The organism is Cryobacterium tepidiphilum, assembly GCF_003716325.1.
GTDB lineage: Bacteria > Actinomycetota > Actinomycetes > Actinomycetales > Microbacteriaceae > Cryobacterium > Cryobacterium tepidiphilum.
This window is the reverse complement of the sequence record NZ_RDSR01000026.1, coordinates 1-50983: the sequence shown is the minus strand read 5'-3', so window position 1 is coordinate 50983 and position 50983 is coordinate 1. Positions and strand designations below refer to the sequence as shown.

At 69.4% G+C, this 50983-nt stretch carries 45 protein-coding genes and 2 rRNA genes; 17 read left to right on the top strand and 30 right to left on the bottom strand.

Annotated features, from left to right (window positions below; genetic code table 11):
• Positions 1-1023 (top strand): HNH endonuclease signature motif containing protein (locus EEJ31_RS12975; RefSeq protein WP_158603959.1); only part of this gene is annotated, 1023 nt, incomplete at its 5' end.
• A 16-nt stretch (positions 1024-1039) separates the two neighbouring features.
• On the opposite strand, the gene EEJ31_RS12970 is transcribed toward EEJ31_RS12975, so the two are convergent.
• Genes EEJ31_RS12970 through EEJ31_RS12955 form a run of 4 tightly spaced genes read right to left on the bottom strand, consistent with a single transcriptional unit; the run spans position 1040 to position 4082 of the window.
• The gene (locus tag EEJ31_RS12970) at positions 1040-1630 is read right to left on the bottom strand and encodes a GNAT family N-acetyltransferase (protein ID WP_123046716.1); all 591 of its coding nucleotides are present in this window, start codon (positions 1628-1630) and stop codon (positions 1040-1042) included.
• Positions 1631-1684: 54 nt separating this feature from the next.
• A complete protein-coding gene (locus EEJ31_RS12965) occupies positions 1685-1993 on the bottom strand; it encodes a thiamine-binding protein (protein WP_123046710.1) in 309 nt (102 codons plus the stop codon).
• 3 nt (positions 1994-1996) lie between these two features.
• Positions 1997-3235, bottom strand: a complete 1239-nt coding sequence (locus EEJ31_RS12960; RefSeq protein WP_123046709.1) for a glycosyltransferase 87 family protein — start codon at positions 3233-3235, stop codon at positions 1997-1999.
• A 4-nt stretch (positions 3236-3239) separates the two neighbouring features.
• Positions 3240-4082, bottom strand: coding sequence for an ADP-dependent NAD(P)H-hydrate dehydratase (locus EEJ31_RS12955; RefSeq protein ID WP_123046708.1), 843 nt, complete (start codon positions 4080-4082; stop codon positions 3240-3242).
• Between the two features lie 91 nt (positions 4083-4173).
• Here EEJ31_RS12955 and EEJ31_RS12950 point away from each other — a divergent pair, with 91 nt between their 5' ends.
• Complete coding sequence (locus tag EEJ31_RS12950; protein ID WP_123046707.1) at positions 4174-5259, top strand: NADH:flavin oxidoreductase/NADH oxidase; 1086 nt, start codon at positions 4174-4176, stop codon at positions 5257-5259.
• Between the two features lie 12 nt (positions 5260-5271).
• On the opposite strand, the gene EEJ31_RS12945 is transcribed toward EEJ31_RS12950, so the two are convergent.
• From EEJ31_RS12945 to guaB1, 4 genes are all read right to left on the bottom strand, one after another.
• On the bottom strand, positions 5272-5652 hold the full coding sequence (locus EEJ31_RS12945; protein ID WP_123046706.1) for a VOC family protein: 381 nt from the start codon (positions 5650-5652) through the stop codon (positions 5272-5274).
• Positions 5653-5735: 83 nt separating this feature from the next.
• Entirely contained in the window at positions 5736-6797 is a 1062-nt protein-coding gene (locus EEJ31_RS12940) for a hemolysin family protein (RefSeq protein ID WP_123046705.1), read from the bottom strand.
• Positions 6794-8161 (bottom strand): hemolysin family protein, encoded by a 1368-nt coding sequence (locus EEJ31_RS12935; protein ID WP_123046704.1) that lies wholly within the window; start codon positions 8159-8161, stop codon positions 6794-6796. The genes EEJ31_RS12940 and EEJ31_RS12935 overlap by 4 nt, the downstream gene beginning before the upstream one ends.
• Positions 8162-8357: 196 nt before the next feature.
• Positions 8358-9797, bottom strand: a complete 1440-nt coding sequence (gene guaB1, locus EEJ31_RS12930; protein ID WP_123046703.1) for a GMP reductase — start codon at positions 9795-9797, stop codon at positions 8358-8360.
• A gap of 135 nt (positions 9798-9932) precedes the next feature.
• On the opposite strand from guaB1, the gene EEJ31_RS12925 reads away from it, so the two are divergent.
• Both EEJ31_RS12925 and EEJ31_RS12920 read left to right on the top strand, forming a co-directional pair.
• Complete coding sequence (locus tag EEJ31_RS12925; RefSeq protein ID WP_123046702.1) at positions 9933-13631, top strand: multifunctional oxoglutarate decarboxylase/oxoglutarate dehydrogenase thiamine pyrophosphate-binding subunit/dihydrolipoyllysine-residue succinyltransferase subunit; 3699 nt, start codon at positions 9933-9935, stop codon at positions 13629-13631.
• Between the two features lie 82 nt (positions 13632-13713).
• The gene (locus EEJ31_RS12920) at positions 13714-15513 is read left to right on the top strand and encodes a cation:proton antiporter (RefSeq protein ID WP_123046701.1); all 1800 of its coding nucleotides are present in this window, start codon (positions 13714-13716) and stop codon (positions 15511-15513) included.
• A 34-nt stretch (positions 15514-15547) separates the two neighbouring features.
• On the opposite strand, the gene EEJ31_RS12915 is transcribed toward EEJ31_RS12920, so the two are convergent.
• Together EEJ31_RS12915 and EEJ31_RS12910 are read right to left on the bottom strand one after the other, a co-directional pair.
• Positions 15548-15790 (bottom strand): zf-HC2 domain-containing protein, encoded by a 243-nt coding sequence (locus EEJ31_RS12915; RefSeq protein ID WP_123046700.1) that lies wholly within the window; start codon positions 15788-15790, stop codon positions 15548-15550.
• Positions 15787-16425: a sigma-70 family RNA polymerase sigma factor gene (locus EEJ31_RS12910; protein ID WP_199727355.1), complete on the bottom strand. Its 639-nt coding sequence runs from the start codon at positions 16423-16425 to the stop codon at positions 15787-15789. Before EEJ31_RS12910 ends, EEJ31_RS12915 begins: the two co-directional genes overlap by 4 nt.
• A gap of 149 nt (positions 16426-16574) precedes the next feature.
• On the opposite strand from EEJ31_RS12910, the gene aroA reads away from it, so the two are divergent.
• Genes aroA through bcp form a run of 3 tightly spaced genes read left to right on the top strand, consistent with a single transcriptional unit; the run spans position 16575 to position 19512 of the window.
• Positions 16575-17939 carry a 3-phosphoshikimate 1-carboxyvinyltransferase gene (gene aroA, locus EEJ31_RS12905; protein ID WP_123046698.1) on the top strand — a complete coding sequence of 455 codons (1365 nt, stop codon included), beginning with the start codon at positions 16575-16577 and terminating at the stop codon, positions 17937-17939.
• Complete coding sequence (gene rsgA / locus EEJ31_RS12900) at positions 17940-18992, top strand: ribosome small subunit-dependent GTPase A (RefSeq protein ID WP_123046697.1); 1053 nt, start codon at positions 17940-17942, stop codon at positions 18990-18992. It abuts the gene before it with no gap.
• Positions 18993-19032: 40 nt separating this feature from the next.
• The gene (gene bcp / locus EEJ31_RS12895) at positions 19033-19512 is read left to right on the top strand and encodes a thioredoxin-dependent thiol peroxidase (RefSeq protein WP_123046696.1); all 480 of its coding nucleotides are present in this window, start codon (positions 19033-19035) and stop codon (positions 19510-19512) included.
• Positions 19513-19639: 127 nt separating this feature from the next.
• On the opposite strand, the gene EEJ31_RS12890 is transcribed toward bcp, so the two are convergent.
• From EEJ31_RS12890 to EEJ31_RS12860, 7 genes are all read right to left on the bottom strand, one after another.
• Complete coding sequence (locus EEJ31_RS12890; protein WP_123046695.1) at positions 19640-20404, bottom strand: ABC transporter ATP-binding protein; 765 nt, start codon at positions 20402-20404, stop codon at positions 19640-19642.
• The gene (locus EEJ31_RS12885) at positions 20401-21189 is read right to left on the bottom strand and encodes an ATP-binding cassette domain-containing protein (protein ID WP_123046694.1); all 789 of its coding nucleotides are present in this window, start codon (positions 21187-21189) and stop codon (positions 20401-20403) included. The genes EEJ31_RS12890 and EEJ31_RS12885 overlap by 4 nt, the downstream gene beginning before the upstream one ends.
• Entirely contained in the window at positions 21186-22106 is a 921-nt protein-coding gene (locus EEJ31_RS12880; protein WP_233563894.1) for an ABC transporter permease, read from the bottom strand. The genes EEJ31_RS12885 and EEJ31_RS12880 overlap by 4 nt, the downstream gene beginning before the upstream one ends.
• Before the next feature lie 4 nt (positions 22107-22110).
• Positions 22111-23073 (bottom strand): ABC transporter permease, encoded by a 963-nt coding sequence (locus EEJ31_RS12875; RefSeq protein ID WP_123046692.1) that lies wholly within the window; start codon positions 23071-23073, stop codon positions 22111-22113.
• Positions 23074-23216: 143 nt separating this feature from the next.
• Positions 23217-24740 (bottom strand): ABC transporter substrate-binding protein, encoded by a 1524-nt coding sequence (locus EEJ31_RS12870; protein WP_123046691.1) that lies wholly within the window; start codon positions 24738-24740, stop codon positions 23217-23219.
• Positions 24741-24804: 64 nt separating this feature from the next.
• On the bottom strand, positions 24805-25581 hold the full coding sequence (locus EEJ31_RS12865) for a DUF1684 domain-containing protein (RefSeq protein ID WP_233563893.1): 777 nt from the start codon (positions 25579-25581) through the stop codon (positions 24805-24807).
• Between the two features lie 55 nt (positions 25582-25636).
• Complete coding sequence (locus EEJ31_RS12860; protein ID WP_233563892.1) at positions 25637-26089, bottom strand: hypothetical protein; 453 nt, start codon at positions 26087-26089, stop codon at positions 25637-25639.
• Between the two features lie 179 nt (positions 26090-26268).
• Between EEJ31_RS12860 and EEJ31_RS12855 the strand changes: the two genes are divergently transcribed.
• Entirely contained in the window at positions 26269-26517 is a 249-nt protein-coding gene (locus EEJ31_RS12855) for a WhiB family transcriptional regulator (protein WP_123046689.1), read from the top strand.
• Positions 26518-26589: 72 nt separating this feature from the next.
• On the opposite strand, the gene EEJ31_RS12850 is transcribed toward EEJ31_RS12855, so the two are convergent.
• A complete protein-coding gene (locus tag EEJ31_RS12850) occupies positions 26590-28086 on the bottom strand; it encodes a sensor histidine kinase (RefSeq protein ID WP_123046688.1) in 1497 nt (498 codons plus the stop codon).
• Between the two features lie 46 nt (positions 28087-28132).
• On the opposite strand from EEJ31_RS12850, the gene EEJ31_RS12845 reads away from it, so the two are divergent.
• On the top strand, positions 28133-29122 hold the full coding sequence (locus EEJ31_RS12845) for a cation diffusion facilitator family transporter (protein ID WP_233563891.1): 990 nt from the start codon (positions 28133-28135) through the stop codon (positions 29120-29122).
• Here EEJ31_RS12845 and EEJ31_RS12840 read toward each other — a convergent pair.
• Together EEJ31_RS12840 and EEJ31_RS12835 are read right to left on the bottom strand one after the other, a co-directional pair.
• On the bottom strand, positions 29098-30360 hold the full coding sequence (locus tag EEJ31_RS12840) for an AAA family ATPase (protein WP_199727353.1): 1263 nt from the start codon (positions 30358-30360) through the stop codon (positions 29098-29100). The two genes, EEJ31_RS12845 and EEJ31_RS12840, sit on opposite strands and share 25 nt — an antisense overlap.
• Position 30361: 1 nt before the next feature.
• Positions 30362-31060 carry a hypothetical protein gene (locus EEJ31_RS12835; protein WP_123046686.1) on the bottom strand — a complete coding sequence of 233 codons (699 nt, stop codon included), beginning with the start codon at positions 31058-31060 and terminating at the stop codon, positions 30362-30364.
• A gap of 81 nt (positions 31061-31141) precedes the next feature.
• Between EEJ31_RS12835 and EEJ31_RS12830 the strand changes: the two genes are divergently transcribed.
• Complete coding sequence (locus EEJ31_RS12830) at positions 31142-31444, top strand: helix-turn-helix domain-containing protein (protein WP_123046685.1); 303 nt, start codon at positions 31142-31144, stop codon at positions 31442-31444.
• A 31-nt stretch (positions 31445-31475) separates the two neighbouring features.
• On the opposite strand, the gene EEJ31_RS12825 is transcribed toward EEJ31_RS12830, so the two are convergent.
• Complete coding sequence (locus EEJ31_RS12825; protein WP_123046684.1) at positions 31476-32069, bottom strand: hypothetical protein; 594 nt, start codon at positions 32067-32069, stop codon at positions 31476-31478.
• 205 nt (positions 32070-32274) lie between these two features.
• Between EEJ31_RS12825 and EEJ31_RS12820 the strand changes: the two genes are divergently transcribed.
• Positions 32275-32697: an Rv3235 family protein gene (locus tag EEJ31_RS12820; RefSeq protein WP_123046683.1), complete on the top strand. Its 423-nt coding sequence runs from the start codon at positions 32275-32277 to the stop codon at positions 32695-32697.
• Between the two features lie 44 nt (positions 32698-32741).
• On the opposite strand, the gene secA is transcribed toward EEJ31_RS12820, so the two are convergent.
• The 6 genes from secA to mtrA form a co-directional block, all read right to left on the bottom strand.
• Positions 32742-35576: a preprotein translocase subunit SecA gene (secA, locus tag EEJ31_RS12815; protein ID WP_123046682.1), complete on the bottom strand. Its 2835-nt coding sequence runs from the start codon at positions 35574-35576 to the stop codon at positions 32742-32744.
• 126 nt (positions 35577-35702) lie between these two features.
• A complete protein-coding gene (hpf, locus tag EEJ31_RS12810) occupies positions 35703-36413 on the bottom strand; it encodes a ribosome hibernation-promoting factor, HPF/YfiA family (protein ID WP_123046681.1) in 711 nt (236 codons plus the stop codon).
• Positions 36414-36547: 134 nt separating this feature from the next.
• Entirely contained in the window at positions 36548-37219 is a 672-nt protein-coding gene (locus EEJ31_RS12805; protein WP_123046680.1) for a ComF family protein, read from the bottom strand.
• A gap of 107 nt (positions 37220-37326) precedes the next feature.
• Entirely contained in the window at positions 37327-39009 is a 1683-nt protein-coding gene (locus tag EEJ31_RS12800; protein ID WP_123046679.1) for an LpqB family beta-propeller domain-containing protein, read from the bottom strand.
• Positions 39002-40666 (bottom strand): MtrAB system histidine kinase MtrB, encoded by a 1665-nt coding sequence (gene mtrB / locus EEJ31_RS12795; RefSeq protein ID WP_407643248.1) that lies wholly within the window; start codon positions 40664-40666, stop codon positions 39002-39004. The genes EEJ31_RS12800 and mtrB overlap by 8 nt, the downstream gene beginning before the upstream one ends.
• A 7-nt stretch (positions 40667-40673) precedes the next feature.
• Complete coding sequence (gene mtrA, locus EEJ31_RS12790; protein ID WP_123046678.1) at positions 40674-41357, bottom strand: MtrAB system response regulator MtrA; 684 nt, start codon at positions 41355-41357, stop codon at positions 40674-40676.
• 131 nt (positions 41358-41488) lie between these two features.
• Between mtrA and EEJ31_RS14180 the strand changes: the two genes are divergently transcribed.
• The 5 genes from EEJ31_RS14180 to EEJ31_RS12765 all read left to right on the top strand — a co-directional run bounded on the left by EEJ31_RS14180 (position 41489) and on the right by EEJ31_RS12765 (position 47002).
• Positions 41489-42628 carry a hypothetical protein gene (locus tag EEJ31_RS14180; protein ID WP_123046677.1) on the top strand — a complete coding sequence of 380 codons (1140 nt, stop codon included), beginning with the start codon at positions 41489-41491 and terminating at the stop codon, positions 42626-42628.
• Positions 42625-43308, top strand: a complete 684-nt coding sequence (locus EEJ31_RS14175) for a DUF4129 domain-containing protein (protein WP_233563890.1) — start codon at positions 42625-42627, stop codon at positions 43306-43308. The genes EEJ31_RS14180 and EEJ31_RS14175 overlap by 4 nt, the downstream gene beginning before the upstream one ends.
• Entirely contained in the window at positions 43305-44597 is a 1293-nt protein-coding gene (locus tag EEJ31_RS12775) for a DUF4350 domain-containing protein (protein ID WP_199727352.1), read from the top strand. The genes EEJ31_RS14175 and EEJ31_RS12775 overlap by 4 nt, the downstream gene beginning before the upstream one ends.
• Positions 44598-44601: 4 nt before the next feature.
• Positions 44602-45573: an AAA family ATPase gene (locus tag EEJ31_RS12770; protein WP_123046676.1), complete on the top strand. Its 972-nt coding sequence runs from the start codon at positions 44602-44604 to the stop codon at positions 45571-45573.
• A gap of 97 nt (positions 45574-45670) precedes the next feature.
• Positions 45671-47002, top strand: a complete 1332-nt coding sequence (locus EEJ31_RS12765) for a DUF58 domain-containing protein (RefSeq protein WP_123046675.1) — start codon at positions 45671-45673, stop codon at positions 47000-47002.
• A gap of 31 nt (positions 47003-47033) precedes the next feature.
• On the opposite strand, the gene EEJ31_RS12760 is transcribed toward EEJ31_RS12765, so the two are convergent.
• Positions 47034-48029, bottom strand: a complete 996-nt coding sequence (locus EEJ31_RS12760; RefSeq protein ID WP_123046712.1) for a stage II sporulation protein M — start codon at positions 48027-48029, stop codon at positions 47034-47036.
• Between the two features lie 16 nt (positions 48030-48045).
• Here EEJ31_RS12760 and EEJ31_RS12755 point away from each other — a divergent pair, with 16 nt between their 5' ends.
• Positions 48046-48900 carry an RDD family protein gene (locus EEJ31_RS12755; protein WP_123046674.1) on the top strand — a complete coding sequence of 285 codons (855 nt, stop codon included), beginning with the start codon at positions 48046-48048 and terminating at the stop codon, positions 48898-48900.
• A 276-nt stretch (positions 48901-49176) separates the two neighbouring features.
• Here EEJ31_RS12755 and rrf read toward each other — a convergent pair.
• Both rrf and EEJ31_RS12745 read right to left on the bottom strand, forming a co-directional pair.
• Positions 49177-49293, bottom strand: a 5S ribosomal RNA gene (gene rrf, locus EEJ31_RS12750).
• 180 nt (positions 49294-49473) lie between these two features.
• Positions 49474-50983 (bottom strand): 16S ribosomal RNA (locus tag EEJ31_RS12745); the annotation flags it as partial.

The following is a 50983-nucleotide window of genomic DNA, read 5'->3' as shown; positions in this document are numbered from 1 at the left end:
TTGGATGGGGCGGACGCGATCATCACCGTGCTCACCCCGGCACTGCCGCGCGTGCACCCCGACCAGCTCGGCCTGGCCGAGGCGGCCCTCGTCGCCGCCGCGACCGGCACCAGCGAAGACAGCGGGGAAGACAGCGGGGTGCCGGTGTCCGCGGACCTCTCCCGCGTCCAGGCGGGCCTCTGGCTAGCGCACCTCAACCCCGACGGGGCGGAGCCGCGCGAGGAGCAGGCCATGCAGAACCGGGGCCTGCGCTTCGGACGCGAACACGGCGGCCTGATCCCCGTGTCGGGAATGCTGATGCCTGAGACCGCCGCTGCCGCGAAACGCGTCATCGACGCGTATATGAGCCCCCGCACCGCCCCGGTCGCGTTCATCGACGAAGAACTCGCCGCCCGCGGTGAGACCCGCGACCCGGGCGACACGCGCACGCCGGACCAGAAACGGCACGACATCTTCGCCGTCATCGTCGCCACCGCCGCGAAAGCCACCGAAACCCCCACCATCGCCGGAGACGCCCCGACCGTGTTGGTCAGCGTCCGCCAGGAAGACCTGGCAGCGAACCGGGGTGTGGGTCACATCGACGGGGTGGAGACACCGATCTCGATGGACGCGGTGCGGCAGATGATCTGCGCCGGCGGCCTCCAAAAAGTCGTCCTCAAGAAAAACGGCAAGATCGTCGAACTCGGGTCGAAGGAACGCACCTTCAACCGGGCCCAACGCCGCGCGATCATGCTCCGCGACGGCGGCTGCATCATTCCCGGCTGTGACATCCCCGCCGCGTGGACCGAAATCCACCACGTCTGGCCCGACCGGGACGGCGGACCCACCCACACGAGCAACGGTGTCTGTTTGTGCTGGTTCCACCACCGCACCATCGAGACCTCGGGGTGGGAGATCCGCATGATCGACGGGTCACCACAGATCAAAGCCCCACCCTGGATCGACAGAACCGGACGATGGCGACCCGCCACGAAATCACCCACCCGCCTCCTCGACCAGCTCGAACAGACGCGAAACGCGTAGGGGCGTCGGAGACCCGTCAGCGACGAGGCAGGCCGTGCGTGAGATGATTCCGCACCGACGGCCACTCCGACTCGATGATCGAGAAGACAACGGTGTCGCGGAGCGAACCGTCGGGCATCCGCTGGTGGTTGCGCAGCACGCCGTCCTGCTTGGCGCCGAGGCGCGCGATCGCCGTGCGGGACTGGTGGTTCATCCAGTGGGTCCGGAACTCCACGGCGATGCACCCCAGCGCCTCAAAGGCGTGGGTCAGCAGCAGCAGTTTGGCTTCCGTATTGATGCCTGTTCGCTGGGCGCCGGCCGCTGTCCACGTTGACCCGATCTCCACGCGGCGGTTGTCGGCATCCACATTCATGTACGTCGTCATCCCGCACACCGCGCCGGTGTCGTTGCGGCGCACCGCGAACGGCAGCATCCGCCCCTCCGCCTGGAGGCCCAGCCGCCTGTCGATCTCGGCGCGCATCGCCTCGGGAGCAGGCACCGACGTGTACCAGAGGGCCCACAGCCGCCCGTCGAGGACGGCGTCGATGAGTTCGTCGTGGTGGTCGTAAGACAGCGGCTCGAGGGTGACCAGCTCGCCCTGGAGCGTCACGGGTTTCAGGAAGGGCACGACGATGACGCTAGCAGCCACGACAGCCTGCCCGGCATGCCGCACGGGCGAACGTCAGGATCCTGCGTCGCCCAGCGCCTGCTCGAGGCGTTCCACCTTGCCGTCGAGCTCGCCCGTGTGTCCCGGGCGGATGTCGGCCTTCAGCACCAGCGCAACGCGCGTTCCGAAGGCGCCCACGGCATCCGTCGCCTTCTTCACCACCTCGAAGACCTCATCCCACTCGCCCTCGATGGTGGTGAACATCGAATCCGTGCGGTTGGGCAGGCCGGAGTCCCGCACCACCCGCACCGCGGCCGCCACGGCGTCGTGGACGGAGTCGCTGCTGTCCCCGCCGGACGGGGAAACGGAAAATGCGACAAGCATGGTTCACTCCTTCGTCGCCGTGATGACCGGTGCATCGCGCGCAGTGTCCAGCCTGCTCCCTCGTCGCCCTGCCGTCCACACGGCGCGGAGGGCGACCGCCAGCACCACGAACTCCAGCACGTTGCGCACGGTGAGCACGAACAACATGGCGGGATTCGCGACGAGCAGCCAGTCGTAGAGGTAGGGGTAGATCACCTGTGTGAGCGCTGCCAGCAGCAGCATGAGCGCCGCAGGAAGGCGCCATCGATGACCCTGCAGCACGATGCCGAGCAGCGCCGGGGCGGCCAGCCAGCTGATGAACTGCGGCGAGCCGACCTTGTTGAACGCGATGAGTGCCACCGTGAGCGCGAGCACGAGCGGCGGAAACAACGCCTCGAACGGCGCCGCCCGGCGCTGGGCCCACCAGCCGAACGCGAGGATGCCCAGGACCGCGAGCCCGAGCAGGGGCGTCATGAGTGCGCTGACGACGTCGGTGCCCGCGCCCGAGACCTGGAACGTGAGGATGTCGCGGTCGTAGTAGATGACGCTGCCACCGCCGAGGGCCGCCTGCCAGAGCCAGGGCAGTGCAACCGGCGCCTCGATCTGAATGCCGCGTCCCGTCTGCTGGGTGATGAAGCTGAGCACGTTCCCGCCGCTCCCCACGGCGAGGGCGACCGCGACGACGAGCACCGTGGTGACGGCGGCTGCCGCGACGACCCGCAGCCGGTGACGGCAGGTGACGACGAGGGCTCCGACCACGACCGCCGGCCACACCTTGACCCAGGCGGCGAGCGTGAGCAACGCGCTCCCCCAGGCGGGATACCGAGCAAGAACGAGCAGTGCGACGATCACGAGCGCCACGGCGATCGCATCGATGCGGGCGAGGGCGGTGGGCCCCTGCAACAGCAGGAACGCGAGCCACCACCCGGCAGCCGCCAGGCGGCGCGGACGGCGCCGGCGGCCGAGGAGCACGGCGAAGGCGCCCGCATCGACGAGCGTGACCAGGGCGAGCCAGCCGAGGGCGTACGCACCGGGCGCCAGCAGGTGCGCGGCCAGCATCGGAACGAAGGCCAGCACCGGGTACACGAACGGCACGTCGATGCCAGGCACCGGACCACCTGATACCGCCGTCGTCACCCAGGTGCGGTAGACCCAGTCCACGTCGCCGAGCGGCTGGCCGGGGCCGAACAGGCACAACGCTATGAGGATCGCGTGCACCGCGGCGAAGGCCACCCACGGCAGGAGGGCGGAGCGGATGCGCACCAGGTCAGGCGAGCAGCGCGGCGATGGCCGCGGGAACGGCTTCGGCGACGTCGAGTGCGGCGATGGGCCCACCGCCGGAGGCGATCACCGCGGCGTTCCCCTGCACCAGCGCGGCCGTGGCGGCCAGCGCGGCCAGGGTGTCCGGGTCCGCCTTCACCTGGGCGGAATGCGTGGCCACGAGGGCCCCCAGAATGCCGGCCAGCACGTCGCCGGTGCCGGCCGTTGCGAGCCAGTCGGTTGTGCCGGAGACGACGAGGCGAGCGCCGTTGGGAGAGGCGATGTGGGTTGCCGAACCTTTGAGCAACACCGTCACGCCCAGATGCTTCGCTGCCTTGATCGCCCACTCCGCGGGGGCAGACGCCACCTGGTCGACGTTGACCTGCTTGCCCCGATTGGTGAGGAGTGTCGCGAGTTCCCGGTAGTGCGGGGTGATCACCGTCGGGCCCCCGCTGTGGTGTGCGAAGTCGAGTGCCCCGGCGTCGAGAACGTTGGGAAGCTCCTGCGCCAGCGCGTGGTCGAGAGCGGCGTCGGTGACGGAATCGCGCTCATCGGCGTTCATGCCCGAACCGAGCAGCCAGGCCTGCACCTGGCCGGGAACCATGACCACTTCGGGCCGGCGCTGCAGCACGAGCGCAGCGGCACGCCGTGGGCCGAGGAAGCGGATCATCCCCACTCCGGCACGCATCGCGCCTTCCACTCCGAGCACAGCGGCCCCGGGATAATTCTCCGAACCGGTGTGCATCCCGAGCACCCCGCGGGAGTACTTGTCGTCGGTCTCCGAGGGCACCGCGATCCAATTGCGCGCCTGCTCGGGTTCCCATTCCAGCCATCCACGAGGTTTCACCATGTCACTCACGATAGATTGTTTGGGTTCGAAGCAGCAGTTCGGATGCCGGACAACGAAGACCGGTGGTCGTCGAGTACACCCGGGAGTCGTCATGGCATCGGTCGCCTTGTTCCAGCCGCTCACCCTGCGCGGCGTCACCGTGCGCAATCGCATCTGGGCCTCGCCGATGTGCCAGTACAGCGTCGAAAAACGCGACGGCGTGCCGGTGGACTGGCACCTGGTGCACCTCGGCGCCATGGCCACGGGCGGCACCGGCCTCGTGGTGGCGGAGTCGACGGCCATCAGCCCCGAGGGCCGGATCTCCGACAAGGACACCGGCATCTGGAACGACGAACAGGCGGCGGCATGGTCGCACATCGTGGGCTTCCTGCACGGGCAGGGAGCGACGGCGGGCATCCAGTTGAACCACGCCGGGCGGAAGGCCTCCACCTGGCCCGCCTGGGGCACCGACCGACACGGAACCGTGCCGGTCGAAGACGGTGGCTGGCCGACAGTGGCGCCCTCGGCCGTACCGTTCCCCGGCTACGACACCCCGCGCGCACTCGACGCTGCCGGGATCCGGCAGATCGTCGATGACTTCGTGGCGGCGGCCGGCCGTTCGGTGGCCGCCGGCTTCGATGTACTCGAACTCCACGCTGCGCACGGCTACCTGCTGCACCAGTTCCTGTCCCCGCTCTCCAACGAGCGCACCGACGAGTACGGCGGCAGCCTCGAGAACCGCGCCCGGCTGCTGCTCCAGGTGGTGCGCGAGGTCCGGGCCGCGATCGGCGACGACGTTCCGCTGCTCGTTCGCTTCTCCGCCACCGATTACGTGCCCGGCGGTTGGGATCAGGACCAGACGGCCGTCGTCGCCGGCTGGGCGAAGGATGCCGGTGCGGACTTCTTCGACATCTCCACCGGCGGCAACGCCGTCGGCGTGCAGATTCCGCTGGGTCCCGGTTACCAGGTCCCCTTCGCGGAGCACGTGAAGAACGAGGAGGACCTGCCCGTCAACGCCGTTGGTCTGATCACCACGCCACAGCAGGCGGAAGACATCGTCGCGTCCGGGCGCGCCGACGCCGTCATGCTCGGCCGTGAACTGCTGCGCGACCCGCACTTCGCCCTGCGTGCGGCCCATGAGCTGGGCGCAGACATCGGCTACTGGCCGCCGCAGTACCTGCGCGCACGCCTTACCTGAGGCGAGGCGCCACTAGCTCATTTCCGCCAGGCAGAGGATGTTTCCCTCGCTGTCGACGAACCAGGCGGATCGCTCCCCCTCGTTCGACGCCACGCCATTCTCGGTCTTCAGTCCCGGGAAGTCGTAGTCCTCGAAGGTGACACCGCGGCCGCGGAGGTCGCTCATCATCGTATCGAGGTCATCCGTCTCCCAGCACATGGCGGTGTTCTTGGCGGTTCCCGCATTGCCGGTCTCGTAGACCAGGAATCGGGATCCGCCGGGCGAGCGGTACATCAATCCGCCGTCGGCGGTCTCCTCGGGTGTGCCGAGCCCGAGTTTGTCCTGATAGAAGCCGCGTGCCCGCTGCAGGTCGGCTGCCGGGAGCACCGCGATCGTCTCTGCCTTGTCCAACATGAGAATCCCTCTGATCTCCCCCACATCAGCTTACGCCGCTCAGGGTCCGCAATCGAGCCCGAATGCGCCGACCGCGAGCAGGATCACACGCGCCGGGTGGCGTCCTGAACCTCGCCGACAAGCTCCTCGATGATGTCTTCGAGGAAGAGCACGCCGGTGGTCTCACCGTCAATCGTGAATGACCGAGCCAGGTGCGCACCGGAGCGGCGCATGGTCGCCAACGCGTCCTCCAGGTCGGTGCCCTCGAAGATCGACACCAGTTGGCGGATGCGTTTGGCCGGCACCGGCGCGGTATAGGCCGGCTTCCCGGATTCCTCCGACGCCCCCACGTCCAGGTCGAGCACGTCCTTGAGGTGCACGTACCCGGTCGGTTCGCCGGCGTCGTTGGTGAGCACGTAGCGGGAGAACCCGTGCTTCGCGACGGCACGCTCGACGTCAGAGGGCGTCGCCGTCTCGGGAAGGCTCACCAGCGCGTCAAGCGGCAGCGCGACATCCGTCACCTTGCGATTGGTGAACTCGAACGCGGCGTTCAACGCGCCGGTGCTGTCGAGCAGCACGCCCTCACGCGTGGACTGCGTGACGATCGTCGCCACCTCGTCCAGGGTGAAGGTGCTGGTGGCCTCGGTCTTCGGCTGCACGCCGAACAGGCGCACGACCGCGTTGGCGCTCGCGTTCAGGGCGATGATGACCGGCCGGAACACCCGCCCGAAGAACACGAGCGGCGGAGCGAGGATGAGCACGGCGCGGTCGGGGACCGAGAACGACAGGTTCTTCGGCACCATCTCGCCGAACACCACGTGCAGGTACGAGACGATGAAGAGTGCCACGAAGAACGCCACGCCCGCGATCACCTCGTCGCTCCAGCCGGTGAGGTGCAGCGGCACTTCGAGGAGGTGGTGGATCGCCGGCTCGGAGACGTTCAGGATCAGCAGCGAGCAGATCGTGATGCCCAGCTGGCTGGTGGCCAGCATGAGGGTGGCGTGCTCCATCGCCCAGAGCGCCGTCTTCGCGCTGCGCTTGCCGGACTCGGCGAGCGGCTCGATCTGCGATCGCCTTGCCGAGATCACGGCGAACTCCGCGGCGACGAAGAAGGCGTTCGCGAGCAAGAGGAAGACCAGCCAGGCCAGGGCTGCCCAGTCGTTCATCGGCGGGCCTCCCCTGCGGTCTGGTCGTGGTTGTCAAGCGAAGCAGGAGTGCCCGGAGACGCCGCGGTGACGTCGGACGCCGGCGTGAACCGCAACCGGTCGATCCGCCGGCCGTCGAGGCGTTCCACCCGCAGCTCGCCGCCGGCGACCGCGACGGTGTCCCCGACGACGGGCAACCGGCCCAGCTCGCTCATGACGTAGCCGGCCACTGTCTCGTATGGGCCCTCCTCCGGTACGACGACCCCGGCGCGTTCCAGGAGCTCGTCGGGCCTCAGCATGCCGGGGAATGTGAGGGAACCGGTGCCGACCACGACGCCGGCCCGGGCGCGGTCGTGTTCGTCGGCGACCTCCCCCACGAGTTCCTCGACGAGGTCCTCCAGGGTGACCACCCCGGCGGTGCCGCCGTATTCGTCGACGACGACCGCCATCTGATATCCACGGCCGCGCAGGTCACCCAGCAGCACGTCGAGCTTCATCGTCTCGGGCACGCGGACCGCCTCCGACTGCAGGGCGGACACCGGCACGTCGTCGCGGCGGTCGCGGGGAACGGCGACGGCCTGCTTGATGTGCACGATCCCGGAGACGTCATCGATGCTGTCATCCACCACCGGGAAGCGGGAGTAGCCGGTCTGCTGGGCCAGCTCGACGACCGCCTGCGCCGACGCGGTGCGCGGCACGCTCGCCAGCCGGGGCCTCGGGGTCATCACATCGGATGCGGTGTGGCCGGAGAAGAGGAGGGTGCGGTGCAGCAGGGTGGCCGTGTCCTTCTCCAGCAGCCCCGCGCTCGCGGACCGGCGCACCAGCGACGACAGCTCCTCGGCGGTGCGGGCGCCGGAGAGCTCCTCTTTGGGCTCGATGCCGGCCATCCGCAGCAGCCCGTTGGCGCTGTTGTTGAGCAGCAGCACCACCGGCTTGAACACCACGGTGAACACCGTCTGGAACGGGATCACGAGTTTCGCGGTGCCCAGCGGCAGGGCGAGGGCGAAGTTCTTCGGCACCAGTTCGCCGACGATCATCGAGATCAGGGTCGCGAGCACCACGCCCGTGATCGCGGCGATGGGGCTGACGACCGCGGCCGAGAGCCCGGCCGCCACGAGAACGGGCCCGAGCAGGCCGCTGATGGCCGGCTCGAACATGTAGCCGGTGAGCAGCGTCGTGAGCGTGATGCCCAGCTGCGCGCTGGACAGGTGCGTCGAGGTGATCTTGAGCGCCTCGATGGTCATGCCGAGGCGGGTCTCGCCCGCCTGCCGGCGCGCCTCGAGGTCGGACCGGTCGAGATTGACCAGCGAGAACTCGCTGGCGACGAAGAAGCCCGTGCCGACGGTGAGGATCACACCGATCGCGAGCATCAGCCACTCAAGCATCGCCGAGCCCCATCACGGGCGAGGGTCTATGGGCAGGAGGGGGGTCGTCCATCGTCATACCACTATAGCCGCGGCTGCGGCCGCAAGCCGCGGGTCCTCCGCCCGCTGCGCCCGCCTGACCTCGTTTCGGCAAACCGCGCCCGCTCCAGCGATAGCGCCCCGCCGAAACGTGGTCGGAGGGCGAATCGCATCGCCGCTACCAGGAGACCGGGAGCGCCTTGCCCTCCTCGTAGCCGGCCGCCGACTGCAGGCCGACCAGGGCGCGGGAGTGGAACTCGGCGAGGTTGGTCGCACCGGCGTACGTGAACGAGCTGCGCACGCCGGAGGTGATCATGTCGAGCAGGTCCTCGATCGACGGGCGCAGCGGGTCGAGGTAGATCTTCGAACTCGAGATGCCCTCGGCGAAGAGGGTCTTGCGGGCGAGCTCGTAGGCGTCGAGCCGGCCGAATCGCTCCTGCACGGCCTTGGTCGATGCCATCCCCCAGCTCTCCTTGTAGAGCCGGCCGTCGGCATCCGTGTTGAGCGTGCCCGGCGCCTCGACGGTGCCGGCGAACCACGACCCGATCATGACGGAAGACGCCCCGGCGGCGAGCGCGAGGGCCACGTCCCGCGGATAGCGCACTCCGCCGTCCGCCCACACGTGCGCCCCGAGTTCCCGGGCCGCTTCGGCGGCCTCGAGCACGGCGGAGAACTGCGGCCGCCCGACCGCCGTCATCATGCGCGTGGTGCACATGGCCCCGGGCCCCACGCCCACCTTCAGGATGCCGGCGCCCGCCTTCACGAGGTCCTGCACGGCCCGGGCGGTCACGACGTTGCCGGCCACGATGGGCAGCCCGAGGCCGAGGTCGGCGACCGTGGCGATCGCCTTGAGCATCCCCGCCTGGTGGCCGTGCGCCGTGTCGAGCACCAGCACGTCGACGCCGGCGGCGGCGAGGGCCTTCGCCTTCGTCGCCACGTCGCCGTTGATGCCCACCGCCGCGGCGACCCGCAACCGGCCGTCGGCGTCGACGGCCGGGCTGTACAGCGTGGAGCGGAGCGCGCTCGTGCGACTCAGCGTGCCGACCACCGTGCCGTGGCTGAGCACCGGGGCGAAGTCGATGCCGGCCGCGCTCATCACGTCAAAGGCGCGGCGGGGGCTGTCGATGTCGTCGGCCTCGAGCGACGGCAGCGACCCGTGCAGCAGGTCGCCGAGGCGCGCATCCGGCAGCGCGGTCGCCAGCCGCGACGCGACGATGCAGCCGAGGTACTGGCCGTCGGTGGCGTGGATGACGATCCCCTGGCCGTCCACGGGCGGCACCAGGGCCAGCGCGTCGGCGACCGTGTCGTCGGGCCGGAAGTCGAGGGGCGTGTCGAAGCGCACCGACTGGTCCTTCACCCAGCGGATGGCCTGGTCCAGGTCTTGCAGGCGCATGTCCTGGGGCAGCACGCCCAATCCGCCGCGCCGGGCGAGCGTCGCCGCGAGGCGCGGGCCGGTCACCGAGTTCATGTTCGCCGACACGATCGGGATGGTCGCACCGGTCCCGTCACCGGGTGCCAGCGACACGTCCAGGCGGCTCGCGACTCCGGACCGCGCGGGTACCAGGAACACGTCGGAGTAGGTGAGGTCGTGACGAGGCTCTTGCCCATAAAACCGCATGGGAACAACGCTAGTCCCCCACCGTGGTGGCCGCAGGCGGCGACCGATGGGATTAGGCTTGAACAACGAGTGTCAAGGCACCAAATCGACCGGTGCCGCATCCGAAAAATCAATGGAGAGAGTGGGCGATCGGCGGTGTCAAGCCAATTGACCGGTAGCGGGTCCGACGAAGCGACGACGGGCGACTTCGGAGCCAATGAATGGCTCGTAGACGAGATGTACGAGCGGTACCTCGTCGACAAGAACTCGGTGGACAAGGCCTGGTGGCCCGTCCTGGAGAGCTACCAGCCGGTCTCGGGCGCCCAGGGTTCGCCCGGCTCCGCCCCGGCGGCCGAACCCGCCCCGCCCACAGCCCCGATCGCCGTTATCGGCAACCAGCCCGCGGCTCGCACCACCTCCGTCGCCCCCAAGCCCGAGCCCGTCCCCGCGCAGGCGCCGGCCCCGGCCGCCCCCGCGAGCGCTGACACCAGCGAGGCCAAGGACACGGTGACACCCCTGCGCGGGATGTCGAAGTCCCTCGCCTCCAACATGGAGACCAGCCTCACGGTGCCGACGGCGACATCCGTTCGCACCATCCCCGCGAAGCTGCTGATCGACAACCGCATCGTCATCAACAACCACATGAAGCGCTCGCGCGGCGGCAAGGTGTCGTTCACGCACATCATCGGCTGGGCGCTGATCCGGGCGCTGGGCATGTTCCCCAGCCAGAACGTCTACTACGACGAGGTCAACGGCAAGCCCTCCGTCGTCGCCCCCGCCCACGTGGGCCTCGGCATCGCCATCGACCTCCCCAAGCCCGACGGCACCCGGTCGCTCATGGTCCCGGCCATCAAGCGCGCCGACACCATGACCTTCGGCGAATACCTCGTGGCCTACGAGGACGTCGTCGCCCGGGCGCGCAAGAACAAGCTCACCGCCGACGACTTCTCCGGCGCGACAGTGTCGCTCACCAACCCCGGCGGCATCGGCACCGTGCACTCGGTCCCCCGCCTCATGAAGGGCCAGGGCTGCATCATCGGCGCCGGCGCCCTCGACTATCCCGCCGAGTTCCAGGGGGCGAGCCTCACCACGCTCACCAACCTGGCCATCTCGAAGACGATCACGCTCACCAGCACCTATGACCACCGCGTCATCCAGGGTGCCGGCTCCGGCGAGTTCCTGAAGATCGTGCACGAGCTCCTCATCGGGCAGCACCGCTTCTACGAGGAGATCTTCGCGGCCCTCCGCATCCCGTACGACCCCATCCACTGGGCGCCCGATATCAGCGTCGACCTGGCCAGCGCGATCGACAAGACGGCGCGCGTACAGGAACTCATCAACGCGTACCGCGTGCGCGGGCACCTGATGGCCGACATCGACCCGCTCGAGTACGTGCAGCGCTCCCACCCCGACCTCGACATCTCCACGCACGGGCTCACCTTCTGGGACCTCGACCGCGAATTCGTCACCGGCGGCTTCGGCAACCAGCGGCTCATGCCGCTGCGCGACATCCTCGGGGTGCTTCGCGACACGTACTGCCGCACCATCGGCATCGAGTACATGCACATCCAGGACCGCGCCCAGCGCAAGTGGGTGCAGGAGAAGATGGAGAAGCCGTACGTCAAGCCCACGCATGACGAGCAGCTGCGCATCCTCGGCAAGCTCAACGAGGCGGAGGCCTTCGAGACCTTCCTGCAGACCAAGTACGTCGGCCAGAAGCGGTTCAGCCTCGAGGGTGGCGAGTCCACCATCGCCCTGCTCGACACCATCCTGCAGAGCTCGGCCGAGGAAGACCTCGACGGCGTCGCGATCGGCATGGCCCACCGCGGCCGCCTGAACGTGCTCACCAACATCGCCGGCAAGACCTACGGCCAGATCTTCCGCGAGTTCGAGGGAACCCAGGACCCGCGCACCGTGCACGGCTCGGGCGACGTGAAGTACCACCTCGGCACCGAGGGCACGTTCCGCGGCGCCGGCGGCGAGGAGATCCCGGTCTACCTGGCCGCGAACCCCTCGCACCTCGAAGCCGCCGACGGCGTGCTCGAGGGCATCGTGCGCGCCAAGCAGGACCGCAAGCCCATCGGCACGTTCTCCACGCTGCCGATCCTCATCCACGGCGATGCGGCGATGGCCGGCCAGGGCGTCGTGCTCGAGACGATGCAGATGTCGCAGCTGCGCGCCTACCGCACCGGCGGCACCGTGCACATCGTGATCAACAACCAGGTCGGCTTCACCACCCCGCCCGGCGAAGGTCGCACCTCGTACTACGCAACGGATGTCGCCAAGACCATCCAGGCGCCGATTTTCCACGTCAACGGGGACGACCCCGAGGCCGTGGTGCACGTCGCCGAGCTCGCGTTCGCGTTCCGCCAGCAGTTCAAGAAGGACGTCGTCATCGACCTCGTCTGCTACCGCCGCCGCGGACACAACGAGGGCGACGACCCCTCGATGACGCAGCCTCTCATGTACAACCTGATCGAGGCGAAGCGGTCGGTGCGCAAGCTCTACACCGAGGCGCTGGTCGGCCGCGGCGATATCACCGAGGAAGAATACGAGGCCGCACACCGCGACTTCCAGGAGCGCCTGGAGCGCGCGTTCATGGAGACGCACGCCGCGCAGACCGGCTCGATCCCTGCCGTCGGCTCGTCCGACCTCGGGCAGCCAGCAGGCCAGACGGCCGAGCAGGCTGTCGGCGAACCGGAGACGACCGGCGTGGCCCAGGAGGTCATCCACCAGATCGGTGACGCCTTCGAGAACAAGCCCGCCGGCTTCACCGTGCACAACAAGCTGCAGCAGCTTTTGCAGAAGCGCGTGGACATGAGCCGCAACGGCAAGATCGACTGGGGCTTCGGCGAACTCCTGGCCCTCGGGTCGCTGCTCCTGGAAGGCACGCCGGTGCGCTTCGCCGGGCAGGACGCCCGACGCGGCACGTTCGTTCAGCGCCACGCCGTGCTGCACGACCGCGTCAACGGCCAGGAGTGGCTGCCGCTGGCGAACATCAGCGACAACCAGGCCCGGTTCTGGATCTACGACTCGCTGCTCAGCGAGTACGCGGCCATGGGCTTCGAGTACGGCTATTCGGTCGAGCGAGCGGATGCCCTGGTGCTGTGGGAGGCGCAGTTCGGCGACTTCGCCAACGGCGCCCAGACCGTCATCGACGAGTTCATCTCGTCGGCCGAGCAGAAGTGGGGCCAGCGCTCCTCCGTCGTGCTGCTGCTGCCGCACGGTTACGAGGGCCAGGGACCCGACCACTCCTCCGCACGGATCGAGCGCTTCCTGCAGCTGTGCGCCGAGGACAACATGACCGTCGCCCGGCCGTCCACCCCGGCGTCCTACTTCCACCTGCTGCGCCGCCAGGCGTACATGCGGCCCCGGCGCCCGCTGATCGTCTTCACCCCGAAGGCCATGCTGCGGCTGCGCGGTGCCACCAGCGAGGTGTCCGATTTCACCAACGGCAAGTTCGAGACGGTCATCGACGACGCCCGCATCACCGACAAGTCGGCCGTCAAGCGGGTGCTGTTCATGGCCGGCAAGCTCTACTACGACCTGCTGGGCGAGCTGGAGAAGAACCCGAACCCAAAGATCGCGCTCGTGCGCGTGGAGCAGTTCTACCCGCTGCCCGCTGACCGGCTGCGGGAGGTCGCGGACGAGTACCCCAACGCCGAACTGGCGTGGGTGCAGGACGAGCCCGAGAACCAGGGCGCATGGCCGTTCTTCTGCCTCGAGACCGGCAAGCTGGGCCCGCGTCCCGTGCGCCTGTTCTCCCGGCCGGCATCCGCCTCCCCGGCGGCCGGCTCGGCCAAGCGGCACGCGGCCGAGCAGGTGGCGCTGGTCGAGGGCGCCCTCACCCTCTAGTTCCTCACCCTCCGGTCCCTGCCCGCGAAACCGCGTGGGCGGGGACCGGGCGTGGCGGGCGGCATCTGCATACAGTGAGAGAGTGGACTACGCACTCCTTGTTCTATTCGGCATTCTCACCATCGTGGCCGTGGCCAGCGTGGCGCCGAAGCTGGGCGTGGCGGCTCCTCTGGTGCTCGTCGTCATCGGCACGGCGTGCAGTTTCATCCCAGCGCTTCCCCCGATCGAGTTCCCGCCGGGGCTGATCCTCTCGCTCGTGCTGCCGCCCATCCTGTACGCGGCGGCGGTGAACGTGCCCCTCGTCGACCTCAGGCGCAACATCAAGCCGATAGCGGGCCTCTCGGTGCTGCTCGTGATCGTGAGCGCGCTGGCGACGGGCCTGCTGTTCTACTGGCTGCTTCCGGCGCTGAGCCTTCCCGCCGCAATCGCACTCGGCGCTGTGATCAGCCCCCCGGATGCCGTGGCCGCCACCTCGATCGCCAAGCGGCTGGGCCTCCCCCCGCGCCTGGTGACCGTGCTGGAGGGTGAGGGGTTGGTGAATGACGCATCCGCCCTCGTCCTGCTCCGTTCCGCCGTCGCGGCGACGGCGGGTAGCGTCGCCCTGTGGGAGGTCGTGGGCGGGTTCGTCCTGGCGGCGGTCGTGGCGATCGTGGTTGGGCTTGTGATCGGCCACCTCACCGTGTGGGTGCGCTCCAAGCTCCTGAACCCAGTGCTCAACACGACGGTGTCGTTCGCGGTGCCGTTCCTCGCCTACCTCCCGGCCGACGAGCTCCAGGCATCGGGCGTCCTCGCCGTGGTGGTCGCCGGGCTGGTCACCGGGCATCAGAGTGCGAAACACTTCAACGCGCAGATCCGCATCAGCGAGCGCGTGAACTGGCGCACGGTGCAGTTCGTGCTGGAGAACGGCGTCTTCCTGCTGATGGGCCTGGAGCTCAAGACGCTCGTCGTGCAGGTACGCGATGAGAGCAGCCTGTTGCAGGCCATCGGGTTCGGGCTCCTCGCTACCGGCCTGCTCATTGTGGTGCGCATCGCGTTCGTCGTACCGCTGATCGCGCTGCTTCGCCGGGACCAGCGACGAGCGGCGCAGGCGGGGAAAGACCTGGAGTCCGCGATCCGTCACCTCGACAGGCCGAAATCCGAGGCGGCGGATGCTCCCGCACGCATGTCTGCGCCCACGACGGGCCGAGCGCGGCGTTTCCTGGTGCGCCGACGCGCCGACGTTGATTCCCTCACGGCGGACGGCCTCGGCTGGCGCGGCGGCGCCGTGCTGGCCTGGTCGGGGATGCGAGGCGTGGTCACCCTCGCTGCCGCCGAATCCCTGCCGGACATCCCTTACCGTGCCCAGCTCGTGCTGATCGCGTTCATCGTCGCCATCGTCACACTGCTCGTGCAGGGCAGCACCCTCCCGGTGCTCATCAAGGCCCTCCGCATCGTTGGAACCGACAGCGGCGCCGACCGGCAGGAGCTCGCGACCCTGGTGCGCCAGGTGAGCGCCAAGGGACTCGCGGCGCTCGACAACCCGAACCTGGTACAGAAGAACGGCGCCCCGTTCGATCCCGCGGTCATGGACAGGGTCCGTGCCGACAGCCAGCTCATCGGCGAATCGCTGCGGGAGCAGGCGAACGTCGACGAGGCCGAACCCCCCGGCTTCGCCGGCCTGGACACGACCGAGGAGCCCAGCGCAGTGGATGACTCCGCTGCGACCATCGGACCGCATCAGCAACACCGCACGCTGCGACTGCGGGTACTTCGAGCCGAACGGGACGCACTGCTCGAGGCCCGAGCAACCGGCGCCTTCAGCTCCCGCGTCATGGAGCGGGCGCAACACATGATCGATTTGGAAGAGTCGCGCCTCGCGCAACTGAGCGACGACGACTTCTGACGCCTGCATCCGTCGCCGTTTCGTCCACCCGGCGTCAGTGGGTGGACTGCACCGCCCGGAGCTTCTGCAGCACCATGTCGCGCAGGTCTTCGGGTGCGGTCTCCTTGCAGGCGCGCTGCACGACGTCGGTGAGCGTGCGCCCGATCAGGTGCTCCGTGCTGCAGTCGGTGCAGCTCTCCAAGTGCTCCCGGATATCGGCGGCGTCTTCCGCGCACAGTTCGTTGTGCAGGTATTCCTCGAGTTCGGCCTTGGCCTTCTCACATCCGCAGTCAGTCATTGTGTTCTCGCTCCAGACTTCTTCGGGCTGTCTGTTGGTGTACTGCTGCCGAATCCGCGTTCGGTGGCGTAACCCGACAGCAGGTCGCGAAGGAGTCGCCGGCCACGGTGCAGGCGGCTCATCACGGTGCCGATGGGGGTTTTCATGATGTCGGCGATCTCCTGGTAGGAGAAGCCTTCGACGTCGGCGAAGTAGACCGCCAGGCGGAACTCCTCCGGAATCGACTGCAGCGCCTCTTTGACGGCGCTGTCGGGCAGGTGGTCGATGGCCTCGGCCTCCGCGGACCGGCTCGACATGGCCGTGCGGGACTCTGCCCCGCCCAGCTGCCAGTCCTCAAGCTCGTCGATGGTGCCCTGGAAGGGCTCACGCTGCTTCTTGCGGTAGGTGTTGATGAACGTGTTGGTGAGGATGCGGTACAGCCAGGCTTTCAGGTTGGTGCCCTGCTGGAACTGCTCGAACGCAGCGAACGCCTTGACGAAGGTGTCCTGCACGAGGTCCTGCGCGTCTGAGGGGTTGCGGGTCATGCGCATCGCCGCCGCATACAACTGGTCGATGTACGGCATTGCCTGTTCCTCGAACAGGTCCCGGCTGCTCACGGAGCTCTCGTTCGGGGTCGCTGGCGTGTCTGAAGTCATCAGGGGCAATACTAGGCCGTCAAACCGGGCGTTGCCGGGGGCCGGGAGCACCTCCGGGCGAGCGGCGACGGCGGGGCGTTCCATGAGCAGCATTCCTGCCATGCAGCGCCTCCTTATCCGTTGTTCATGACCGACTACTCTGATAACCAATGCTGACGTCCAGATATTCCAAGCCCGAGTTCAACCCGTATGGGGACAACGCCCCCGACACGGGAGATGAGCTGTGGGCGGCGCCGACGGCCGCCGGCCCGCTCGCCACGCGGATGTCGCTTCCGGGCTCGAAATCGCTGACCAACCGGGAGCTGGTGCTCTCCGCCCTCGCCGACGCGCCGTCGCGCCTGGTGGCCCCGCTGCAGTCGCGCGACACCGACCTCATGGTCGCCGCACTGCGCCAGCTGGGCACGGGCGTCGAGTCGGTGACGGGTGCCGACGATGTGCCGGATCTACGCATCACGCCCGGAGAACTGCTGGGATCGACGACGATCGACTGCGGACTGGCCGGCACGGTGATGCGGTTCCTGCCCCCGGTGGCGGCCCTCGCCCTCGGTCCGACCACCTTCGACGGCGACGCCGGTGCGAGGCGCCGCCCGATGCGCACCACCGTGACCTCGCTCCGCGCACTCGGCGCCGACATCAACGACGACGGGCGGCTCGCGCTTCCGTTCACGGTGCACGGCACCGGCCGCCTCGCGGGCGGCGCGATCACGATCGACGCCTCCACGTCGAGTCAGTTCGTCTCGGGCCTGCTCCTGTCGGCCGCCCGGTTCGACAACGGCCTGCAGCTGCGGCACGAGGGGGCGCGGCTGCCGAGCCTGCCGCACATCGAGATGACGATCGCCACCCTCGCCGGCCGCGGCGTCACGGTGGAGAGCGCCGCCGTGGGCGAATGGACCGTCGCACCGGGACCCATCCGCGGGGCCGAGGTCGCCATCGAACCGGACCTGTCCAACGCCGCACCGTTCCTCGCCGCCGCCCTGGTCGCGGGCGGCAGCGTGACCATCACCGGATGGCCAGCCACCACGACGCAGGTCGGCGCCGACCTGGCCGAGCTGCTTCCGCTGTTCGGGGCCACCGTCAGCCACGACGGCGGCTCGCTCACGGTCACGGCCGGCGACGGCATCCGTGGTGTCGACCTCGACCTCAGCACCGGCGGTGAGCTCGCCCCGAACCTGGTGGCGCTGGCCGCCCTCGCCGACTCGCCGAGCACGATCACGGGCATCGGGCATATCCGCCACCACGAGACCGACCGCCTGGCCGCGCTGGCCGCGGAGATCAACGGGCTCGGCGGCCAGGTGACGGAGCTCGAGGACGGCCTGCGCATCGAGCCGCGGCCGCTGCACGGGGGCGTCTGGCGAAGCTACGACGACCACCGGATGGCCACCAGCGGCGCCATCATCGGCCTCGCGGTTCCCCGGGTGGAGGTCGAGAACATCGGCACGACGGCCAAGACGCTCCCCCAGTTCGCGTCGCTGTGGCGGTCGATGATCGCCGGGCCTGCGGAGGCTCGGCTCTAGATGACCTGGTGGGACAGCGCCGACGACGACGAGCAGCCCGAGTACGACGAATCGAGCGTGCGGGTCCGGCCCAATCCCAAGGGAAACAAGCCGCGCACCAAGACCCGGCCAGGGCACGAGAACGCCCTCGTCGGCCGCATCCTCGGTGTCGACCGCGGCCGGTACACCGTGCTCCTCGATGAGGACCGGCCCGGCGAGCGCACCCTCACCGCCGCACGGGCAAGCGAGCTGCGCAAGAAGGCCGTCGTCACGGGGGACCGCGTCGACGTCGTCGGCGACACCACCGGTGCGGAAGGGAGCCTCGCCCGCATCGTCCGCATCCGCCCGCGCGCGACCCTGCTGCGCCGGAGCGCCGACGACACCGACGCCGTCGAGCGGGTGATCGTGGCCAACGCCGACCAGATGCTCATCGTGGTCGCCGCGGCGAACCCCGAGCCGCGCACCCGTCTCGTCGACCGCTACCTCGTCGCCGCCTACGATGCCGGCGTGGCGCCCATTCTGTGCATCACGAAGACCGACCTCGCCGACCCGGCCGGCTTCCTGCGGAACTTCCAGGGCCTCGACCTCCCCGTGATCACCAGCCGCGAGAACGACATGCCGGTGGACCGGATCGCCGAGGCGCTCATCGGTCATGACACCGTGTTCGTCGGGCATTCCGGTGTCGGCAAGTCCACGCTCGTGAACGCGCTCGTGCCGGAGGCGAAGCGCGCGACCGGCGTCGTGAACACGGTCACCGGGCGGGGCAGGCACACCTCGTCGTCGACCGTCTCGCTTCGCCTCGAAACGGATGCCGGGCGCGGCTGGGTGATCGACACCCCCGGCGTGCGCTCGTTCGGGCTCGGTCACATCGACACCGACAACATCCTGCGGGCGTTCACCGACCTGGCCGCCGTCGCCGAGGCGTGCCCGCGCGGGTGCACGCACCTGCCCGACTCGCCGGACTGCGCGATGATGGAGGCGGTGGAGCGCGGCGACCTCGGTGACACCGGGCAGGCACGCCTGGATTCGCTGCAGCGGCTGCTCACGACGTTCGCCGCGCCGCCCGCGTACTGAGCGCATCCGCTGCCCCGGACGGAGCAGGTAGCGTTGCGGTATGACCGAAACCACGCGCCTTGAAGCCGGCGACCCGGCACCGCAGTTCACGCTGACCGACCAGGACGGCGCATCCGTCTCGCTCGGCGATTTCGCCGGCCAGAAGGTCGTCGTCTACTTCTACCCGGCCGCGATGACGCCCGGCTGCACCACCCAGGCCTGCGACTTCCGCGACAGCCTCGGGTCGCTGAAGGGCGCGGGATACCAGGTGCTCGGCCTGTCGAAGGACGCGCCCGCCAAACTCAAGGAGTTCCAGGAGCACGACCGGGTGAACTTCCCGCTGCTCTCCGACGAGGACCTCAGCGTGCACCACGCGTACGGCGCCTACGGGGTGAAGAACCTCTACGGCAAGGAGGTCACCGGCGTGCTGCGGTCCACGTTCGTGGTCGACGAGTCGGGAACCATCCAGCTGGCGCTCTACAACGTGAAGGCCACCGGCCACGTGGCGAGCCTGCGCAAGAAGCTCGGCCTCGACGCCTAGCCAACCACCGCTACCGGATCGGCCCAGCGCTACCGCTCCAGCGGGCGCGACCCGCCGAAACGTGGTCAGGCCGCCGAGACGGGTGCGCGCGGCGGGCGATGCACGACGGACGCGTCAGGCGGATGGGTCAGGCGGGGAGTCGCGGGACGGCGTCGATGAGGCGCCGGGTGTAGTCCTCGCGAGGCGCCCCAAGCACCGCGGTCGTTTCGCCCTGCTCCACCACGCGGCCGCCCTGCAGCACCACCATCCGTTGGCACAGCGCGGCGACGACGCTGAGATCGTGGCTCACCATGAGCACGGTCAATCCGCGGGAGCGCCCCAGCTCGGCGAGCAGGTCCATCACCTGGATGCGCGTGGTCACGTCGAGCGCGCTCACCGGCTCGTCGGCCAGCAGAAGCCGCGGCCCCGGCACGATAGCCCGGGCGATGGCGATGCGCTGCCGCTGCCCGCCCGAGAACTCGTGCGGGTAGCGGGAGGCGGCGTCGGCCGGGAGGCCCACCGACGCGAGCGCCTCCGCCACCTGCGCCGCGGCATCCGCCCCGCGGGCGATGCCGAGCGACCGGAGCGGCTCGGCGACGATGCGCCCGACATTCTGCCTCGGGTCGAGCGACGAGTACGGGTCCTGGAACACCGTCTGCACGCTCCGGCGGAACTGGCGCATGCGTGCGCGGTCGCGAACGTCGAGCGGCGCACCGTCGAACAGCACGCGCCCGGAGCTCGGCGTGGCGAGGCCGAGGAGCAGCCGCAGCAGGGTGGTCTTGCCCGCCCCCGATTCCCCCACGAGGCCCACGTTCCGGCCCCCCTCCACGGCGAACGAGATGCCGGAGACGGCCGGCACCCCGCCGCGGTAGGCGAACGACACCTGGTCCAGCTCGAGGATGGGCGCGGTCATGACACCTCCAGTGCCGCGTCGAGAGCGGCGGCGCTCGCGACGAGCTCGGCCGTGTACAAATGCCGCGGCGCGGCCAGCAGGTCGGCCAGCGGCCCCGCTTCCACAGCCTCGCCGTTCCGCAGCACGAGCACGCGGGAGGTCTCCCGCGCCACCACGGCGAGGTCGTGGCTGATGAACAGCAGTGCCATGCCGCGCCCGGCGACCAGCCGGTCGAGCAGGTCGAGGATCTCCGCCTGCACCGTCACGTCGAGCGCCGTCGTCGGTTCGTCGGCGATGAGCAGCTTCGGCCGGCAGGCCAGCGCCATCGCGATCGCCACCCGCTGCCGCTGCCCGCCGGAGATCTCGTGCGGGTACGCCTTCGCGATCCGCTCCGGCTCGGGCAGGCTCACCTCACGCAGTGCGTCCAGCACGGCGGCGCGCAAGGGCGCGCCCCGCAGCCCCTGGTGGCGGCGCAGCGGCTCGGCGAGCTGGCTCCCCAACCGCATCAGCGGGTCGAGCGACGTGAGCGGCTCCTGGAAGACGACGGATGCGACGTGCCCGCGCAGCGGGACGAGCGCGCGCTCCGGGGCGCCCACCACCTCGGTCCCGTCCAGCCGAACACTCCCCCGCACGGTCAGCCCCTCCGGGAGCAACCCCGTGATGGCGAGCGCGGTGAGCGACTTCCCCGAGCCGGATTCGCCGATGAGGCCCAGCCGTTCGTCGGCCGACAGCGAGAACGACAGCCCGCGCACCCGGTCAACGCCGCCGGCGGCGACGCTCAGGTCCGTGACGTCCAGCAGGCTCACGAGCGGCTCCTTCGGGTGGGATCGGCGACGTCGCGGAGACCGTCGGCGACGAGGTTCACGCCGATGACGAGGATCACGAGCGCAATGCCCGGCGCGATGGCGCCGACGGGCGCGGTTGCGACCGTCGCCTGCGCCTCCTGCAGCATCCGCCCCCAGGAGGCGTTGGGCGGCGGCGCGCCGAGTCCGAGGTAGGAGAGGCTCGCCTCGGCGAGCACGGCGATGCCGAACTGCAGGGCGAGGTTGACGCTCAGAGTGGGCCAGACGTTAGGGAGCACGTGCCGGCCGACGATGCCCGCCCAGCTCGTCCCGGAGGTGCGGGCCGCGGTGATGTACTGCGCGCGCAGCACCCTCTTGGCCAGCACGCGGGTGAGCCGCGCCACGATGGCCGACATGCCGAGGCCGATCGCGAGGATCGCCGACCACAGCGACGCCCCCTGCGCGGCGACGATCAGCATGGCCAGCAGCAGCACCGGGAAGGCGATGACGATGTCGAAGAACGCCGACAGCGTGTCGTCCACCCACCCCGATGCGAACGCTGCCGCCAAGCCCAGCAGGATGCCGATGGCCGCCGCGATAACGACCGATCCGAGGCCGACCAGGAGGGCGATGCGGGCCCCGACCATGAGCTGGCTGGCCAGGTCGCGCCCGAGCTTGTCGGTGCCGAGCCAGTGCGCGGCCCCCGGCGCCTCCAGGCGCGTTCCCGAGGTGTCGGAGAGCGGGTACGGGAGCCAGAGCAGCGAGACGAGCGCCGTCACCACGACGAGCCCCACCAGGACGAGCCCGACCACGAGGGTCACCGACCGCCGGCCGCCGGCAACGGATGCGCGACCGGCGGCATCCGCACGCCCTGTCACGGTCGACGGGCCGCTGGCGGGCAGGAGAGAGCCATCGGCCTCGCGCATGGGTGCGTTGCTCATCCGCTCACCGGTTCCCGGAGATGCTCGCGCGCAGCCGCGGGTCGACGAGGCGCTGCACCAGGTCGGCGAGGAATCCGATGACGAGCACCGCCACCGTGCTCACCAGCAGGATGCCCTGGATGTTGGGGTAGTCGTGCTGGGCGATCGCGCGCAGCAGCATGCTGCCGAGCCCGGGGAGGGTGAAGACGCTCTCGATGACGACGGCGCCGAGGAACGTGGTGGCCAGCTCGATGCCGAGGATGGAGATCACGGGCACCGACGCGTTGCGGAGGCCGTGCCGCCACATCGCGACCCGGAACGGGGCGCCGAGGGCGCGGGCGTTCCGGAGGAAGTCACTGCCGAGCACGTCGAGCGTCGCCGAGCGCACGTACCGGGCGAGGCTGGCGCTCATGACGATGGCGATCGTGATCACCGGCAGCGTCAACGAACGGATGGCGTCGGCCGGGTCCGCCCAGTCGTCCCGAGGAAACCCGCCGGAGGGCAGCAGCCGCAGCCGGATCGAGAACAGGCTCACCAGCAGGATGCCCACCCAGAACGCCGGCACCGCGATACCGAGCTGTGAGAGCGCCGACAGCGCCTGTCCGTACCAGGTGCGCGACTTCCAGGCGGCGACGAAGCCGACGACGAGCGACACCACGAGGGCGAGCGCGAACGAGAGCAGGGTGAGCGGCACCGTCACGGCCAGGCGCGACACGATCTCCGGCCCCACCGGAAGCGAGCTGATGAACGAGCGGCCGAGGTCGAGCGTGAGCACGTCGCCGAACCACGACGCGAACTGCTCGGCGAGCGGCCGGTCGGAGCCCACCTGCGCCTGCGCCGCCGCGATCTGCTCCGGCGTCGCGTTCACCGACAGCAGTGCGTTGGCCGGGTCGCCGGGAAGCAGGCGCAGCAGCACGAACAAGACGACGATCGCCGCGAGCAGCGAGATCAGGAGGAACGCGGCGCGGCGCAGCAGGTACCGAGTCATCCGCGCCCTCCTCCGGTCGTTGCCTGTCTCTCGTCGCGCGAGCCGCGGCATCCGTTGCCCTGGCCCGCCGCGCGGGTTGAACGCCGCTTGGCGCATGGCGTTCCACGCGCCAAGCGGCGTTCAACCCGCGTGCCTCCCAAACGCTACTTCGTCGTGATGTCGTAGGCGTAGAACTGCGAGTTCAGGCCGTTCACCGGGTACCCGGTGAGGTCGCTCGACGCGACGACGATCTGCGGGTAGAGGTACAGCCAGGCGCTGGCGGCATCCTTCGCGATCTGCTCGTTCACGAGCTTGAGCTTGGCCGTCTGCTCCTCGGTCGACGACGCCTGCTCGGCCTCGGCCACCCACTTCGTGACCTGCGGGTTGTCGTAGCCCCAGTAGAAGTCGGGGTCGCCGTACCAGACCACGTCGCGGTCGTTCACGTGCTCCTGCAGGGTGGCGGTGAAGTCGTGCTTCTGGAACACCTTCGTGTACCACTCGTCGGCGCTGATCGGGTTGATCGTCATCGTGATGCCGACCTTCGCCAGCTCGCTCTTGAGGAACTCTGCGACCGCCGGGTGCGGGTCGTAGGTGGGGGCGTCGAGGGTGAACGCGAACCCATCCGGGTAGCCGGCCTTCGCCAGCAGGCTCTTGGCGAGGTCCACGTCGTACGGGTTCACGTCTGTGAGGTCCTCGTACCAGGGGTCGGTCGGCGGAACCATGGAGCCGATGAGGGTGCCGTGGTCGCCCCAGATCGAGTTCAGCAGCTTCTCACGGTCGATCGCGGAGTAGACGGCCTTGCGCACGTCGACCTTGTCGAAGGGCGCCACCTTGTCGTTGAACGCGAGCAGTTCCTTGGTCGTGGAGTCGCCGTCGCTCACGACGAAGTCGGGGTTGTTCTCGAACTGCGAGAGGGCGTCGGGGCTCTGCACGCTCGTCACGATGTCGACCTCGTTCGTGAGCAGTGCGTTGCTGAGCGCCGTGGCATCGGTGAAGTAGTTGAAAACCACCTCGTGGTTCTTGGGAGCGTCACCCCAGTAGCCGTCCCAGGCTTCGAGGCTCAGCGAGCTGCCGCGCTTCCACTCCCCCAGCGTGTACGGCCCGGTGCCGTCCTCGCTGGTCTTCAGGTCGGTGGCCTCGCTGTTCACGATCCAGATATAGCTCAGCAGGTACGGCAGCGAGATCGATCGGGACGAGAGTTTCACCACGACGGTCTTGTCGTCAGGCGTCTCGATGCCCGAGATCACGGCGAGGCTCGACTTGCGGGCCGACTGCGAGTCATCCGCTGTCACGCGCTCGATGCTCGACTTCACGTCGGCGCTCGTGAGCGCCTTGCCCGAGTGGAAGGTGACACCGTCACGCAGGGTGAACGTGTAGCTGAGGCCGTCGTCGCTCATCGTGTAATCGGTCGCCAGCAGCGGTTCGACGTCGCCGGCGTCGGTGAGCTTGAACAGGCCCTCGTAGACGTTGCCGTTGAACGCCTCGGTGACACCCTGGCCGCCGCCGGAGCTGGCGCTCAGGTTCTGCGGTTCGTAGATCGACCCGATCTCGATGGTGTCGTGGGCAGCGGATGCCTTCCCGCCGCCCTGCCCCACCGAGCAGCCGGTGAGGGCGAGGGTGACGATGGCACCGGCCGCGATCAAAGCGGTGGTGGCCTTCGTTCTGGTTGTCTTCCCTGTGCGAATCATGTTCAGAATTCTCCTGTGGTGATGCGGAACGAATGGACGCGCGCATGCCTGCTGCTGCAGCGCGCTAGTGCAGGGTGTGGCCGCCCCGGAACCGGACCGCCTTCTCACCGGCGTGCACCGGGAAGGCGAAACGGTTGTTCGGTGGCGGCATGGGACAGTTGTAGTGGATCGAGAAACCGCACGGCGGCACGAAGGCGCGGTTGAAGTCGAGGACGACGTCGCCGGGCTCGCCGAACTCCGTCCGCTCGCGCTCGACGAACAGGAAACGCCCGGCGGCGTAGCTGCCCGCATCGCCGGGGAGGCCGTTGCTCGCGTCGCCGAAGACGAGCAGCAGCGTGCCGTCGTCGTCGAAGGCGCTGAACGTGTAGTCGATGCCGCCCAGGGTGAAGGTGATGTCGCCGGGCACCACCAGGTCGCGCGTGCCGCCGTTGTCACGGATGTGCTCGAAGGGGATGGTCCGGTCAGCGGACACGGGGGTGAACCGGGCGGAGATCACCCAGGCCGGATCGAAGTCCCAGGCCGTGACGGTGTCGAAGTGGGTGATGGCCGCGGAGGCGGCGTCCCAGAAACGGATGCCGTGCTCCGGCTCGCCCGTGTCGAGGTTCAGGCGCTGCAGCCTGGTGACCGTCACGCTCTGCGGCTGCCCGGCCGTCGCATCCGTCTCGTTGCCGGACGCGTCGTCGCCGAGCCAGCGCGTCTCGACCAGGGCGAGGTTCCCCTGCGGCGCGGTCACGGCGTGCAGGCGGCGCTGCCGCCAGGCCGCCCAGCCGTCGCGGGCGCGATCGACGAGGTGTGACGGGGCGTGCACGGGCGCGGAAACGGCGTCGGAAGTGTGGGACACACCGGAGTCAACGCCCCGATGCGCGCCGGCTATTCCGAACGCGTCGGAATTCCGGTCAGAATGTGCGCGCACCGGCATCTTTGGCGCCGGTGGCCGCCAGCACCGACGGGGTGAACAACAACCCCACCACCAGGATCGAGGGGATGATGAGGGCGAGGCCGAGCCCGATGTTGGCGTCGACGCCCTGCAGGAATCCGATGCCCACCGCCACCTGCACGACCTGCCAGGTGACCGCGGCACCGCGTATCCACCCGCGGCGCCGCAGGACATTGACGGCGATGGCGCTCACCCAGGTCGCCGCGATGATCACCAGTACCAGGAGGGCGATGGCTCCGGCCTCGGAAGCCGCCGGCTGGGTGAGGAGTTCGATGAACTCCCACCCCGCGACGAGCCACAGCGCGAGCGCCTCGAGGGCGAGCAGGGCTGCCAGAACGAGCAGGGTCGCCGGGTGCCGTTCACGCGCAGGGGCGGCATCGTCTGCGACTGTCCGACCGTTGTCTCTTCTCACAGCAAATCCCACACAAAACTATTGATTTGGCCCAACCATTATGGGAGCATATTTGAGGCCCGCTTGGTGCTCACAGGGACGTGAGCCGATCTCGATCTGTGGATCTGACCTTCCTGCAAGGGGCCTTCACCGCATTCTAGGCCGATCGGCCATGCACACCGCAAATAAGGAGCACCCCCATGGATTGGCGCGACAAAGCAGCCTGCCTCACGGCTGACCCGGAACTCTTCTTCCCCGTCGGCAACACCGGCCCCGCCGTGGACCAGATCGAGAAGGCCAAGTCCGTCTGCGCCCGTTGCAGTGTCACCGAGGTCTGCCTGCAGTACGCGCTCGAGACCGGCCAGGACTCCGGCGTCTGGGGTGGCCTGAGCGAAGACGAGCGCCGCGCACTCAAGCGCCGCGCCGCTCGCGCCCGCCGCGCCTCCTAGAGCCGCATCCCGGGCCGCCGCCCGTCCCAGCGGCGCCCGATTCTCACGTAACGCCCGCGCCGGTCGCGGGCGTTACGCCGTTGTGGGGTGTAGGTATCGCAGCGGGATCTCGATGGTCACCTCGGTGCCGCTGCCCACCATGGTGTGCCAGTCGATGGTGCCACTGAGTTCGCCCTGGATCAGCGTGCGCACGATCTGGGTGCCGAGGCCGGAACCCACCTTGCCCTCGGGCAGCCCCGATCCGTTGTCGCACACCCGCACAGTGAGGGCCTCGTCGCTGCGGATGGCCTCGATGGCCACCTCGCCCTCGCGTCCGGCCAGGCCGTGCTCGACGGCGTTGGTCACGAGTTCGGTCAGCGCCAGCGCCAGCGGGGTCGCGTACGCGCTCGGCAGGGTCCCGAAACTTCCCGACAGCGTGGGGTGGGCGGTGGTGTTGTGGGCGGATGCCACCTCCGCGACGAGCAGGAGCACCCGGTCGAAGACCTCGTCGAAGTCCACGATCTGGCTGAGGCCCTCGCTGAGCGTGTCGTGCACGACCGCGATCGCGCCCACGCGGCGCATCGCCTGGGTCAGCGCCTCCCGGGCCGTGTCGGAGTGGGTTCGGCGCGCCTGGATGCGCAGCAGCGACGCCACGGTCTGCAGGTTGTTCTTCACCCGGTGGTGGATCTCGCGGATCGTCGCGTCCTTGGTGATCAGTTCGCGTTCCTGGTGCCGCAGCTCCGTGACGTCGCGGGTGAGGATGATCGCACCGGTGCGCGCGCCGTGGCTGCGCAGCGGGATCGCCCGAAGCGACACGGTGACGCCGCGCGCCTCGATGTCGGTGCGCCACGGCGCCCGGCCCGTCACGACGAGCGGCAGCGATTCGTCGACGACGGCGTTGCCGGTGAGCAGGCCCGTGGTGACCTCGGCCAGCGACTCCCCCTCGAGTTCGTCGGCGAAGCCCATCCGGTTGAAAGCCGACAGCGCGTTCGGGCTCGCGAAGGTGGTGATGCCCTCCACGTCGAGGCGCATCAGCCCGTCCGAGGCGCGCGGGGCGCCGCGCCGCGGACCCGTCGGGGCGCCGAGGTCGGGGAAGTCGCCGCTGGCGATCATGTCGAACAGGTCGTTGGCGCAGTCGTTGAAGGTGAGCTCCTGGCGCCCCGGCGTGCGCGCCTCGCTGAGGTTGGTGTGCCGGGTGAGGATCGCGATGGGGCCGGTGACCTGCGGGCCGCTCGCGCTCAGCCGGCGGATGACGGGCACGGCCCGCACCCGCGTCGGGGTCTCCTCGTACCAGTCCGGAGCCGTGGAGTCGACGATCCTGCCGGTCTCGTACGCCTCGGTGACCTGCTTGCGCCACTCGTTCTTGATCGGCTGGCCGACGAAGTCGCGGTAGAACAGCGTCGCGGAGCTCGACGGCCGGGCGTGGGCGACGGCAGTGAACCCGCCGTCGTCGGTCGGTACCCACACGACGATGTCGGCGAAGGCGAGGTCCGCGAGCAGCTGGCCGTCGGCCACCAGCAGGTGCAGCCAGTCGGCGTCCTCGGCCTTGCTGGGGCCCTGGGCTAGAACGAGATCACTGAGCGTCGACACGTCCACAAGCCTAGATGGCGCCCGTGACCCGGGCTACCATGCACGTGTGAGCAGCCCGAAGGAGTCCCCCGACAGCGGCGGCGGAAGCTGGGTCACAGTGCTCATCGCCTTCGGCGCCAACCTGCTGATCGCGATCGCGAAAACCATTGTCGCGCTGCTCACCGGGTCAGCGTCGATGGTGGCCGAGGCCGCTCACTCCTGGGCCGACACCGGCAACGAGGTCTTCCTGCTCGTCGCAGAGCGGCGAGCCGGCCGGAAGAGCGATGAGGAGCATCCGCTCGGTTATGGCAAAGAGGCGTACGTCTGGTCGATGTTCGCGGCCATGGGACTGTTCACGGCCGGCGCCGTCTTCTCGGTGATGCACGGCATCAGCTCACTCACCTCCGAGGAACCCGCCGGCGACTACTTCTTCGCGTACCTGGTGCTCGGGGTGTCGTTCGTGCTGGAGGGCATCTCCTTCCTGCAGGCGTTCCGGCAGGCGCACGCCCGCGCGAAGAAGCGCGGCGTTGGGACGATCGAGGGGGTCCTCGCCAGTTCGAATCCCACACTGCGCGCGGTCTTCGCCGAGGACTCGGCGGCCCTCGTCGGCCTCGTGGTCGCTGCGCTCGGGCTCCTACTGCACCAGCTCACCGGATCGGCCGTGTTCGACGCCATCGGGTCGATCGTCATCGGGGTGCTCCTCGCCGTGGTGGCGGTCATCCTCATCGACCGCAACCGCCGATTCCTGGTGGGCCAGGAGACCAGCGACGTTGTCGAGCAGGCCATCATCACCCGGATGCTGGAGCACCCTGACGTCGCGAAGGTCACCTACCTGCACCTCGAGTACATCGGCCCCGAGCAGTTGTTCCTGGTGGCAGCGGTGGACCTCGTGGGCAACGAGGCCGAGAGCGCGGTCGCGGAGACCCTGCGCGGTGTGGCGCTCGACCTCGAGCAGGACCCGCACGTGGGCGAGGCGGTGCTGACCCTGTCGGTGGCGGGCGATCCGCCGCTTCGGCCGACGGAGAACGGCGCTCAGCCGGTGGCCCGCCGGGCGTGAAGGCCGGCGACGGCGCGGCTCCGTCGCGCGGCCCGCACCGGCTGGGGCTCGGGAACCAGTTCGGCGTGCACGAGCTGGCGGATGCGCGCCCGGACCGCGGACCGGGGCGCCGCGTCCCGCAGGGTGCGGCCGGCCAGCACCGCGGCATCCGTTGCGTGCTGGTCATGCGGCACGAGAACGACCGAGCCGATGTTGCCGAACCGGCGCAGCGTGGACTGCACCTGGCCGTTCGGGTTCATGCCGATCGCGGTGGAGCGTACGCGGTTCATCACGACGGTGACCCGTTCCGTGGTGACGAGGTCGGCGAGGTCGCCCCACGCGCGCAGGAACCGGGACATGCCGACCGGGTCGGCCAGCCCGCAGGCGACCACCTGGTCGGCCTCCCGCAGGGCCGCCAGGGTGGCGGCGTTGCGGCGCGGTGAGAACAGGTCGCTCGAGATCTCCTCATCGGACTCGAGGCTGAAGCCGGTGTCGAGCACGACGTAGTCGACCCAGTGCCGCACCGCCCGGAGCGTTGCGCCGACCCGCTCGGCCGAGAGTTCCGGCCACCGGGCCGGGCGGCCGATGCCGGTGAGCACCCAGAACGCCCCGTGCGGGGAGTTGTAGCGCTGGGCCACCCGCTCGAGCTCGGCCTGGGTGAGGCTGTCGGCGCCGGCGAGCCGGCAGGCGGCGGCGAACCCGGGTGCCTCGTCGAGCATGCCGAGGCTCGGGGCGACAGATCCGCTGTAGGTGTCGACGTCGCAGAGCGCGACGGTGTGTCCCGCGGCGGCGATCTCCGCGGCGATGTTGATGGCGAGGGTCGTGCGCCCGGGCGACCCCGCCGGTCCCCACACGGCGATCACCCGCCCCGCATCGAGAGCGCTCGGCTGCCGGGCGAGGTCACCGACGCGGAGCGGCACCGTCACCCCGTTGACGAGCACCCTCTCGATCTCCGACCACGGCGCCTGCCCGTCGACGACCTCGTGCAGGCCGAGCGATGACGCGTAACGATGGTCGGGCTCGGACTCGGCGAGCGCGACCACGCGCACCCCGCGGGCGTCGCAGGCGGCGAGGAGTTCGGAGGTCAGGAGGGCGCGGGTCGCCCCGATGACGATCACGTCGGGCGTTCCGGCCTCGAGCGAGGCGATCAGTTCGCGTGCCGTGGCGAGCCGGGCGACGACGGTGTGTCCGTGTTCGACGATGTCGCCGATGAGGCGGTCTTCCGTGTGGCGATCGAGCGCGAGCACCAGGTTGGCCATGTCATCCCTCCAGCGGCGCGTTGACGGGCACGAGGGCGATGGCGTCCTCGTTGGCGACCGACTCGAGCACCGCAGCGACCTTGTCCTTGGGCACCAGGATCTCCACCGACTGGCCGCTCCCGCCTGTCATCAGGCCGGTCCTCTCGATGACCCGCACGACGGACGCGGAGGTGACGAGCACCACGGGCGGCCCGAACCGCCCGTGGTCCACCTGTCGCGCGGACCAGACGTCGGCGACCGCCCCGGGCGTGAGCGAGCCGGACAGGGTCTCGGTCGTGTCCACGACCAGCCGGGTGACGGATGCGCCGGCGCTGGTTCCCACCGATGCTCTCGGCAACAGCTCCCCGGCCGCGACCGTGCGCGTGACGAGCAGTCCGCCGGGAGGCAGGGTGGCGGGCGTGACGTAGACGCTCGCGGCGGACTCCATGCGCACGGGGGTCGCCACCAGGTCCGCCCTCCCCACCCGGTCGCCCACCTGGAGCGGCGCCCGCGCGGCGTAGACGGCCACGGAGGTGTCCATGCCGCCGACGACGAACCAGACGCCGGCGATGGACGCCGCTACGAGCACCAGTCCGATGACGAATCGCGGGTCGACCCAGTAGCGGCCCGCCGCCGGTGTGGCGCCGGCACCCCTGGTGGTGCTCCCTGTGGTGCTGCCCTTCTTCTGCCGCATGATGTCCCTCCGCTGAACGCTGCTCATATCGTCGCGGTTCCGCGGCGACGCCGCGCAAGTTATCCACAGGCCCGGCATGGGTGGCCTTCCGCGGCGGATAATCGACACATGACCGAACGCGTGTCGCCCGATGCCGCCTCATCCGAGCAGGTCGGCCGTTTCCTGACCCTCGGCGACACCGCGGAGATCCTCAACATCACGTCGGCGGAGGCGCTCGATCTGGTGCGGACGGGCGAGCTCCCGGCGATCCGCATCGGCGGCGGGATCTGGCGGGTCGAGCGAGCGGTGCTCGAGTCCTACATCGAGGGCAAGTACGAAGAGGCGCGCCGTCTCGCGCTGTGGGAGCAGTCCGACTACGCGAACATCCCGGAGCTCTCCGGCGGCACGATCATCCGTCCCGTGGAGGACTGAGGCTACCGGGCCGGCTGACGGGCCAGGGTCGTCAGGACAGGCGAACCAGGTGGATCTGGCCGAGCGGCACCAACCGCACCTGGCCCACCTCGCAACTCCGGCGGAGCGTGCCGGGAGGGTGCACCGCCAGGTCGACGTGGTCCCGACCGACCCGGTCGATGGTTCCGTGGAGCGCGCCGGCCGGGGTCAGGATCTCCACCGGCTTGCGGCGACGGCACAGGTCGCGGAGCACGAACGGCAAGCCGATGCGATCGACGATCCGCGCCGGCGACTCCGGCAACGCGCGCAGTGACCGCTCGATGTGCCCGGGCGCCAGCAGCACGCCGGCGATCCCGGCCAGCGGCAGCACGCACTGCATGGGGCGGACGAGTTCACCGACCAGGTCGCCGGCCAGCCAGTCCTTCCCGAACGTAACCGGGCGCACTGTCACCGTGTTGCCCGCGATGAGCACCAGGCGGAGGAGCTGGGAACCGTCACGGGCCTCCGCAAGGCTGGTCAGCCGGTCGCGCAGCGAAAGCCGCCCAACGCGCAGCCGTTCGTCCTCGGCGCGCAGGTCGGTCTCCTCCGCACTGAGCTCGTGTTCGAGCTGTCCTTCGAGATCGTCGAAGAGGTTGTCCCAGCGCACACCCCGACGCTAGTCGCGCCGCTGTTTCTGTGTGCAGGTTATCCACAGCCTGAAAAAATGCTGGACGCCCGGCGAGAGGACTGGTTGAGTGTCAGCCAAGGATTCTTCGTCTCTTGAGGAGGAGAACCTGTGATCCGCCCGCAATGAAGTCCTCGTCGTTGAGATTCCTCGGCGAGTCATTGGTATCACGTACATCGGAGTCGCCATGAATCCACTCCCGCACCCGCCCGGGGTGCACCTGCCCGTCGACGAGGACTATTTCGGTGTCCAGCACAGCTCGCGCGGCGACCTGCCCGATCCGGAGCCGCTGCTGGTGAACCTCACCCGATGCGTCATCGAGGTGCTGGCCGGTGCGAGGGAGCTGGACCAGCTCGCCAGGTGGGTGAGCGACGACGTCTACCGGCACCTGCTCAAGCGCACGGTGCTCTCAGCCCGCGCTCGCGCGGTCAAGGGCCAGCAACCGCACCGGCCGTCGATCACTATCGGCCGCATGTCCATCTCCGAGCCGAGTGACGGCGTCATCGAAGCCGTGGTGATGGTGCACAGCAAGGCGAGGTCGCGCGCGGTGGCGTTGCGGCTCGAAGGCATGGACAATCGCTGGCGCGCCAGCGCCATCCACGTGCTCTGACTCGCCAGCGCCCCGCTCACGCCGCGCCCCGCGCCCAGCGCGGGTTACTTCTTCTTGCCCTGCGAACGACGCTCGGCGCGGTTGACGGGAGCGTCGGACGCACCGTTGGCACGCTGGCCGAAGGCACCGCGGGCTGCGGGCGCACCGTCGGTGTCCCCGCCGTTCTCCCCCGCGGCCTCGGCAGCCCCCGCGGCAGCGTTGGACGCCGCGACCCGGCGAGCGCGGTCGGTCGCCGCCCGCTGCACCTGGCCGCGCTGGTTGCGCACCTCCACGCCGCCGGAGTCGCTCGGCGCCGTGTAGCTGAGCTTCTCGTCGGCGCCCTCGGCGGGAGCGAGGCCCCGCGCCGCCACGATCGGGCTGGCGACCTCGCCGGGGGCGCGGGTGACCTCGACCTCGAGGTTGAACAGGAACCCGACGCTCTCTTCGCGGATCTGCCCCATCATCTGCTGGAACATGGCGTAGCCCTCGCGCTGGTACTCGACCAGCGGGTCGCGCTGGGCCATGGCCCGCAGCCCGATGCCGTCCTTGAGGTAGTCCATCTCGTAGAGGTGGTCGCGCCAGCGGCGGTCGATCACCGACAGCACCACACGGCGTTCGAGCTCGCGCATGGCTTCGGACCCGAGCTGCTCCTCGCGCTTCTGGTACGCGAGCCGCGCGTCGGAGAGGATCTCGCGGCGCATGAAGTCGCGGTTGATCCTGCCTCGCTGCCCCGCCTCGGCCACGACCTCGTCGATCGTGATGCCCACCGGGTACAGCGTCTTCAGCTCCGCCCACAGGGCGTCGAAGTCCCAGTCGTCGCCGTTGCCCTCGCCGGTGTGCGCGTCGAGCACCTCGTCGATGACCGCTTCGAGGAAGCGCTGCGTGCGCTCGTGCAGGTCGTCGCCCTCGAGGATGTGCCGGCGGTCGCTGTAGATCGCCTCACGCTGGCGGTTCAACACATCGTCGTACTTCAGCACGTTCTTGCGGATCTCGGCGTTGCGGCCCTCGACCTGCGCCTGTGCGCTGCGGATCGCCCGGCTCACGACCTTCGACTCGATGGCCATGTCGTCGGGAACGCCCTGCCGACCCATGAGGCTCTCCGCCGCTCCCGCGTTGAACAGGCGCATGAGGTCGTCGGTGAGCGACAGGTAGAAGCGGCTCTCGCCCGGGTCGCCCTGGCGACCGCTGCGGCCGCGCAGCTGGTTGTCGATGCGGCGCGACTCGTGGCGCTCCGTGCCGAGCACGTACAGGCCACCGGCGGCGGTGACCTTCTCGGCCTCCTCGTTCACCTTCTCCTTCACGGCGGCGAACACGTCGTCCCAGGCCGCCTCGTACTCGTCGGGCGTCTCGACCGGGCTGAGGCCCTTCGCGTTCATCTCGGCGACGGCGAGGAACTCCGCGTTGCCGCCGAGCATGATGTCGGTGCCACGGCCGGCCATGTTCGTCGCCACGGTGACGGCGCCGAGGCGTCCCGCCTGGGCGACGATGGCCGCCTCGCGGGCGTGGTTCTTCGCGTTGAGAACCTCGTGGCGCACACCGCGCTTGGCCAGCAGCCGGGAGAGGTACTCGCTCTTCTCGACGCTGGTGGTGCCGACCAGCACCGGCTGGCCCTTCTCGTGGCGTTCGGCGATGTCCTCGACGACCTGGCCGAACTTTGCTTCCTCGTTCTTGTACACGAGGTCGGACTTGTCGAGGCGCGCCATGGGCTTGTTCGTGGGAATCGGCACCACGCCGAGCTTGTACGTGCTCATGAACTCCGCGGCCTCGGTCTCGGCGGTACCGGTCATGCCGGAAAGCTTGGAGTAGAGGCGGAAGTAGTTCTGCAGGGTGACGGTCGCCAGCGTCTGGTTCTCGGCCTTGACCGCGACGGCCTCCTTGGCCTCGATGGCCTGGTGGATGCCCTCGTTGTACCGGCGACCCATCAGGATGCGCCCGGTGTGCTCGTCGACGATGAGCACCTCGCCGTTCATCACCACGTAGTCCTTGTCGCGCTTGAACAGCGCGTTGGCCTTGATGGCGTTGTTGAGGAAGGAGATCAGCGGGGTGTTCGCCGACTCGTAGAGGTTGTCGATGCCGAGGTAGTCCTCGACCTTCTCGATGCCGGGCTCGAGCACGCCCACGGTGCGCTTCTTCTCGTCGACCTCGAAGTCGACGCCGGGCGTGAGCCGCTTGGCGAGGCTCGCGAATTCGTTGAACCAGCGGTTCGCCTCGCCGGAGGCGGGACCGGAGATGATGAGCGGCGTGCGCGCCTCGTCGATGAGGATCGAGTCGACCTCGTCGACGATCGCGAAGTAGTGGCCGCGCTGCACCATGTCGCTCGCCTGCCAGGCCATGTTGTCGCGCAGGTAGTCGAAGCCGAACTCGTTGTTCGTGCCGTAGGTGATGTCTGCAGCGTACTGCTCGCGGCGTTCCTGGGGGGTCTGACCCGACAGGATGCATCCGGTGGTCATGCCGACGGCGCGGAACACGCGGCCCATCAGCTCGCTCTGGTAGCTGGCGAGGTAGTCGTTGACCGTGACGATGTGCACGCCGCGGCTGGTCAGCGCGTTCAGGTAGGCGGCGGTCGTGGCGACGAGGGTCTTGCCCTCGCCGGTCTTCATCTCGGCGATGTTGCCGAGGTGCAGCGCGGCCCCACCCATGAGCTGCACATCGAAGTGGCGAAGACCCAGGGTGCGAACGGATGCCTCGCGCACGGCCGCGAACGCCTCCGGCAGGAGGTCGTCGAGGGATTCGCCGTTGGAGTAGCGCTCCCGCAGGAGGGTCGTCTCGTTTCGCAGGTCCTCATCGCTGAGTTCCTTGAAGTCGTCTTCGAGCGCGTTGATGGCCTTCGCATAGTTCTCGAGGCGGCGGAGAACCCGACCCTCGCCAACACGAAGAACCTTTTCCAGAATTGAGGCCACGAATGCACTCCACTAGTCGTCACGGCGTGGGCACGCCTGTCGTCCGGACGGTCGAGCGCGCCTGCCTGGGATAGCAGGCAGGCGCGCCACGCCGACCTAACCGGCAACTATAACAATGCTAGTTGGTCAGTGCCTGAGCTGCCGTGCCGCGGTCACGTCCTCCTGGAACTCGTCGGCGTTGTCGTCGAGTGAGATCACGCCGTAGTCCCAACCCTTGCGCCGGTACACCACGCTCGGCCGGCTGCTCTCGGAGTCGAAGAACAGGTAGAAGTCGTGTCCCACCAGTTCCATGTAGTACAAGGCGTCGTCCACCGTCATCGGTGACGACGCGAACACCTTCCGCCGGATCACGACGGGGGTGTAGTCGCCGTACGGTTCTTCTTGTTCTTCCTGGTTCGCCACGATGGGGATCGCGCCGGTGCGCACGCGCTCAAGGGTCTCGGCGTCGACCGGGGTGAGGTCGATGTTGCTGAACCCGGCAGCGGATGCCTCCTGCAGCGAGGTGGGCCGGTGGGCGCCGCCTCGGTGCACCTTCTTGCGATCCTTGGCCCGGCGCACGCGTTCCAGCAGCCGCCCGAGCGCCACATCGAATGCCGCGTACTTGTCGGTCCCGTCGGCCTCCGCACGCACGACCGGTCCCTTGCAGATGAGGGTCAGCTCGACCCGGTCGTTTCCGGAGCTGCCCCCGTTCCCGCTCTTCTCGCGGTGCCGGCTCACCCGTATCTCCAAGGCGATGGCCTTCGGATCCAGGTCCGCGACTTTCGCGGATTTCTCGGTCGCATAATCCTCGAAGCGATCAGTGATGCCCATGTTTCGTCCGACGATGTTAATTTCCACGACGACCTCCCGATCTGGCGAACCACCCAGGTTCCGGGCGGTCCTTTCGCGCCTTTCAGTCCACCGTAGTAGGGGTGCCGACGTTCGGCACAGGCTTTTGTCGACGAGTTTGCTGGGAGCCGGAATCGGCCGCGTCATCCTGCGGGAGGCGGCGGAAATCGGCGTCGGGTCTCCGCGAGCGCCACCAGCCCGACCACCGTTCCACCCGCCTCGCGCACCGCTCGGCGCGCCTCCAGGAGGGTCGCCCCCGTGGTCACGATGTCGTCCACGACGAGGCAGGCGAGCCCGTCGAGTCGCCTCGGCGCGACCAGGGACGCCTCCTTGTTGCGGGTGCGTTCCATACGCCCGAGCCCCACCTGGTCGGCGACGTCGCCCACCTGCCGGAGCGAGACGCTGGGCGCGAGTCGGGCCCGCCGAAGGAGTCGGTCGACCGGATGGTAGCCGCGGGTGCGCCAGGCGCGTGCCGACGACGGGATGGTGACCAGCTGCACGGGGCCGCTGCTGGGCGGCGCATGTGCGAGCGCCGCCGAGACGACGACGGCGAGCGGCGGCGCCAACGCCGGCACGGCATCCGTTCGGCCCCCGTCCTTGTACGCACCGAGCACCCGCCTGGCCACACCGGCGTAGTCGAGCGCGACCCAGACCGGGGTGCCGCCGCGTTCGGTGACGCGCACGTGCGCGGTGAGCTGCCCGCGGCAGGCGTCGCACAGTGAGCGGTCGGGGGCGCCGCATCCGCTGCACTCGACCGGCGCCAGCACGGCCCAGGCGTCGCGCAGCGCGGCCGTCAGCCGCCGTCGCCAGTCCATGCCGCCAGCGTGCACGACCGAATGCCGTGCGCGGCCGACCGGGAACGGATCGGTGCGGAAACCGCGCGCCGCCCCGGCTGGGGAGGACGCCGGTCAGCGCCGCCGGCTCAGCCGGTCACGCCCTGCTGGGTCGCCATGAGGGTCACGTCGTCGATGCGCTCCTGCCAGCCCGCCCCGCGCTGCAGTTCGAGGCGGCCATCGGAGGTGAGGGTGCGCAGTTCACGCACGCTGTTGCCGCCGACGATGCCCACGCTGTCGGGCGGCGGCTCCAACGGCGAGCGCAGCCCGGCAATCTCCTGCGTGAGGATCCGCGGCTGGTCATCGGCGTCCGTCGTGAGCACGGCCACGGTGAGGTCGTCCACCCACGCCGCGTCCCGGGCGGTGCCGATGTCGCTGGCGAGCAGCAGCGGGTCGCCCACGCCGGTCGGCCGGCCGCTGTCGCGGCTGATGGCGGCAGCGACGAACCGGGTCTCGGTGGCCGAGCGCAGCACGGCGACGAGCCGGGTGCCGTCGCGGGACACCTTGAGCGAGCTGATGCCGGTGAACTCCTTCCACGGCGTCTTGACCGGCACGGCGTCGCCGGCCGGGCCGTAGACGACGAGCTCGTCCGGCCGCTCCGATGGCACCGACCACACGTAGCCGAACGTGTCGATGGACGGGGCGATCAATCCGGAGCGGGGATCGAGGAGCTCGGGTTTCTCCCCGGTCTCGACGCCGAACACCCCGGAGGAGGTGAGGACGGCGGCACGCGTCTGCCCGGGTGAGACCGACACCGCGGTCGGATCCAGCCCCGCGACAACGCCCGAGAGCCCCGGAATCTGCTCGAGGTCAGTGCCGCTGCTGGGGAGGAAACCGAAGGTGCCCTTGCGCAGGATGAGCGGCCGGGCGTCGACGTGCGGGTCAACGACCGGGGCGTCCGGTCCGAGTTCGCCGATGTCCTGGGTGTTCTGGTTGACCGTGACGGTCACGCTGAGTCCACTGGGCAGGCTGTTCTCGAGCTGGTACTTCATGCGCTCCGCGGTGATCCGGTCGGCGCCGAGCGCCTCCTGGTTCAGATCCACCTTCGCATCGCGGCCGACCACTTGCACGGCGTCGGCGGTGAGCTCGGTCCCTTCGGGGAAGGCGGTGATGACGGCCTGGTCCAGCCAGCTCGCGGGGCCGGCCAGGAGGGCCTTGACGATCCGGGTGGGCGCCGTCGCGCCGCGCGGGAACCAGCGGAGGTCGGGGACGAGATAGTTGAAGCTCGGGTCGAAGAAGTACAGCGACTGGGGGCTGAAGACGTAGGAGAAGGTGTTCTCGTCGATGACGATGCCGTCGGGGGCGCCGCTGATGCGCCACTGCCCGTCGACCATGGCGAACGTGTATCGCAACGGCGTGGGTTTGGTCGAGTCGAATTCCCGGTATTCGCCGCTGGCGTTCACCTCCGCCACGGGGTCGACCGAGACCTGCATGGTGTGGTCGTCGACCGTGAGCGGAACGATGGCGCCGCCACCGTCGACCGTGACGCCGGCGTCGGGTTTCCACTCCTCGCGGAAGGTGGGGGTGAGGAACTCCCGGGCGATCTCGTACTTGTTCTCGGGGCTGGAGGCGGCGTCGATGAAGCCGCGCAGGATCGCCTCCTTGGTAGCGTCCTTCTGGGGCCGTGACGGCAGGAACACTGCGGCGGGGCCGTCGCCTTGCGGCGCCGCCTGGCCCTCGTGCACGCGGCCGTCGCTGGGGATGCCGGTGCAGCCGGTGAGGCTGACGGCCAGCGCGACCAGCGCGGCCGCGAGCGCGGATCGCTTACGCATGCTGTCCCCCGTTCCCGGCCTCGACGATCTCCACGACCGGCCCGTCCGCGTCGCGCGGCGGGAGCGGCAATGGCGACGAGGTGATCCTTCCCCGTTCGGTGCGCGGCAGGGTGAGCCGGAAGCACGAACCCTTGCCGGGCATCGACCAGACCTCGAGGTGGCCGCCGTGCGCCGTGGCGTCTTCGAGCGAGATGGCCAGCCCGAGCCCGGTTCCCCCGATGGTGCGCTTGCGCGACGGGTCGGCGCGCCAGAACCGGTCGAAGACGCGCTGCGCGTCCGCGTCGCTCATGCCGAGCCCGTAGTCGCGCACGGCGAGGGCGACGGCCGACTGGTCGCTGTCGACCGACACCACGACGGGTTTGCCCTCCCCGTGTTCGATGGCGTTGCCGATCAGGTTGTGCAGGATGCGACGGATGCGTCTCGGGTCGACTTCCGCGTCGAGGTGGCCGCCGGGCGCGACGAGGCGCAGGTCAGTCCCCTTCGACTCGGCCAGTGTGCGCATCCCGTCGATGGCGTCCTCGGCGAGGTGCACCAGGTTCGTCGGTTCCGTCTCCAGTTGCACCGAACCCGCGTCGTAGCGGCTGATCTCGAGGAGGTCGTTCAGGAGCAGTTCGAATCGCTGCACCTGGGCGTGCAGCAGCTCGGCGGTGCGCGCGGTGGACGCGGGGAACGACCCCCGCTGGTCGTACAGCACGTCCCCGGCCAGGCGGATGGTCGTCAGGGGCGTGCGGAGCTCGTGCGAGACATCCGAGACGAAGCGCTGCTGTACGCGCGACAACTCGGCGAGCTCCTTGATCTGGCTCTGCAGGCTGTCGGCCATGCCGTTGAACGAGCGGGCGAGCGTCGCGATCACGTCCTCGCCCTTCTCGGGGATGCGCACCTCGAGGTCTCCGGACGCCAGCCGCTGGCTGGTGTCCGCCGCGACCCGGATCGGGGTGACGACGAACCGCACCACGACCCAGGCGACCGCGCCGATGAGCAGGATGAGCGTGAGCCCCGCCACCAGCAGCGTCTGCTTGACGAACAGCAGGGTCGCCTCGGCGTCGTGCAGGCTGTACCCGATGTAGAGCTCGTACCGCCCGGCGACCGGCAGGCTGAGCTGGGAGCCGACGACGATGCCGGGGGCAGCGGAGGCGTCTTCGGTGGCGAGGGTGACGGACTGCCAGAACTGCGTGTCCGGCTCGTCCTGCACGGCGTTCCGCAGTTCATCGGAGATGACGTCGGTGGAGTCGCCGAACCGCGAGAAGTCCTGCGGGGCGACCGTCGACGGCTCCTGCCCGGGGGCACGGAACATGGCGATGAGTCCCGACGACGACGCCGTCGTGATGGTGGTCGTGGCCGAGTCGAGCAGGGTGCGCACCTGCACGCGATCGGTGGCGTCGGAGGAATCGAGGATGTTCTGGGCGGCCCGGGTGGCGCGCTGCGAGTCGAGGAGCACCTGGTTCAGGCGCGACTGGAACAGGTCGTTCCCGATGCTCGCCGACATGTAGACACCCACGGCGACGATCGCGAGACCGGAGAGGATCACGGTGATGGTGATGGTGCGGAACTGCAGTGACGACCGCCACAGGGCCGGCAGCCAGTCCTCCCCCGGGCGCCAGGCTCGCCAGTTGAGCTGCCGCAGGTGAGGGAATCGTGCCGTGCCGGAGGGTGCCACCGGTCTCCTACGCGGGCGAGCCGGCCCGGTAGCCGACCCCTCGCACCGTCGTGACGATCCGGGGGTTGTCGGGGTCGTCTTCCACCTTCGCGCGCAGTCGCTGCACGTGCACGTTCACGAGGCGGGTGTCGGCCTTGTAGTGGTACCCCCACACCTGCTCCAGCAGCATCTCGCGGGTGAACACCTGTTGCGGCTTTGAGGCGAGGGCCAGGAGCAGGTCGAACTCAAGAGGTGTCAGGTTGATGGCCTGGCCGCCGCGCTTGACCTCGTGGCCGACGGGATCGACGACGAGGTCGCCGATGCGCAGCGACTCGGCGGCGGATGCGGCCGCCGCCGGGCGGAGGCGGGTGCGGATGCGGGCCACGAGCTCCTTGGGGTTGAACGGTTTGACCACGTAGTCGTCCGCTCCGGATTCCAGCCCCTTCACGACATCCGTTGTGTCTGACTTCGCCGTGAGCATGATGATGGGCGTCCCCGACTCGGCGCGGATCTGGCGGCACACCTCGATGCCGTCGAGGCCCGGCAGCATCAGGTCGAGCAGGACCAGGTCGGGCTTGGTGACGCGGAATGCCTCGAGGGCTGCCGCGCCGTCAGCGCAGAACGAGGGCTCCAGCCCTTCGCCGGCCAAGACAATGCCGATCATCTCTGCGAGGGCGGTGTCGTCATCGACGACCAGAATCCGTGAGGTCATAGTCCGTTTCCGCTTATCTCACCAGCGATTTCGTCGATGAGTGCTGCAATGTTGGGCACAAGACTAGTCGAGTGTGCCGGTCAGTCGCCTTCAGGCGTGAGTCGGGGGCTTTCCTATGCCAGCATGGGGACGTGACCGACGCGCAGAACTGGCAGCCGCCCGGCGGCGACCCGGAGGCGGGCCGCGGCACGCCTCGGTACGGCGAGTACGCCGCCCCCACCCCGCCACCCGCCCCTGTTCCCGGGGCGCCGGGAGCGTGGGCGCCACCGCCCAAACCGGGCCTGATTCCGCTGCGGCCCCTCGGCTTCGGCACCCTGCTGTGGGCGCCGTTCCAGGTGCTGCGCCGCAATCCGAAGGCCACGTTCGGCAGCGCGCTGCTCGTGCAGGGGGCGGTCATGCTCTCCACACTCGTGGTCGTCGGCGTGGTGACGTTCGTCGTGCTCGGTCGTCTCGCCAACGCGCCCGACGACCAGCGCGACACGCTCGAGGCCGGGTCCATCGCGGCGATCATCCTGTCCGCCCTGGTGCCCATCGCACTCTCCATCATCGGCGCCGCGCTGCTGCAGGGCATCATCGTGGTCGAGGTGGCCAGGTCCACGCTCGGCGAGAAGCTCACTTTGCGCGGGCTGTGGCGGAGCGCCCGCGGCCGGTTGTGGACGCTGGTGCTGTGGACGCTGCTGCTCACGCTAGCCTTGGTCGTCGCCGTCGCGGTCGCCGCCGGGGTCGTCGCGGTCCTGGTGGTCCTCGGCGGTGCGTGGCAGGTCGTCGCAATCGTCGTCGGCGTGCTGGCTGTCATCGGCCTCCTCGTGCTCGGCGCCTGGCTGTTCACCCGGTTGTCGCTCGTGCCGAGCCTGATCGTGCTCGAGCGGCTGGGGATCGGGCCGGCTGCGCGCCGGTCGTGGTCGCTGACCATCGGGTATTTCTGGCGCACGCTCGGCGTGCAGTTCCTGGTCGCGGTGATCGTCAACGTCATCTCGCAGATCGTCACGACGCCGCTGTCGCTGCTGTTCGGGTTCGCCGTCTCGCTGGTCGACCCGAACGCGGCGCTGGACTCCTACCTGCCGTCGATCATCCTCTACGTCCTCATCCTGTTCGTCGCGCTCATCATGGGCGCCATCGCCGCGGTGGTGCAGTCCGCGACGACGGCGCTGATCTACATCGACCTGCGGATGCGGAAGGAGGGCCTCGACCTGGAGCTGGCGCGCTTCGTCGAGTCCGCGTCGTTCCGCACGGGCGCCGAGACAACCGTTCCCAACCCGTACCTGACGTGAGCACGTCCATCGTCGGCTGGTTCGGTGCCTCGGCAGGCCCGATCCTCGCCGACGTGCCGGTCGACCCGACCGCTCCCGATGCCCGGGAATGGTTGCGCAATGAGCTCGCCAAGGCGCCGTACCAGGCGGCGAAGCCGACCTGGTTCGACCGGCTGTCGCAGGCGTTCTTCGACTGGATCACCTCGCTCACCCTGCCCGGCGGTGACGGTCTCACCGGCTGGCTACCCGTTGTCGTGACGGTCGTCGTGCTCGGCGCCCTCGCGGTGGCGGTGCTCGTCTTCGGGCTGCCGCGCTGGAACCGGCGCAGTCGCCTGGCCGATGAGGGGCTCTTCCACGAGGACGACCGGCGAACGGCCGCCGACATGCGTGCCGCCGCGCAGGCAGCCGCGGGGCGCGGGGACTGGTCCCCGGCCTGCGAGGAGATGTTCCGGGCGCTCGCCCGGGGCCTGGCCGAGCGCACCGTACTCACGCTGACGCCCGGGATGACCGCACGCGAGGTGGCAGCGCGGGCGACGGATGCCTTTCCCGCCCAGCGTGAGCGCCTCGCGTCGGCCGCCGTCGGGTTCGACGAGGTGCGCTACCTGAACCGCCCCGGCACGGAGCAGGGTTACCTCGCCCTGGCCGCACTCGAGCACGATGTCCGCCACGGTGCCCCCGCGCTCAGTGCGGTGGCCCAGTGACCCCGCCGGGCACCGCCGCCCGGGCGCGGGCGGCGGCCGAGACCGCCCGGGAGGCGCCGGCGCTCACTCCGACGCTGCGCGGCGCCGGCCGGGCGGCCAGATTCTGGGTGGTCGCCGGACTCATTGCCCTCGTCGTCGCGGTCATCGCCGCCTACGTCGCCGGGGCGGGCGCCTCCCTGCAACCGGCGCTGTCCGCGAAGAGCTCGACGCCCGCCGGAAGCCGGGCGCTGGCGGAGGTGCTCCGGGAGCAGGGCGTGCGGGTGATCGTCGCCGACACGCTGACCGAAGCGGAGGACGCGGCCGCGGCATCCGCTGACCCGACCCTGTTCTCGTACGACGCGAACGGGTACCTCACCGCCGGCCAGCTGCGCGACCTGGCGCGCCTTGCCCCGCGCACCGTGATCGCGGCCCCCGACTTCCTGACCTTGCACACCCTCGCCCCCGGCATGGGCTTCGGCGGGGTCTCATCGGCCGATCCGCTCGAGGCGCGCTGCGACCTGCCGGCCGCCCGACGCGCGGGCACCCTCTCCTCCGGGGGCGACACCCTGCGGCCCGGTGACGCGCCCGGCGACGTCACCCGCACGGGATGCTTCCCCGGAGGGGACGGCACGTTCTCCGTCGTGACCCAGGCAACGGATGCGGGGATGCTCACCTTCGTCGCCCCGGCCGAGGTCTTCCAGAACGGGCACATCACCGCGGAAGGCAACGCGGCCCTCGCGCTCGGCCTGCTCGGCGCATCGGACACCCTGATCTGGTACCTGCCGACCCTGGCGGACGTCGTGGACCCGGGGCCGCCGTCGATCGGCGAGCTGACGCCCGGCTGGGTGACACCGGCTCTCGTGCTGCTCGCGCTCGTGGCGCTGGCCGCCGCGGTGTGGCGCGGCCGGCGCTTCGGGCCGCTCGTGGCCGAGAACCTGCCGGTCACCGTCAAGGCAGGGGAGACCATGGAGGGGCGCGGCCGGCTGTATGCGCGCAGCTCCGCTCGTCTTCGGGCGGTCGACACCCTCCGGGTCGGCTCGGTCAGCCGACTGGCGAACCGGCTGGGCCTGCCACGCACCGCCACGGTCGACGAGGTCGCCGTGCAGGTGGCGGCGGTGTGCGCACGACCGCTGCCGGACGTGCGCGCGATCCTCGTCGACGCCGTCCCGGCGGGCGATCGCGACGTGGTGCGGTTGTCCGACCGACTGGCGGAGCTGGAGCGCGACGTGAAGCGCCGCCTGGAACCCGGACGGGGGGACGCATCCGCCGGCCCACCGGGTGCGCCGAACCGCCCTGACACGGAAGAATGAAGTCATGACTGCCCAAGCCCCGCCCGTCGATGCCCTCCGCGAGTCCCTGGCCCGGGTGCGCAGTGAAGTCGGCAAGGCGGTCGTGGGGCAGGAGGGAGCCGTCACCGGGTTGATCATCGCCCTGCTGGCCCGCGGGCACGTTCTGCTCGAGGGCGTGCCCGGCGTCGCGAAGACCCTCCTGGTGCGCTCGCTCAGCCACGCGCTCAGCCTCGACACCAAGCGCGTGCAGTTCACACCCGACCTCATGCCCGGCGACGTGACCGGGTCGCTCGTCTACGACGCGGCGTCCGGGGAGTTCGAGTTCCGCCGCGGGCCGGTGTTCACGAACCTGCTGCTCGCCGACGAGATCAACCGCACGCCGCCGAAGACGCAGTCGGCGCTGCTGGAGGCGATGGAGGAGCGGCAGGTCAGCGTCGACGGCGTCTCGCTGCTACTGCCCGAGCCGTTCATCGTCGCGGCCACCATGAACCCCATTGAGTACGAGGGCACCTACACGCTGCCCGAGGCGCAGCTCGACCGGTTCCTGCTGAACCTGGTGCTCGACGTCCCCGAGCGGGAGTCGGAGATCGAGGTGCTCCGGCGGCACGCCGCCGGCTTCAACCCGAGGGATCTCGCAGGCGCGGGGGTGCAGGCCGTGCTCGGCGCGGCCGATCTCCACGCGGCTCAGGCCGCCGCGGCATCCGTCGGGGCCAGCGCGGATGTGCTTGCGTACGTCGTCGACCTGGCCCGCGCAACGCGGCAGAGCCCGTCGGTGAAGCTCGGCGTGAGCCCGCGCGGAACCACCGCGCTGCTCGCCGCCGCCAAGGCGTGGGCGTGGCTGTCGGGCTACGACGCCATCACGCCCGACCACGTGCAGGCCATGGTGGTGCCCGTGTGGCGGCATCGCATCCAGTTGCGGCCGGAGGCCGAGCTGGAGGGGGTGTCGGTGGACACCATCCTGCGCTCGATCCTGCAGCAGGTGCAGGTGCCGCTGTGACGCCGAGCCGCCCCACCGCCGTGAGGGGTCGCATATCGACCCTCGTCGCGCCCGGGAACATCGATTTGCGACCCCTCGCCGTGGTGACGGGTCACTGATGGCCCTCACCGGGCGCTTCGCCGCGCTCCTCGGGCTCGGGCTGGTGCCGGTGATCCTGTTCGGCGGCACGACGCTCGGCGCCGCCGTGGCGCTGGGGCTGTGGGTGCTGCTCGCCGTCATCCTCGGCCTCGTGGACCTGGTGCTCGCCGCATCGCCCCGGCGCCTGGTGCTCGAGCGCCTGCTTCCGGCGCGGGTGCGGCTCGGCGAATCGGTGGCGAGCGAGCTGTTCCTCACGAATTCCGGCTCCCGGCGGCTGCGCGGGATCGTGCGCGATGCCTGGCAGCCCTCGGCCGGTGCCGGTGACAACCGCAGCGCGGTCGACATCCCGGCCGGTGAACGGCGAGGCGTCACGCTCCAGCTCACGCCGAGCCGGCGCGGCGAGCGGCGGGTGGCGGAGGTGACGGTGCGCTCGTTCGGCCCGCTCCGGCTGTGGGCGCGGCAGGCGACCCTGCACGCGCCCGGACACATCCGCGTGCTGCCGCCGTTCCACGCGCGCAAGCACCTGCCGTCGCGCATCGCCCGCCTGAAGGAGCTCGACGGGCGGACCAGCACGCTGGTGCGCGGGCAGGGCACCGAGTTCGACTCGCTGCGGGAATACGTGCGCGGCGACGATGTGCGCTCCATCGACTGGCGGGCGACGGCCAGGCACAACGGGTCGGCCGACAACCCGGGACAGCGTGTCATGGTGCGCACCTGGCGGCCGGAGCGGGACCGACGGGTGGTCGTCGTCGTGGACTCTGGGCGCACATCCGCTGCCCGGGTGGACGACGAGCCCCGCCTCGACACCGCGTTCGAGGCCTCGCTGCTGCTGGCCGCGCTGGCGTCGCGCGCCGGCGACCACGTCGACTTCCTCGCCTACGACCGCCGAGTGCGCGGGCGCGTGCACGGAGCGCAAGGCGCCGAGCTGCTCGCACGCATGGTGGACGCGATGGCGCTCATCGAGCCCGAGCTGATCGAAACGGACTGGACGGCGGTGCCCGCGCAGGTGCGTGCGCTCACCAGCCAGCGGGCGCTCGTGGTGCTGGTCACCCCGGTGGATGCGCCAGGCGCGTCGGCCGCGCTGCTGTCGGTGCTGCCACAGCTGACGGCCCGGCACACCGTGCTCGTGGCATCCGTCACCGACCCGGAGCTCTCGCGGGCGGCCGGCGAGCGGAGCAGCCTCGACGAGGTGTACCGGGCCGCGGCGGCGGAGCGCGCGATGCTCGACATCGCCCGGGTGTCGGCGGCGATTCGACGGCAGGGGGCCGAGGTGGTCACCGGCTCGCCGGCCGACCTGCCGCCGGCGCTCGCGGACCGCTACATCGCCCTCAAGGCCGCCGGCCGCCTCTAGCCGCGTCCTGTCCCTTCCCGGCTCGGCTCGGCTACCCGGCGTAGATGCGGCGGGAGCCTGCCTCGAACTCGCCCAGGTCGCCGGTCTCGCCGTGTCGCCTCGCCCGGCGACCGAGCAGGAGCATGTAGGCGAGGAACGCGGCGAGGGCGAGCGCGCCGATCCCGATCTTGACCGGCCAGGGCCAGGGCGCCGGGGTCACGAAGCCCTCGATGATGCCCGAGGCGAGCAGCACGAACACGAGCCCGATCGCCACGGTGAACAGCGCGCGCCCGTCTTCGGCGAGGGCCTGGCCGCGGGTGCGCGGCCCCGGCGCGATCCACGCCCAGAAGATGCGGAGCCCGGCCGCGGCCGCGACGAAGATCGCCGTGAGTTCGAGCATGCCGTGCGGGGCGATGTAGAGGAAGAACACATCACCCTTGTCGTAGGCGAACATGACGGCGGCGTTGACGCCGAGGTTCTGGGCGTTCTGAAGCACAAGGTACGGCACGTACACGCCGACGATGCCGAACGCGACGAACTGGGCAGCGATCCAGGCGTTGTTGGTCCACACCTGGCCCGCGAACGACGCTGCCGGGTTATCGGAGTAGTAGTTGACGAAGTCCTCGTTCGCGAGCTTCCGCAGCTGCGCGTCGGTTCCGAAGCTCGCAAGAACTCGCGGATCGTTCAGCGCCCACCCCGCGTAGAGCGTGGCGACCAGTGCGGTCACGACGGCGACGGCAAGGGTGAGCCAGCGCAGCCGGTACAGCGCGGCCGGCAGTTGCAGGATGAAGAAGCGCGGCAGCTGGGCGAGCAGGTTCGTCCCGGCACCGGTGAAGCGCAGGCGCGCACGGGAGAGGGCCACCGACAGGTGGTCGCCCTGGAGGGTGGAACCGGCGCTGGTCTTGATCGCGGAGAGCTGGGCCGCACCCGACTGGTACCGTTCGATCAGCTCGTCGGCCTCGGCGCCCGACAGGTGCCGTTTGCCCCCGAGCGCGGCAAGGCGATCCCACTCCGCGCGGTGCGCAGCAGTGTATGCGTCGACGTCCATCTGGTTCAATAGTGGCATGGTTCAGGCACGGCCGACGGCCGTATTCGAGGGCGACGTCCGTGGCGACGCCGAGCTGCTCACCGGGGAGGCGGTCGCCCTGGACGTGCGCCCGGCGGGCGTCATCCTGCGCGCAGCCGGCGCCATCATCGACTGGATCACCTACCTCGGCATCTACCTCGGGCTGGCGCTGCTCATCGCCTGGCTCATCGGCGACGCGCTCGATCCGGCTCTCTCCGCGGCGCTGTCGGTGTTCGGGCTCGTCGTCGCCATCCTCATCGTTCCCATCGTCGTCGAGACGGTCACCCATGGCCGGTCCCTCGGCAAGCTGGCGATCGGTGCGCGGATCGTCCGCGACGACGGCGGCGCGATCTCCCTCCGCCATTCGGTCATCCGCGCCCTGGTCGGCGTCCTCGAGATCTTCATGACGTTCGGCGGACTCGCGGCGGTCGTCGGCCTGCTGAGCGCCAGGTCGAAGCGGCTCGGCGACCTCCTGGCCGGCACCTACAGCCAGCATGAGCGTGTGGCGGGGGCAGCGGATGCCGTCTACGGCGTTCCCGTGCAGCTCACGGCCTGGTCGCACACCGCCGACGTGGCCACGCTCCCCGACGCCCTCGGGCGACGCATCGCACAGTTCCTCCGCCAGGCGACGCACCTCACCGCAGAGAGCCGCACCCGGCTCGCACAGGCGCTCGCGGCCGAGGTGTCGGCGTACGTCTCCCCGCTCCCCGACGCACCGGCCGAGCTGTTCCTCGCCGCCGTGCAGGCCGTGCGACGCGACCGTGAATACGCCGCGCTCCTCCTCGAGCGCGAGCGCCTGGAGCGGCTTCGCCCCACCCTCTCCGGTCTTCCCCACGCCTTCCCCGACCGCTAGATAGCGCCTCTCCCTCACCGCCGCCCTAAGGTTCCCAACCTGACGCCTCCCGAGAGACCGGCTCGCTCCCTCGTCTCGCGCGCCGGGACAGGGGTTCGGCGGGGTGTCGAGTTATGAGCGGTTGGGGGCCGACCGGAGCTTGCGGAGGCCGGCGCCGAACCCTTCATTGTCTGAGCTGAGGAGCCGAACCCCGTGTCCCGGCCCCACCCCAATGCCCGGGTTAACGCAGGAAAGCCACCCTGGTGGGGGTGGCTTTCCTGGTGGTGCGTAAGTTAAGTCCGGCGGTGTCCTACTCTCCCACAGGGTCCCCCCTGCAGTACCATCGGCGCTGAGAGTCTTAGCTTCCGGGTTCGGAATGGGACCGGGCGTTTCCCTCTCGCTATGGCCGCCGAAACACTTGTGATGTATTCAAGTGATTCGAGCAATCATTTCTGATTGGTCGGTTCTCGACCGTACATCGAGAACCACATAGTGGACGCGGGCAGCTTCGTTTCGAACGAAGTGTTATCAAATTATCGGCTTATTAGTAGATCCTGGCTCAGGACGAACGCTGGCGGCGTGCTTAACACATGCAAAGGAGGTGATCCAGCCGCACCTTCCGGTACGGCTACCTTGTTACGACTTAGTCCTAATCACCGATACCACCTTCGACAGCTCCCTCCAAAAGGTTGGGCCACTGGCTTCGGGTGTTACCGACTTTCATGACTTGACGGGCGGTGTGTACAAGGCCCGGGAACGTATTCACCGCAGCGTTGCTGATCTGCGATTACTAGCGACTCCGACTTCATGAGGTCGAGTTGCAGACCTCAATCCGAACTGAGACCGGCTTTTTGGGATTCGCTCCACCTTACGGTATTGCAGCCCTTTGTACCGGCCATTGTAGCATGCGTGAAGCCCAAGACATAAGGGGCATGATGATTTGACGTCATCCCCACCTTCCTCCGAGTTGACCCCGGCAGTATCCCATGAGTTCCCACCATTACGTGCTGGCAACATAGGACGAGGGTTGCGCTCGTTGCGGGACTTAACCCAACATCTCACGACACGAGCTGACGACAACCATGCACCACCTGTATAGAGACCTTGCGGGGCGACCATTTCTGGCCGTTTCCTCTATATGTCAAGCCTTGGTAAGGTTCTTCGCGTTGCATCGAATTAATCCGCATGCTCCGCCGCTTGTGCGGGCCCCCGTCAATTCCTTTGAGTTTTAGCCTTGCGGCCGTACTCCCCAGGCGGGGAACTTAATGCGTTAGCTGCGACACGGAGACCGTGGAATGGCCCCCACATCTAGTTCCCAACGTTTACGGCATGGACTACCAGGGTATCTAATCCTGTTCGCTCCCCATGCTTTCGCTCCTCAGCGTCAGTTACGGCCCAGAGATCTGCCTTCGCCATCGGTGTTCCTCCTGATATCTGCGCATTCCACCGCTACACCAGGAATTCCAATCTCCCCTACCGCACTCTAGTCTGCCCGTACCCACTGCAGGCCCGAGGTTGAGCCTCGGGTTTTCACAGCAGACGCGACAAACCGCCTACGAGCTCTTTACGCCCAATAATTCCGGACAACGCTTGCACCCTACGTATTACCGCGGCTGCTGGCACGTAGTTAGCCGGTGCTTTTTCTGCAGGTACCGTCACTTTCGCTTCTTCCCTACTAAAAGAGGTTTACAACCCGAAGGCCGTCGTCCCTCACGCGGCGTTGCTGCATCAGGCTTGCGCCCATTGTGCAATATTCCCCACTGCTGCCTCCCGTAGGAGTCTGGGCCGTGTCTCAGTCCCAGTGTGGCCGGTCACCCTCTCAGGCCGGCTACCCGTCGTCGCCTTGGTGAGCCATTACCTCACCAACAAGCTGATAGGCCGCGAGCTCATCCTTGACCAAAATTCTTTCCACCCCCAGGAGATGCCTCCGAGGGTCGTATCCGGTATTAGACGTCGTTTCCAACGCTTATCCCAGAGTCAAGGGCAGATTGCTCACGTGTTACTCACCCGTTCGCCACTGATCACCAGGAGCAAGCTCCTGGGTCACCGTTCGACTTGCATGTGTTAAGCACGCCGCCAGCGTTCGTCCTGAGCCAGGATCAAA

What these genes read in the sequence shown, in the direction of transcription:
- EEJ31_RS12965 (WP_123046710.1), bottom strand. Translation starts at nt 1,993, where the DNA reads ATGCTTGTCGCATTTTCCGTTTCCCCGTCCGGCGGGGACAGCAGCGAC.
- EEJ31_RS12955 (WP_123046708.1), bottom strand. Translation starts at nt 4,082, where the DNA reads ATGGTGAAACCTCGTGGATGGCTGGAATGGGAACCCGAGCAGGCGCGC.
- EEJ31_RS12950 (WP_123046707.1), top strand. Translation starts at nt 4,174, where the DNA reads ATGGCATCGGTCGCCTTGTTCCAGCCGCTCACCCTGCGCGGCGTCACC.
- EEJ31_RS12945 (WP_123046706.1), bottom strand. Translation starts at nt 5,652, where the DNA reads ATGTTGGACAAGGCAGAGACGATCGCGGTGCTCCCGGCAGCCGACCTG.
- EEJ31_RS12940 (WP_123046705.1), bottom strand. Translation starts at nt 6,797, where the DNA reads ATGAACGACTGGGCAGCCCTGGCCTGGCTGGTCTTCCTCTTGCTCGCG.
- EEJ31_RS12935 (WP_123046704.1), bottom strand. Translation starts at nt 8,161, where the DNA reads ATGCTTGAGTGGCTGATGCTCGCGATCGGTGTGATCCTCACCGTCGGC.
- guaB1 (WP_123046703.1), bottom strand. Translation starts at nt 9,797, where the DNA reads ATGCGGTTTTATGGGCAAGAGCCTCGTCACGACCTCACCTACTCCGAC.
- EEJ31_RS12915 (WP_123046700.1), bottom strand. Translation starts at nt 15,790, where the DNA reads ATGACTGACTGCGGATGTGAGAAGGCCAAGGCCGAACTCGAGGAATAC.
- EEJ31_RS12910 (WP_199727355.1), bottom strand. Translation starts at nt 16,425, where the DNA reads ATGACTTCAGACACGCCAGCGACCCCGAACGAGAGCTCCGTGAGCAGC.
- aroA (WP_123046698.1), top strand. Translation starts at nt 16,575, where the DNA reads ATGCTGACGTCCAGATATTCCAAGCCCGAGTTCAACCCGTATGGGGAC.
- rsgA (WP_123046697.1), top strand. Translation starts at nt 17,940, where the DNA reads ATGACCTGGTGGGACAGCGCCGACGACGACGAGCAGCCCGAGTACGAC.
- bcp (WP_123046696.1), top strand. Translation starts at nt 19,033, where the DNA reads ATGACCGAAACCACGCGCCTTGAAGCCGGCGACCCGGCACCGCAGTTC.
- EEJ31_RS12890 (WP_123046695.1), bottom strand. Translation starts at nt 20,404, where the DNA reads ATGACCGCGCCCATCCTCGAGCTGGACCAGGTGTCGTTCGCCTACCGC.
- EEJ31_RS12880 (WP_233563894.1), bottom strand. Translation starts at nt 22,106, where the DNA reads ATGAGCAACGCACCCATGCGCGAGGCCGATGGCTCTCTCCTGCCCGCC.
- EEJ31_RS12875 (WP_123046692.1), bottom strand. Translation starts at nt 23,073, where the DNA reads ATGACTCGGTACCTGCTGCGCCGCGCCGCGTTCCTCCTGATCTCGCTG.
- EEJ31_RS12870 (WP_123046691.1), bottom strand. Translation starts at nt 24,740, where the DNA reads ATGATTCGCACAGGGAAGACAACCAGAACGAAGGCCACCACCGCTTTG.
- EEJ31_RS12855 (WP_123046689.1), top strand. Translation starts at nt 26,269, where the DNA reads ATGGATTGGCGCGACAAAGCAGCCTGCCTCACGGCTGACCCGGAACTC.
- EEJ31_RS12840 (WP_199727353.1), bottom strand. Translation starts at nt 30,360, where the DNA reads ATGGCCAACCTGGTGCTCGCGCTCGATCGCCACACGGAAGACCGCCTC.
- EEJ31_RS12835 (WP_123046686.1), bottom strand. Translation starts at nt 31,060, where the DNA reads ATGAGCAGCGTTCAGCGGAGGGACATCATGCGGCAGAAGAAGGGCAGC.
- EEJ31_RS12830 (WP_123046685.1), top strand. Translation starts at nt 31,142, where the DNA reads ATGACCGAACGCGTGTCGCCCGATGCCGCCTCATCCGAGCAGGTCGGC.
- EEJ31_RS12820 (WP_123046683.1), top strand. Translation starts at nt 32,275, where the DNA reads ATGAATCCACTCCCGCACCCGCCCGGGGTGCACCTGCCCGTCGACGAG.
- EEJ31_RS12805 (WP_123046680.1), bottom strand. Translation starts at nt 37,219, where the DNA reads ATGGACTGGCGACGGCGGCTGACGGCCGCGCTGCGCGACGCCTGGGCC.
- EEJ31_RS12800 (WP_123046679.1), bottom strand. Translation starts at nt 39,009, where the DNA reads ATGCGTAAGCGATCCGCGCTCGCGGCCGCGCTGGTCGCGCTGGCCGTC.
- mtrA (WP_123046678.1), bottom strand. Translation starts at nt 41,357, where the DNA reads ATGACCTCACGGATTCTGGTCGTCGATGACGACACCGCCCTCGCAGAG.
- EEJ31_RS12770 (WP_123046676.1), top strand. Translation starts at nt 44,602, where the DNA reads ATGACTGCCCAAGCCCCGCCCGTCGATGCCCTCCGCGAGTCCCTGGCC.
- EEJ31_RS12765 (WP_123046675.1), top strand. Translation starts at nt 45,671, where the DNA reads ATGGCCCTCACCGGGCGCTTCGCCGCGCTCCTCGGGCTCGGGCTGGTG.
- EEJ31_RS12760 (WP_123046712.1), bottom strand. Translation starts at nt 48,029, where the DNA reads ATGGACGTCGACGCATACACTGCTGCGCACCGCGCGGAGTGGGATCGC.
- EEJ31_RS12755 (WP_123046674.1), top strand. Translation starts at nt 48,046, where the DNA reads ATGGTTCAGGCACGGCCGACGGCCGTATTCGAGGGCGACGTCCGTGGC.